Source organism: Streptomyces sp. NPDC053750 (assembly GCF_044544295.1).
Taxonomy (GTDB): domain Bacteria; phylum Actinomycetota; class Actinomycetes; order Streptomycetales; family Streptomycetaceae; genus Streptomyces.
In genome coordinates, this window is the sequence record NZ_JBITXB010000027.1 from 1 (window position 1) to 56,676 (window position 56,676).

The 56,676-nt window shown below is 71.7% G+C and carries 53 protein-coding genes and 1 riboswitch (1 of these 54 only partly in view); of the genes, 14 read left to right on the forward strand and 39 right to left on the reverse strand.

Annotated elements, in window-relative coordinates:
* From ACIGO6_RS38045 to ACIGO6_RS38065, 5 genes are all read right to left on the reverse strand, one after another.
* Positions 1-1,066 (reverse strand): enoyl-CoA hydratase-related protein (locus tag ACIGO6_RS38045; protein WP_399884732.1); only part of this gene is annotated, 1,066 nt, incomplete at its 3' end.
* Between the two features lie 52 nt (positions 1,067-1,118).
* Entirely contained in the window at positions 1,119-2,333 is a 1,215-nt protein-coding gene (locus tag ACIGO6_RS38050; protein WP_399884734.1) for an acetyl-CoA C-acetyltransferase, read from the reverse strand.
* A gap of 76 nt (positions 2,334-2,409) precedes the next feature.
* Positions 2,410-3,558 carry a long-chain specific acyl-CoA dehydrogenase gene (locus ACIGO6_RS38055; protein WP_399884736.1) on the reverse strand — a complete coding sequence of 383 codons (1,149 nt, stop codon included), beginning with the start codon at positions 3,556-3,558 and terminating at the stop codon, positions 2,410-2,412.
* Positions 3,555-4,580 carry an LLM class F420-dependent oxidoreductase gene (locus ACIGO6_RS38060; protein WP_399884738.1) on the reverse strand — a complete coding sequence of 342 codons (1,026 nt, stop codon included), beginning with the start codon at positions 4,578-4,580 and terminating at the stop codon, positions 3,555-3,557. The genes ACIGO6_RS38055 and ACIGO6_RS38060 overlap by 4 nt, the downstream gene beginning before the upstream one ends.
* Positions 4,581-4,593: 13 nt before the next feature.
* Positions 4,594-5,799 (reverse strand): CaiB/BaiF CoA transferase family protein, encoded by a 1,206-nt coding sequence (locus tag ACIGO6_RS38065; RefSeq protein WP_399884740.1) that lies wholly within the window; start codon positions 5,797-5,799, stop codon positions 4,594-4,596.
* Positions 5,800-6,071: 272 nt separating this feature from the next.
* On the opposite strand from ACIGO6_RS38065, the gene ACIGO6_RS38070 reads away from it, so the two are divergent.
* From ACIGO6_RS38070 to ACIGO6_RS38085, 4 genes are all read left to right on the forward strand, one after another.
* Positions 6,072-6,809, forward strand: coding sequence for a TetR/AcrR family transcriptional regulator (locus ACIGO6_RS38070; RefSeq protein WP_399884743.1), 738 nt, complete (start codon positions 6,072-6,074; stop codon positions 6,807-6,809).
* Positions 6,810-6,829: 20 nt separating this feature from the next.
* Positions 6,830-7,318, forward strand: a complete 489-nt coding sequence (locus ACIGO6_RS38075; protein WP_399884745.1) for a DUF4334 domain-containing protein — start codon at positions 6,830-6,832, stop codon at positions 7,316-7,318.
* Entirely contained in the window at positions 7,315-8,406 is a 1,092-nt protein-coding gene (locus ACIGO6_RS38080; protein ID WP_399884747.1) for an NAD(P)-dependent alcohol dehydrogenase, read from the forward strand. Before ACIGO6_RS38075 ends, ACIGO6_RS38080 begins: the two co-directional genes overlap by 4 nt.
* 134 nt (positions 8,407-8,540) lie before the next feature.
* A complete protein-coding gene (locus ACIGO6_RS38085) occupies positions 8,541-9,704 on the forward strand; it encodes a TetR/AcrR family transcriptional regulator (protein WP_399884749.1) in 1,164 nt (387 codons plus the stop codon).
* Between the two features lie 32 nt (positions 9,705-9,736).
* On the opposite strand, the gene ACIGO6_RS38090 is transcribed toward ACIGO6_RS38085, so the two are convergent.
* Complete coding sequence (locus ACIGO6_RS38090) at positions 9,737-10,945, reverse strand: oxygenase MpaB family protein (protein ID WP_399884751.1); 1,209 nt, start codon at positions 10,943-10,945, stop codon at positions 9,737-9,739.
* A gap of 282 nt (positions 10,946-11,227) precedes the next feature.
* Complete coding sequence (locus tag ACIGO6_RS38095) at positions 11,228-12,343, reverse strand: substrate-binding domain-containing protein (RefSeq protein WP_399884753.1); 1,116 nt, start codon at positions 12,341-12,343, stop codon at positions 11,228-11,230.
* Positions 12,344-12,508: 165 nt separating this feature from the next.
* On the opposite strand from ACIGO6_RS38095, the gene ACIGO6_RS38100 reads away from it, so the two are divergent.
* A complete protein-coding gene (locus ACIGO6_RS38100; RefSeq protein WP_399884755.1) occupies positions 12,509-13,333 on the forward strand; it encodes a glycoside hydrolase in 825 nt (274 codons plus the stop codon).
* A gap of 14 nt (positions 13,334-13,347) precedes the next feature.
* On the opposite strand, the gene ACIGO6_RS38105 is transcribed toward ACIGO6_RS38100, so the two are convergent.
* The 3 genes from ACIGO6_RS38105 to ACIGO6_RS38115 form a co-directional block, all read right to left on the reverse strand.
* On the reverse strand, positions 13,348-14,007 hold the full coding sequence (locus ACIGO6_RS38105; RefSeq protein ID WP_399884757.1) for a hypothetical protein: 660 nt from the start codon (positions 14,005-14,007) through the stop codon (positions 13,348-13,350).
* On the reverse strand, positions 14,004-14,834 hold the full coding sequence (locus ACIGO6_RS38110) for an ATP-binding cassette domain-containing protein (RefSeq protein WP_399884759.1): 831 nt from the start codon (positions 14,832-14,834) through the stop codon (positions 14,004-14,006). Before ACIGO6_RS38110 ends, ACIGO6_RS38105 begins: the two co-directional genes overlap by 4 nt.
* A 151-nt stretch (positions 14,835-14,985) precedes the next feature.
* The gene (locus tag ACIGO6_RS38115; RefSeq protein ID WP_399884761.1) at positions 14,986-16,179 is read right to left on the reverse strand and encodes an MBL fold metallo-hydrolase; all 1,194 of its coding nucleotides are present in this window, start codon (positions 16,177-16,179) and stop codon (positions 14,986-14,988) included.
* A gap of 160 nt (positions 16,180-16,339) precedes the next feature.
* Here ACIGO6_RS38115 and ACIGO6_RS38120 point away from each other — a divergent pair, with 160 nt between their 5' ends.
* A complete protein-coding gene (locus ACIGO6_RS38120; protein WP_399884763.1) occupies positions 16,340-16,957 on the forward strand; it encodes a TetR/AcrR family transcriptional regulator in 618 nt (205 codons plus the stop codon).
* A gap of 106 nt (positions 16,958-17,063) precedes the next feature.
* Here ACIGO6_RS38120 and ACIGO6_RS38125 read toward each other — a convergent pair whose 3' ends face one another.
* Both ACIGO6_RS38125 and ACIGO6_RS38130 read right to left on the reverse strand, forming a co-directional pair.
* The gene (locus ACIGO6_RS38125) at positions 17,064-17,849 is read right to left on the reverse strand and encodes an SGNH/GDSL hydrolase family protein (protein ID WP_399884844.1); all 786 of its coding nucleotides are present in this window, start codon (positions 17,847-17,849) and stop codon (positions 17,064-17,066) included.
* 221 nt (positions 17,850-18,070) lie between these two features.
* Positions 18,071-19,018 carry a peptidoglycan DD-metalloendopeptidase family protein gene (locus tag ACIGO6_RS38130; RefSeq protein ID WP_399884765.1) on the reverse strand — a complete coding sequence of 316 codons (948 nt, stop codon included), beginning with the start codon at positions 19,016-19,018 and terminating at the stop codon, positions 18,071-18,073.
* A 4-nt stretch (positions 19,019-19,022) separates the two neighbouring features.
* Positions 19,023-19,180: riboswitch (cyclic di-AMP (ydaO/yuaA leader) on the reverse strand.
* 422 nt (positions 19,181-19,602) lie between these two features.
* Here ACIGO6_RS38130 and ACIGO6_RS38135 point away from each other — a divergent pair.
* Entirely contained in the window at positions 19,603-20,400 is a 798-nt protein-coding gene (locus tag ACIGO6_RS38135) for a tyrosine-protein phosphatase (RefSeq protein ID WP_399884767.1), read from the forward strand.
* Positions 20,401-20,421: 21 nt separating this feature from the next.
* On the opposite strand, the gene ACIGO6_RS38140 is transcribed toward ACIGO6_RS38135, so the two are convergent.
* The 20 genes from ACIGO6_RS38140 to ACIGO6_RS38235 form a co-directional block, all read right to left on the reverse strand.
* A complete protein-coding gene (locus ACIGO6_RS38140; protein WP_399884769.1) occupies positions 20,422-20,547 on the reverse strand; it encodes a DUF6126 family protein in 126 nt (41 codons plus the stop codon).
* On the reverse strand, positions 20,544-21,158 hold the full coding sequence (locus ACIGO6_RS38145; protein ID WP_399884771.1) for a helix-turn-helix domain-containing protein: 615 nt from the start codon (positions 21,156-21,158) through the stop codon (positions 20,544-20,546). Before ACIGO6_RS38145 ends, ACIGO6_RS38140 begins: the two co-directional genes overlap by 4 nt.
* A 59-nt stretch (positions 21,159-21,217) precedes the next feature.
* Entirely contained in the window at positions 21,218-22,603 is a 1,386-nt protein-coding gene (locus ACIGO6_RS38150) for an aspartate aminotransferase family protein (RefSeq protein WP_399884773.1), read from the reverse strand.
* A complete protein-coding gene (dxs, locus tag ACIGO6_RS38155; protein WP_399884775.1) occupies positions 22,604-24,520 on the reverse strand; it encodes a 1-deoxy-D-xylulose-5-phosphate synthase in 1,917 nt (638 codons plus the stop codon).
* Between the two features lie 27 nt (positions 24,521-24,547).
* Positions 24,548-25,702 (reverse strand): flavodoxin-dependent (E)-4-hydroxy-3-methylbut-2-enyl-diphosphate synthase, encoded by a 1,155-nt coding sequence (gene ispG, locus ACIGO6_RS38160; RefSeq protein WP_399884777.1) that lies wholly within the window; start codon positions 25,700-25,702, stop codon positions 24,548-24,550.
* Positions 25,703-25,706: 4 nt separating this feature from the next.
* Positions 25,707-26,729, reverse strand: a complete 1,023-nt coding sequence (gene hpnH / locus ACIGO6_RS38165; protein ID WP_399884780.1) for an adenosyl-hopene transferase HpnH — start codon at positions 26,727-26,729, stop codon at positions 25,707-25,709.
* A gap of 6 nt (positions 26,730-26,735) precedes the next feature.
* Entirely contained in the window at positions 26,736-27,377 is a 642-nt protein-coding gene (locus ACIGO6_RS38170) for a 1-hydroxy-2-methyl-2-butenyl 4-diphosphate reductase (protein ID WP_399884782.1), read from the reverse strand.
* On the reverse strand, positions 27,377-29,434 hold the full coding sequence (gene shc / locus ACIGO6_RS38175; protein ID WP_399884784.1) for a squalene--hopene cyclase: 2,058 nt from the start codon (positions 29,432-29,434) through the stop codon (positions 27,377-27,379). The genes ACIGO6_RS38170 and shc overlap by 1 nt, the downstream gene beginning before the upstream one ends.
* 118 nt (positions 29,435-29,552) lie before the next feature.
* Positions 29,553-30,617: a polyprenyl synthetase family protein gene (locus ACIGO6_RS38180; protein ID WP_399884846.1), complete on the reverse strand. Its 1,065-nt coding sequence runs from the start codon at positions 30,615-30,617 to the stop codon at positions 29,553-29,555.
* A gap of 68 nt (positions 30,618-30,685) precedes the next feature.
* The gene (gene hpnE / locus ACIGO6_RS38185) at positions 30,686-32,122 is read right to left on the reverse strand and encodes a hydroxysqualene dehydroxylase HpnE (protein ID WP_399884786.1); all 1,437 of its coding nucleotides are present in this window, start codon (positions 32,120-32,122) and stop codon (positions 30,686-30,688) included.
* Complete coding sequence (locus ACIGO6_RS38190; RefSeq protein ID WP_399884788.1) at positions 32,119-32,277, reverse strand: DUF6380 family protein; 159 nt, start codon at positions 32,275-32,277, stop codon at positions 32,119-32,121. The genes hpnE and ACIGO6_RS38190 overlap by 4 nt, the downstream gene beginning before the upstream one ends.
* Positions 32,277-33,227, reverse strand: a complete 951-nt coding sequence (hpnD, locus tag ACIGO6_RS38195; RefSeq protein ID WP_399884790.1) for a presqualene diphosphate synthase HpnD — start codon at positions 33,225-33,227, stop codon at positions 32,277-32,279. The genes ACIGO6_RS38190 and hpnD overlap by 1 nt, the downstream gene beginning before the upstream one ends.
* Positions 33,224-34,126 (reverse strand): squalene synthase HpnC, encoded by a 903-nt coding sequence (gene hpnC, locus ACIGO6_RS38200; protein ID WP_399884792.1) that lies wholly within the window; start codon positions 34,124-34,126, stop codon positions 33,224-33,226. The genes hpnD and hpnC overlap by 4 nt, the downstream gene beginning before the upstream one ends.
* Positions 34,127-34,485: 359 nt before the next feature.
* Positions 34,486-35,271, reverse strand: coding sequence for an ABC transporter ATP-binding protein (locus tag ACIGO6_RS38205; protein WP_399884794.1), 786 nt, complete (start codon positions 35,269-35,271; stop codon positions 34,486-34,488).
* Positions 35,264-36,193 (reverse strand): ABC transporter permease, encoded by a 930-nt coding sequence (locus ACIGO6_RS38210; RefSeq protein ID WP_399884796.1) that lies wholly within the window; start codon positions 36,191-36,193, stop codon positions 35,264-35,266. Before ACIGO6_RS38210 ends, ACIGO6_RS38205 begins: the two co-directional genes overlap by 8 nt.
* Positions 36,194-36,315: 122 nt before the next feature.
* Positions 36,316-37,188 (reverse strand): glycosyltransferase family 2 protein, encoded by an 873-nt coding sequence (locus tag ACIGO6_RS38215; RefSeq protein WP_399884848.1) that lies wholly within the window; start codon positions 37,186-37,188, stop codon positions 36,316-36,318.
* A gap of 8 nt (positions 37,189-37,196) precedes the next feature.
* Entirely contained in the window at positions 37,197-37,976 is a 780-nt protein-coding gene (locus ACIGO6_RS38220; RefSeq protein ID WP_399884798.1) for a CDP-alcohol phosphatidyltransferase family protein, read from the reverse strand.
* Positions 37,954-39,015 carry an iron-containing alcohol dehydrogenase family protein gene (locus tag ACIGO6_RS38225; protein ID WP_399884800.1) on the reverse strand — a complete coding sequence of 354 codons (1,062 nt, stop codon included), beginning with the start codon at positions 39,013-39,015 and terminating at the stop codon, positions 37,954-37,956. The genes ACIGO6_RS38220 and ACIGO6_RS38225 overlap by 23 nt, the downstream gene beginning before the upstream one ends.
* The gene (locus ACIGO6_RS38230) at positions 39,003-39,755 is read right to left on the reverse strand and encodes a sugar phosphate nucleotidyltransferase (protein WP_399884802.1); all 753 of its coding nucleotides are present in this window, start codon (positions 39,753-39,755) and stop codon (positions 39,003-39,005) included. Before ACIGO6_RS38230 ends, ACIGO6_RS38225 begins: the two co-directional genes overlap by 13 nt.
* Positions 39,752-41,569, reverse strand: coding sequence for a DUF5941 domain-containing protein (locus ACIGO6_RS38235; RefSeq protein ID WP_399884804.1), 1,818 nt, complete (start codon positions 41,567-41,569; stop codon positions 39,752-39,754). Before ACIGO6_RS38235 ends, ACIGO6_RS38230 begins: the two co-directional genes overlap by 4 nt.
* A gap of 483 nt (positions 41,570-42,052) precedes the next feature.
* Here ACIGO6_RS38235 and ACIGO6_RS38240 point away from each other — a divergent pair, with 483 nt between their 5' ends.
* Complete coding sequence (locus ACIGO6_RS38240) at positions 42,053-42,991, forward strand: cation diffusion facilitator family transporter (RefSeq protein ID WP_399884806.1); 939 nt, start codon at positions 42,053-42,055, stop codon at positions 42,989-42,991.
* A 161-nt stretch (positions 42,992-43,152) separates the two neighbouring features.
* The gene (idi, locus tag ACIGO6_RS38245; RefSeq protein WP_399884809.1) at positions 43,153-43,746 is read left to right on the forward strand and encodes an isopentenyl-diphosphate Delta-isomerase; all 594 of its coding nucleotides are present in this window, start codon (positions 43,153-43,155) and stop codon (positions 43,744-43,746) included.
* A gap of 18 nt (positions 43,747-43,764) precedes the next feature.
* On the opposite strand, the gene ACIGO6_RS38250 is transcribed toward idi, so the two are convergent.
* On the reverse strand, positions 43,765-44,217 hold the full coding sequence (locus ACIGO6_RS38250; protein WP_399884850.1) for an ATP-binding protein: 453 nt from the start codon (positions 44,215-44,217) through the stop codon (positions 43,765-43,767).
* A gap of 204 nt (positions 44,218-44,421) precedes the next feature.
* Between ACIGO6_RS38250 and ACIGO6_RS38255 the strand changes: the two genes are divergently transcribed.
* Positions 44,422-45,165 (forward strand): enoyl-CoA hydratase/isomerase family protein, encoded by a 744-nt coding sequence (locus ACIGO6_RS38255; RefSeq protein WP_399884811.1) that lies wholly within the window; start codon positions 44,422-44,424, stop codon positions 45,163-45,165.
* 6 nt (positions 45,166-45,171) lie between these two features.
* Here the strand turns inward: ACIGO6_RS38255 and ACIGO6_RS38260 are convergent, their stop codons facing one another.
* Both ACIGO6_RS38260 and ACIGO6_RS38265 read right to left on the reverse strand, forming a co-directional pair.
* Positions 45,172-45,807, reverse strand: coding sequence for a DJ-1/PfpI family protein (locus ACIGO6_RS38260; RefSeq protein WP_399884813.1), 636 nt, complete (start codon positions 45,805-45,807; stop codon positions 45,172-45,174).
* A gap of 97 nt (positions 45,808-45,904) precedes the next feature.
* Positions 45,905-46,873 (reverse strand): GlxA family transcriptional regulator, encoded by a 969-nt coding sequence (locus tag ACIGO6_RS38265; RefSeq protein WP_399884815.1) that lies wholly within the window; start codon positions 46,871-46,873, stop codon positions 45,905-45,907.
* Between the two features lie 139 nt (positions 46,874-47,012).
* Between ACIGO6_RS38265 and ACIGO6_RS38270 the strand changes: the two genes are divergently transcribed.
* The 3 genes from ACIGO6_RS38270 (at position 47,013) to ACIGO6_RS38280 (ending at position 50,624) form a co-directional block, all read left to right on the forward strand.
* On the forward strand, positions 47,013-47,882 hold the full coding sequence (locus ACIGO6_RS38270; protein WP_399884817.1) for a hypothetical protein: 870 nt from the start codon (positions 47,013-47,015) through the stop codon (positions 47,880-47,882).
* A 96-nt stretch (positions 47,883-47,978) separates the two neighbouring features.
* Positions 47,979-48,110: an LPFR motif small protein gene (locus ACIGO6_RS38275; protein WP_019330364.1), complete on the forward strand. Its 132-nt coding sequence runs from the start codon at positions 47,979-47,981 to the stop codon at positions 48,108-48,110.
* Positions 48,111-48,254: 144 nt separating this feature from the next.
* Positions 48,255-50,624, forward strand: a complete 2,370-nt coding sequence (locus tag ACIGO6_RS38280) for a Tex family protein (protein WP_399884820.1) — start codon at positions 48,255-48,257, stop codon at positions 50,622-50,624.
* Between the two features lie 135 nt (positions 50,625-50,759).
* On the opposite strand, the gene ACIGO6_RS38285 is transcribed toward ACIGO6_RS38280, so the two are convergent.
* Entirely contained in the window at positions 50,760-52,397 is a 1,638-nt protein-coding gene (locus ACIGO6_RS38285) for an ABC-F family ATP-binding cassette domain-containing protein (RefSeq protein WP_399884822.1), read from the reverse strand.
* A 35-nt stretch (positions 52,398-52,432) separates the two neighbouring features.
* Complete coding sequence (locus ACIGO6_RS38290; protein WP_399884824.1) at positions 52,433-53,464, reverse strand: oxidoreductase; 1,032 nt, start codon at positions 53,462-53,464, stop codon at positions 52,433-52,435.
* Positions 53,465-53,530: 66 nt separating this feature from the next.
* Here ACIGO6_RS38290 and ACIGO6_RS38295 point away from each other — a divergent pair, with 66 nt between their 5' ends.
* Positions 53,531-54,484 (forward strand): FAD-dependent oxidoreductase, encoded by a 954-nt coding sequence (locus ACIGO6_RS38295; protein ID WP_399884826.1) that lies wholly within the window; start codon positions 53,531-53,533, stop codon positions 54,482-54,484.
* A gap of 120 nt (positions 54,485-54,604) precedes the next feature.
* On the opposite strand, the gene ACIGO6_RS38300 is transcribed toward ACIGO6_RS38295, so the two are convergent.
* Positions 54,605-56,335 (reverse strand): BCCT family transporter, encoded by a 1,731-nt coding sequence (locus ACIGO6_RS38300; RefSeq protein ID WP_399884828.1) that lies wholly within the window; start codon positions 56,333-56,335, stop codon positions 54,605-54,607.
* An 80-nt stretch (positions 56,336-56,415) separates the two neighbouring features.
* Positions 56,416-56,676, reverse strand: partial view of a M14 family metallocarboxypeptidase gene (locus tag ACIGO6_RS38305; protein ID WP_399884830.1) — the end only. 1,035 nt of this gene lie beyond the right edge of the window; only the last 261 of its 1,296 coding nucleotides appear in the window; its start codon lies off the right edge, out of view — the gene reads right to left on this strand; the stop codon is at positions 56,416-56,418.

The window sequence follows — 56,676 nt, forward strand, 5'->3', positions numbered from 1 at the left end:
GCGACACGTCCTTCAAAACCACGTCGATGCCCGCACGGGCACACGAGTACGCGATCCCCGCACCCATCATCCCGGCCCCGAGCACCCCCACCTTGCTCACCCGACGCGGCTCGATCCCCTTCGGACGGTTCGCACCCGAGTTGACGGCCTGGAGGTCGAAGAAGAACGCCTGGATCATGTTCTTGGTGATCTGCCCGGTGACGAGTTCCGTCAGGTACCGGGCCTCCACGACGAAGGACGTGTCGACGTCGACCTGGGAGCTCTCCACGGCCACAGCGAGGATGTTGCGCGGCGCCGGGCAGGGGGCGCCGCCCGTCTGTTTCTTCAGCAGCGCGGGGAAGGCGGGCAGGTTGGCCGCGAACTTCGGGTGCGAGGGCGTACCGCCGGGGATGCGGTAGCCGGGGCGGTCCCAGGGCTGGGCGCACTCCGGGTGGGCGTCCACGAACGCCCGTGCCCGGGCGATGAGTTCGTCCTCGTCGGCGGCGACCTCGTCGACCAGGCCGGCTTCCAGGGCGCGGGCCGGCGCGTACTGGGTGCCTTCCAGGAGGACCTTCCGCAGGGCCTCCTCGACGCCGAACATCCGCACCGTGCGGGTCACTCCCCCACCGCCGGGCAGCAGGCCCAGGGTGACTTCGGGACACCCTACGCGGGCGGCCGGGGTGTCCAGTACCACGCGGTGGTGGCAGGCCAGGGCGATCTCGTAACCGCCGCCCAGCGCCGCGCCGTTGATCGCGGCCACGACCGGCTTGCCCAGGGTCTCCAGGACGCGCAAGGAGCGCTTGACCCGCATCCCGGCCTCGAAGGACTTCTGAGCGGTCTCGGGGGTGACGGAGATCAGGTCGTGCAGGTCACCGCCGGCGAAGAAGCTCTTCTTGGCGGAGGTGACGATGACGCCCCGGATGTCGTCCCGGCGCTGCGCGAGCCGCGCCGCGACGGCGTCCAGCGAGTCGATGAACGCGGCGTTCATGGTGTTGGCGGACTGGCTGCGATCGTCCAGGACGAGGGTGACGACGTGGTCCTCGGACTCTTCCCAGCGGATGGTTGAGGTCCGTGCGGTGGTGTCCATGTACTGAGGTCTCTCCCGTGAAGGCGGACGGCTGGTGAGGGGGACGGCGCGGTCAGAGGCGTTCGACGACGGTGGCGATGCCCATGCCGCCGCCGACGCACAGGGTCGCCAGCCCGTACCGCAGATCGCGGCGCTCCAGTTCGTCCACGAGGGTGCCGAGGATCATCGCGCCGGTGGCGCCGAGGGGGTGGCCGAGCGCGATGGCGCCGCCGTTGACGTTGACCTTGTCCAGGGACAGGCCCATGTCCTTGACGAAGCGCAGGACGACCGCGGCGAAGGCCTCGTTGATCTCGACGAGGTCGATGTCGTCGACGGTCAGTCCGGCCTTGGCCAGTGCCTTGCGGGATGCGGGGGCGGGCCCGGTGAGCATGATGGTGGGATCGGAGCCCGAGACCGCGGCGGAGACGATCCGGGCCCGTGGGGTGAGGCCGTTGCGCTCGCCGGCCTCCTTGGAGCCGATGGCGACCAGGGAGGCGCCGTCGACGATGCCGGAGGAGTTGCCCGCGTGGTGGACGTGGTCGATCTTCTCGACCCAGTGGTACTTCTGCAGCGCCACCGCGTCGAAGCCACCGAGCTCGCCGATGTCGGCGAAGGACGGCTTGAGCCCGGCGAGGGAGTCGGCGGTGGTACCGGGGCGCAGGTGCTCGTCGTGATCGAGGACGGTGAGACCGGCACGGTCCCTCACCGGCACGACGGACCGCTCGAAACGCCCGTCCTTCCAGGCCGTGGCCGCCCGCTCCTGGGACAGGGCCGCGTACTCGTCGACGTCGCGGCGCGAGAAGCCCTCGATCGTGGCGATCAAATCGGCACCGATCCCCTGCGGGACGAAGCCGGTGTCGTGGTTGGTGCGCGGGTCCTGCGCCCAGGCCCCACCGTCGCTCCCCATCGGGACGCGGGACATGGACTCCACGCCGCCCGCGAGGACCAGGTCCTCCCATCCCGAGCGGACCTTCATCGCCCCCATGTTGACGGCTTCCAGGCCCGAGGCGCAGAAGCGGTTCTCCTGGACGCCGGCGACGGTGTCCGGCAGTCCGGCGGCGATGGCCGCGGTGCGGGCGATGTCGGAGCCCTGGTCGCCGACGGGGCCGACGACGCCGAGCACGATGTCGTCGATCGCCGCCGGGTCGAGGGTCGGGAACCGGCGCAGGGTCTCGTGGATGAGGCCGGTGACCAGGTCGATCGGCTTGGTGCCGTGCAGGGCGCCGTTTGCCTTGCCGCGTCCGCGCGGGGTGCGGATCGCGTCGTACACATACGCTTCGGTGCTCACCTTGGGTGCCCTCCAAGTGGGTTCGTGAGATGCCGCGGACGCGGCTCGGGCTTCGGTGCGGGCGGTCGGCGCCGGTTCAGCCGAGGAGGGAGCGGCCGATGATCTCCTTCATGATCTCGGTGGTGCCGCCGTAGATGGTCTGGATGCGGCCGTCGAGGAAGGCCCGGGCCACCCGGTACTCGCTCATGTAGCCGTAGCCGCCGTGGAGTTGCAGACAGCGGTCGACGACCCGCTTCTGGAGTTCGGTGGCCCACCACTTGGCCATCGAGGCGTGCACCGGGTCGAGCCGGCCCGCGACGTGCTCGGTGATGCAGCGGTCCAGGAAGGTGCGGGTCACGGCCGCCTCGGTGGCCATCTCGGCGATCTCGAAGCGGATGTGCTGGAGTGTGGCCAGCGGCCGTCCGAACGCCTCGCGCTCCTTCACGTACCGGGTGGTGACGTCGAGGATCTCCTCGGCCGCGGCGGCGGCGCCGACCGCGATGGCAAGCCGTTCCTGGGCGAGGTTGCCCATCAGGTAGGTGAAGGCGCGGTTCTCCTCCCCCAGCAGGTTCTCCTTGGAGACCCGTACGTCGTGGAAGAACAACTCGGCCGTGTCCTGGGCCTTCTGGCCGATCTTGTCGAGGTTGCGGCCGCGTTCGAAGCCTTCCGTGCCGCGTTCGACGACGAGCAGGCTCTGCCCGCCGCTGCCGCCCTCGGGCGTGGTGCGGGCGACCACGACGACGAGGTCGGCGAGGATGCCGTTGGAGATGAAGGTCTTCGAGCCGTTGAGCAGGTAGTGGTCGCCCTGGTCGGTGGCGGTGGTGCGGATGCCCTGGAGGTCGGAGCCGGCGCCGGGTTCCGTCATGGCGACGGCGGTGACGAGGTCGCCGGAGACGAACCCGGGCAGCCAGCGCCGCTTCTGCTCCTCGGTGGCGAGCCGGGTCAGGTACGGGCCGACGATGTCGTTGTGCAGGCTCAGGGCCAGCCCGGAGGCGCCGGCACGGGCGAACTCCTCGATGAGCACGGCGCTGTAGCGGAAGTCCCGGGTGCCACCGCCGCCGTACTCCTCGTCGACGGCGAGGCCCAGCAGGCCCTGGCGGCCGGCCGAGCACCACACCTCCCGGTCGACGACGCCGTTGCGCTCCCACCGTTCGTGGTGCGGGGCCACCTCCTTGGCTAGGAAGGTCCGCACGGTCTCGCGGAAGGCCTCGTGGTCGGGGCCGTACAGGTCTCGTTCCAAGGTCACAGCCAACTCCTCACGCGCTCGATCAGCCGGGCGGGATCGGGACCGACGGGCGTGACGTTGAGCATCGTCACGCCCGCCTCGCGGAAGGCCTCGACGCGCTCGCGGACGTGGCCCTCCGGGCCGGCCAGGCAGATCTGTTCCAGCAGTTCGGTGGGTACGGCGGCCTCCGCGTCCTTCTTGCGGCCCGCGAGGTAGTGCTCCTGGATGGTGTCCGCCGCGGCCTCGTAGCCGTAGGCGCAGACCAGGTCGTGGTAGAAGTTGCGGCCCGGGGCGCCCATGCCGCCGACGTACAGGGCGACGGTGGGGCGCATCAGGTCGCGGACCGCTTCGGCGCCGTCGCCGATGGCGAGGGGGCCTCCGGCCACGACCGCCAGTGGTCCGAGCGCCGGGTCGCGCTCGGCGGCGCCCTCGGCCAGGGACGGGCCCCACACCTTGGCGGCGTGTTCCGGAGCGTAGAGGAACGGCAGCCAGCCGTCGGCCAGTTCGGCGGTCATCCGGACGTTGGCCGGGCCGAGCGCGGCGACGTACACGGGGATGGTGTCGCGGACGGGGTGGGTGAGCATTTTCAGGGGCTTGCCGAGGGCGCCGCCCTTCTCGGGCGGCAGGGGCAGGTCGGTGATGCCGTGGTGTTCGATCACCTCGCGCCGCCAGATCCGCCGCGACAGCTCGATCACCTCGCGGGTTCGGCCCAGCGGGCGGTCGTAGCGGCGGCCGTGCCAGCCCTCGACGACCTGGGGGCCGGAGGCGCCGACGCCGAGCAGGGCCCGGCCGCCGGTGAGGGCGTCGAGCCCGGCGGCGGTCTGGGCGATCAGGGCGGGGGTGCGCGAGTAGACGTTCAGGATGGCCGAGCCGATCCGCATCCGCTCGGTCTTCGCGGCCAGGTATCCCATGATCGTCGGTGAGTCGAAGCCGTAGGCCTCGGCCACCCAGACGGCGTCGAGTCCCGCGGGCTCCAGCGCGGCGGCCCGGTCCGCGGCCTCGCGCGGGTCGCCCGTGTACGTCAGGGGTGAGGACAGTTCCATCAGCGGCGGTCCTTCAGCAGGTCGGCAGGCCGGGCGGGGCGGGCAGGTCGAGCAGCTCGGGCAGGTCCCAGTCGCGGGCCACGTCGGTGGTGTGCGTGCCGGGGACGGCGGGAGGCAGCCGGAGGGTGCCGGGGGTGGCGGAGAAGCGGGGCGCGGGGGCGGGCTGGGTGATGCCGTGCGCCTCGGTGTAGGTGCCGCGCCGGGTCAGGTGCGGGTGGCCGGCCGCCTCGCCCAGCGAGAGAACGGGGGCCACGCAGGCGTCGGTGCCTTCGAAGAGGGCCGTCCACTCCTCGCGGGACGCGGTCTTGAACCGGGCGGTGAACCGGGCCCGCAGCTCCGGCCAGTTGCGCGGGTCCGTGCGGTCCGGCAGGTCGTCGCCGTCCAGGCCCAGCAGGGAGACGAACGCGGTGTAGAACTGCGGCTCCAGGGCGCCGACCGCCATCCAGCCGCCGTCGCCCGTCTCGTAGACGCAGTAGTACGGGCAGCCTCCGTCGAGCAGGTTCTGTCCGCGCGCGTCCCGCCAGGTGTCCTCGGCGAGCATGCCCCAGAAGAGGGCGGTGAGGTGGGCCGTGCCGTCGACGATCGCGGCGTCCACCACCTGGCCGCGGCCGGTGGCGCGGGCGGTGAGCAGCGCGGCGAGGACGCCGGTGGTCAGGTAGAGCGAGCCGCCGGCGTAGTCACCGAGCAGGTTGGCCGGGACGGCGGGCGGTCCGTCCGCCGGGCCGATCATGGAGAGGGCGCCGGCCGTGGCGATGTAGCCGATGTCGTGGCCGGCCCGGGGTGCGAGCGGCCCCTGCTGGCCCCAGCCGGTCATCCGGCCGTACACGAGGGCGGGATTGGCGGCCATGCACTCCTCGGGTCCGACCCCGAGCCGCTCCGCGACGCCCGGGCGGTATCCCTCCAGCAGGATCTCCGCGCGCGCCGCCAGGGCCCGTACGGTCCTTGGTCCTTCCGGTGACTTGAGGTCGACCAGGACCGAGCGCTTGTTGCGGTTGGTCACGTCGTGGGCCGGGTCGCCGGCGAGCGGCGCGGGCCCCGGGCGGTCGACGCGCACCACGTCGGCGCCCAGGTCCCCGAGCAGCATCGCGGCGAAGGGGCCGGGGCCGATGCCCGCCAGCTCGACCACGCGCACGCCGTCCAGGGGCCCGGCGCTGCCGCGGCACCCGGAGTCAAGGGTGCGGGAGTCAGGGGTGCGGGAATCAGGGGGGTGGTGGCTCATGGGTTCCTCTCTCGGGACACGGCGGGCTCGCCTCCGCGCGACCGGGACCTTACTGAGCGTTCGCTAAGAACGTAGAAGCGCGCAGTCGATCGGTCAACGCCCCAACCCAAAGACTTTTGGCGGGAGTTTCGGCGATACTCGTCGGGGAAGGGAGACGGAGGCCGGACACCGGCGCCGCATTTCCTGATCGATCGCTAAGTGACCGAGAGGGGGGAATCGCGGACACAGGGCCGTACGATGTCGCCCGTCGACGCATGTTCCGAGGAGAGTCGTTGAGCACCGAGCCGAGCCAGGACACCACGGCCCCAGCGCAGCACTGGCGCTCCTACGGGCCGCTCGACCTGCACCCGATCCTGGTCCACGCCATGGAGGCCTTCAACGAGCAGGGCTACCACGGCACTTCGGTGCGGAACATCGCCGGCCGGGTCGGCGTGACCGTGCCCGCGCTGTACTACCACTACGAGAACAAGCAGGCGCTGCTGGCGACCCTGCTGGAGACGTCCATCAAGGACGTCCTGGACCGCTGCCGGGCGGCGGCCGCGGAGGCGGGGCCCACTCCGCTGGCGCGGTTCTGCGGCATGGTCGAGTCGATCGTGCTCTACATGGCCCACCGCCGGTCGCTGGCCTTCCTGGACACCGAGATACGCAGCCTGGAGCCCGGGAACCGGGCCCGCTACGTGGCCCTGCGCGACTATCTCCAGCACATGCTGCTGGACACGGTCGAAGCGGGCCGCGCCGAGGGCGTGTTCACCACGCCGATCCCGGCCGACGCCGTCCGCTCGGTCCTCATCATGTGCCAGGGCGTCGCCAACTGGTACCGCCCCGACGGCCCGCTCACCGCGGAAGAGGTCGCCGAACGCCACGTCCTGCTGAGCCTCGGCACGGTGGGGCACCCCGGCGCGGTCACCGGCGAGGCGACGCTCCCGTTCCTCCGCCGGGCATCCCCGCGGCTCCCTTCGCCCGCGCGTTCCTCCACCTTCCAGGATCCGGCCCCGCACCTCCCCCGATGACATCGACGAGAGGACACCGTATGAACCCGCTCGAGGCCCGCACCCGCTTCCAGGCGCTCCGTGAGACCAAGGGCCCGGTCGAGGCCGCCGAACTGGACGCCGTCTGGGCCGGGTTGGAGACCGTCCGGCCCGAGGAGATCCTCGGCGAGTGGAAGGGCGGCGAGTTCGACACCGGCCACCCTCTCAACGGCGAGCTGGAGAAGGCCGGCTGGTACGGCAAGACGTTCACCTCCGTGCACGACGCCAAGCCGCTGATGTGCCGGAACGAGGCCGGCGAGCTGTACTCCCACGTCGAGCTCGGCAAGGGCGAGGCCAGCCTGTGGACGGTCGAGTTCCGCGGCGAGTCGACGGCCACGATGGTCTACGACGGCCGGCCCGTCTTCGACCACTTCAAGCGGGTGGACGACACCACGCTCATGGGCATCATGAACGCCAAGGGCGTCCCCGCCGACGGCCCCTTCTACTACTTCTTCCTGGAACGCGTCGCGCGGTCCGGAGAAGGCGCGTGAGGCGCGCCCGCGCCGCGGTCACCCGGGAGCCGGGAGCACCGTTCACCCTCCGGGACGTGGAGCTGGAGGACCCGCGACCGCGCGAGGTGCTGGTCAGGATGACCGCGGTCGGGGTGTGTCACACGGACCTGGGGATGCAGGCCACCTGGCCGCGGCAGCTCACCCCCATGGTCTTCGGCCACGAGGGCGCGGGCCGGGTCGAGGAGGTGGGCGCGGAGGTGACCGGTGTCGCTCCGGGAGACCCCGTCTGTCTCACGTTCGCCAGCTGCGGCGCCTGCCCGCAGTGCGCGGCGGGCCAGCCGGCGTACTGCGACTCGGCGCGGGACCTCAACCTCTCCGGCGGACGGGGCGACGGCAGCTCCCCGCTCCGCCTCGACGGCGCGCCGCTGCACGGCGGCTTCTTCGGACAGTCCAGCTTCGCGACGTACGCCGTCGTCCACGAACGCGGAGTGGTCAAGGTGCCCTCCGCCCTGCCGGCCACCCTCGCTGCTCCCCTGGGCTGCGGAGCGCAGACCGGCGCGGGGACGGTGCTCAACCGGCTGCGCCCCGAGCCGGGGACCTCGCTCGTGGTCCTCGGGTCCGGCGGGGTCGGGCTGAGCGCGCTGATGGCCGCGGTGGCCGTGGGCTGTGACCCGGTGGTGGCCGTCGACCCGGTCGCCTCCCGGCGGGACCTGGCCGTCGGGCTCGGCGCCAGAGCGGCCCTGCCCCCGGACGAAGGTCTGGTGGCGGCGCTGCGCGACCTGACCGACGGCGGGGCGCACCACGTCGTGGACACCACGGGCCGGCCGGAAATGCTCCACCGTGCGGTCGGGGCGCTGCGCCCGCGCGGTGAACTCGCCTTCCTCGGCCTGGGCGGGGAGGTGACGTTCGACATGATGCGGCTGATGGCCAAGGGGGTCCGCCTCCACGGGGTGATGGAGGGCGACTCGGACCCCGCCCGTTTCCTGCCGGAGCTGATCGATCTGCACCGGCGCGGCCTCTTCCCGGTGGACCGGCTGGTCACCACGTTCCCCTTCGCGGAGATCGACGCCGCCGTGGCCGCCATGCGCGACGGCAGCGTGGTCAAGCCGGTCCTCACCTTCGCCTGACCGGACCGGCGTACGTCGGGAAGTGATGCGGGATTCACGTCCGGTGCGGTCCGCGCGGAGAAAGCCCGGGCCGTTCGGACGACGTGTGATTGACTGATCCGCATGGTCCCGCCTCCGTCTCCGCCCGTCCGGCCGTGACCGCCGATCCGACCACCGCTGCCCGGCCCCGCAACCGCAGGCAGCTCATCGTCGAGGCGGCGGGCCGGGTCTTCAGCGAGCGCGGCTACCACCGGGCGTCCATGGAGGAGATCGCCGCCGGGGTGGGCATCACCGCGGCGGCCCTGTACCGGCACTTCCCCAACAAGTACGCGCTCTTCGCCGAGTGCGCCGACGTCATGGCGGACGGGCTGGTCGCCGCGCTCGACGAGGTGGTGCCCGACGCGCCCCTGACGGACGTGCTCACCGCCGTCACCCGGGTCACCGTCGCGCATCGCGCGTCGGGCGGCGTGTACCGGTGGGAGGCCCGGTACCTCAACCGTGAGGACCGCCGGCATCTCAAGGCGAAGTTCGGGCGGGTCGTCGGGCGGGTCGACGAGGCGGTGCAGCGCGAGTACCCGCTGCCCGACGAGCGCCTGCGGGCCGTGGCCGCCCTCGGTGCGATCGGCTCCATCACGATGCATCGCACGTCGATCGCGGGGCGCCGGGCCGAGCACCTGCTCTCGGCGTCCGCGCAGCGCGTGGCCGCCACCGATCCCGCGGCGGTCCCCGCGGGCGCACGGCCGGTCGAGCTGCCCGCCCAGCCGGTGCCGCGCACGCGGCGCGCGGAGATCCTCGCGGCCGCCATCCCGCTGTTCGCACGGGACGGGTTCGCCAACGTCACGAACGGACAGATCGCGCGGGAGGTGGGACTGGCCCCGTCCGCGCTCTACCGCCACTATCCCGGCAAGGTCGACATCCTGGCGGCGGCGTGCCTCCAGGCGGCGGGGCTGCTGGCCCAGTGGGTGGAGCGGAGCCTGCACGAGGTGGCCGGCCCGCGCGAGGCCGTCGTCGCGCTGGCGGCGACGTACGTGGCCTACAGCTTCGAGTACACCGCGCTCAACAGCGTGGCCGAGGCCGAGTTGGCGGGTCTGCCGGCGGACCTGCGGCGGCCCCTGGTCCTCGCCCAGCGGGAACACATCGCCGTCTGGGAGCAGCAGTTGCGGCTGGCCCGCCCGGAGTTGGACCCGCGTCAGGCCCGGGTGCTGGTGCATGCGGGGTTCGGTGTGGTGGTCGAGGCCGGACGCAGACTGCGGTGGCAGGACCGCCTCGACCACCGTGACGCCGTGACCGCTCTGGTCGTGGGTGCCCTGGGGCTGTGAGCGGGCACCGGAACCGGGCGGACGAGGGAGGCTCAGCCGGTCGGCCTGTTCCCGGTGGGGATCGTGATGGGGGTGGTGGTCCCGGAGGAACCCTTGTTGAGGAACAGCATGGCCAGGGCGCGGATGAACTGGTCGACCATGTAGAACGTGCCGGGCATGATGGGCGACAGCCCCTCACGGAACTTGATGTACGCCGGCCATGCGGTGCGGACCAGGGCCGCCGCCACGGGGTCTCGCCGCAGTCCCAGCCAGTCGCCGACCTCGTCGCTGAGGACGTAGCGCACGAACTCGTTGAGGAAGCCGCGGGTGACGCCGAGGTCGATCTGGGCGGTGAGGCCGAGCAGTTCCTCGGCCAGCTTGATGCCCTCGTCCGTCGGGGCGAGGATCGGGGTGAGCACCTGCTCCGACTGCGCGTGCGCGGCGGCCCAGGTCCCCGGGATGTACTCGTCCGGCACACCGAGCAGGTGGAGGGCGACCTGCCAGGAGTGCAGGAACGCCTCCTGGTCCTCGGCCGAGAACGGGATCTTCCACTCGGTCAGCTTGGAGTGGACGTAGGTGCCCAGACTGTGGAAGGTGACCAGGATGTCGGCGGCGCTGATCGGGATGTCCTGGTCGGCGCCCGACGTCCAGTGCGGTGACTGCGGCAGCAGGTGCCGCACCGCGGCGTGCACCAGCCGGGTCTTGTTGGCGGTGACGACGAACTGTCCCCGCGGCTCGAAGGCGCCCAACTGGGACAGGTCGTAGCCGAACGTGAACGTCTTGGCCGCACGGTCCTGCATGTCGGCGCCACCCGCCGACCAGTAGACGCTTCTTGCCTCGCGCGGGATCACCGTGCTCATGATTCCGCTGCCGAGGCCGTACAGCATGAACAGGTAGGTGTCCCTGCGCCGGTTGAAGTCGGCCGCGCGGGTCAGCTTGGCGCGGTCGGCCCAGGAGGGCAGCTTGTTGACCTGCCGCAGATGCGCGGTGAGCTCGGCCGGCAGGCCGCTGGGCAGCGGGTCACCGTTGTTCACCCACCCTGCCATCGCGGTGTTGATCGCCGGGACCTTGCCGTTCTTGATCAGCGCGGCCATCAGAGGGTCCGTCGCGCTGTCCCACACGTACTCCGGGTCGGCACCCGTGCCGGTGCCGGCCACCGAGTCGCCCGACGGCCACGCCCATGCCTTCGCGCTGTCCGCCACGCCCACGAGCCCGAGCGCGACACCGAGGGACAGGACTCCTCGCCTGCTGAGATTCTCCATTGACTTAACCCGCTTCCCTGAGGGTCAGACGGTGCTCTTCGTCTTGCTTGCACGCCAGTTGAGCGACCACCACACTTCGAGCCGTGCCAAGCGATGTGATTTCTCGTTAACATAGCGAGGCGAGTCACGGTGGGCAATGGGCGTGACCAAGGGTTCGTGAGCGAGCTGGATCCACCGTCGACGAGCGCCTCGGCCGCCAGAGCCGTTGTCGCACGTGCCGCCCGGGCGGCCGCGCGGATCAGTGAAGCCGTTCGAGCCGGGAGACGCACCGGAGATCCGTGGCTACAGCGTCTCCGGTTGCGGCTCCGTGCCGCAGGATTCGCGGACCACCACGTTCGGCCAGAGCTCCAGCCGGTGGACGGGCCACTGCTCGCCGACCTCGGCCACCTTCGCCAGCACCAGTTCCGCCGCGAGCACGCCGAGGCGGTGCTTCTGCGGCCTCACCGCGGTCAGCGGCGGGTCGGACGCCGCTCCGATCTCATCGTCGTAGGTCACGATGGCCAGATCGTGCGGAACGCTGATGCCCAGCTCACGACCCTGCTCGATCAGGCCGATGGCTTCCCGGTCCGAGTGCACCAGCAGCGCCCGCACTCCAAGATCACGACTGCGCTTCAGTACGTCCGTATACGCTTCCGCCCAGCCCGGAGCCCCGTAGGAGGGCACTTCGATGTCGAGCCCTTCGCGGGACTCGAGTTTCAGAACATCCACCGCGTCCTGCCACCCGGCGCGCAGCGCCTTGCTCGTCGGGCTCTGGCGGGTGGTGATCAGCGCGATGCGGTGGTGCCCCAGCGTCACGAGATGGCGCACGGCCAGGCCGGCGCCCAGCGCATGGGCGGTCATGACGGCGTCCAGTGCGAGGGTGGCCAGTTCCTGGGGCGGGCAGCGCTCGACGAGGACAACGGGCACGGTGAGCGAGCGAAGCCAGCGGAGAAGTTCCATGGCAGCGTCCCCGGCCGTGGTGGGGGCGACGAGAAGCGCCTGCACACCCCGCTCGAGGAGGGCGTTGACCTGTCGTCGGTCCTCGGCCGGATCATCCCACCGTGAGGCTCGCATGACGAGTCTGCCCCGGGCGGCGGCCACCGCGGTGTGCGCGCCCTGGATGACGGGGGGCCAGTAGTACTCGACCGAGGGCACCACCATGCCCACCAGGGCACCGGTCGCCATCGGTCCGAACGCGCCGGGGGCTCCTTCCCTCGTCGGGGCCGCCTGTGTCCTGTGCGGCAGGGCGATCCCGCCGTGCACACGCTGCACCAGCCCTCGATCCGCCAGCAGCGTCACGTCACGGCGCACCGTCACGGGGGTGACACCCAACTGCTGCACGAGATCCGCGAGACGCACCATGCCGTGCTTGCGCACAGCAGCGAGGATCCTCTCCTGACGCTCGGCCGCCAATGGCATCGTGGGTACCCCCTCAAGCCGTGCCCTCAGAGGCAGGGCAGTCGCTTGGACAGTATCGGTTCTGATCGATTCTGTTCGCCTTCTCCGCGACTGGTTGCTGGGAACGGGACGGGCTGCTTCATTGACTCGGGCTCACCCAACGACGCACAAGGAGAGCTGACCCTCATGGCACTCGACCGTGCACTCAACCGTCGCGCGTTCCTCCTGGCATCCGGCGGCGCTGTCGCCGGCGGCGCCATGGCCGTAGGCGCAGCCACTCGTCCAGCCGCCGCAGCGGCGTGGGAGACCGTGATCGGCACGAACACGTTCGCCGACTACGCGTCCCTCGAGTCCACCTGGAACTACCGCTATCCCTGGGGTTCGGACCACAACGGCACCGCCCGCATGTACGCCGGCACCGACGACCACAACCACGTATACCTCGAGTCCGCAGGTGTGCTGGTCCTCAAGGCGTCACGCATCGACTGGGACGAAGGCAACAGCAGTTCCGACCCCCACCTGCCCATTCGCTACCACTCCGGAGCCATCCACTCCAAGCTCCAACTGCGGGTCACCGACCAGTTCCCGCAATGGGAGGTGAAGGGCGAATTCCAGGCGCCGTCCGCACGCGGCACCTGGCCGGCGTTCTGGTTGACCGGCGCGAACAGTTGGCCGCCGGAGAGCGACATCCTCGAGTACAAGGGGGACGCCCGAAACCACTTCAACACCTACGACGGAGGCTGGGAGAACACCGTCGTCCCTGTCTCCGACCCTGGCGCCTGGCACACCTACCGGGCCTGGATCGCCAAGGCCGGCACGAACGACGTCACCATCGACTACTACCTCGACGGCACCTGGGTCGGCCGGCACCGCGGCGCCGACTTCGTGGACGCGCCCATGCCGATCATCGTCAACCTGCAGATGGAAGGTTCCTCCGGATCACCGGGACCGTCCGGGGACACGTACTTCCGCGCCCGCAACATCTATGTCGGCCGTAGCAACGACGGCTGAAGACGACAGGTGGTCTATTCCCTGCGTCCGGCGACGAATTGCGCGGCGGCGGTGAACACGGCAAGGATCACCGCGGAGATCGCCAGCATGACGCCGGCGGGAGCGAGCAGTTCCGCCGCGTCGGGGGTCGTGGACATCAGGGTGAACAGGCGGTTGACCGGAGGCATGCCCTTGGTGAAGAGGGCTCCCATCAGCAGCACGAGGGCGGCGACCAGCGCGTACCCCTGTCGTCCGAAGACCGGCCGCGAGCACAGCACGCCGATGGCGATGCCGACGAGGGCACAGGTGAGCTGCGCCTCGAGGCCCAGCAGGAGGTCGGCCGCGGTGACCACGTAGTCGCCCATCCACAACGGGAAGAACAGGCCGAAGACCATCAGGACGAGACAGCTCAGCAGGGCCGTGCCGATCGCCGCGAGCAGGACCGTGAGCGACCGGCCGCCCGCGGTGACGACGACGATCGCCCGCTGCGGCGGGTCGTCCAGGCTCATCAGGGCGACGGTCAGCCAGGTCGAGCAGACGAACAGCACGCCGGCGGACGAGGCGTAGGCCGGGGGAAGCGAGCCGCTGCCGTTGACGGTCAGCACGCCCATCAGGCCCATGAACAGGAGCAGCGGGGCGAGATAGCGCTGTGTGTGCAGCACGGTGGCGAAGGTGTAGCGGATGAGCGCGATCACCGCATCTGTCCGTTCGTCGCGGCGTTCGGCGTCCGGTGGTGGTCCGTGGTCGTGCCGGTGACGCGCTCGACGGACCAGCCGTGCTGGAGCGCGGTGAACAGCAGCGCGTCGGTGGACTCGCGTCCGACGCGCATCCTGACGCCCGTGACGTCCCGGTTCACCGCCAGTACGCCGTCCAGTTGTTCCCAGGCGAGGTCCTGCGGTGCGCTGCCGTCCCGGCCCGCGGTCAGGACGACGTCGTACGCGGGTCGCTGCTCGGTGGCCCTCGGCTCCGGTCCCCGCAACGACACGCGGCCTTCGCCGACCGTGTAGGTCCGGGTGGCGCGGGCCCGGGTGACCGACTCGCGGTGGTCGGTGAACACGACGGTGCCGCCGGAGGCCGCGACCTCGGTCATGATTTCGGCGAGCACGCCGTGGGCGTCGGCGTCCAGCCCGGACCACGGCTCGTCCAGGACGAGCAGCCCTGGTTCCACCAGGAGGGCCTGGGCCAGCGCGACCTTCTGGGCGTTGCCCTTCGACAGGCTCCGCAGGGGGGCGTGCTTGTCGCCCACCAGGGCGAGTCGGTCCAGCAGCCGGTCGGCCCGTGCCGAGGCGACCGAGGTGGTCAGCCCGCGGACGCGGCCCATGTGTGTCAGATACGCCGCGGCCGACATGCGCTCGTTGGGGGAGAACCGGTCCGGGACGTACCCGACGACGGGCGGCCGGGCGGTCACCGAACCGCGGGTCGGCCGGGACAGGCCCACCGCGATCCGCAGCAGCGTCGACTTCCCCGATCCGTTCCCGCCCGCGAATGCCACGACCTCACCGGCCGGGGCCTCCACGTCCACGTCTTTCAGGATCCAATCGCCATGGCCGTAGCGCTTGCTCACTGAATGCAGACGTAACAACTGGTGTCCTCCGTCCGGTGCAACGCCCCCACGTGCTCGCAGACGACGAGGCCAGGCCGGAGACGGCCGGGGATGCCGGGGACGAGTGACGTCACCGCTCACCCGCGAGGTCGAGATCCCCCTTGCTCGCTCCGGCCACGCCCTCGGCGATCCGGGGACGGCGCCACGGGTGCGCGATCGGACCGGACACCGCCCGCCACCACGGCTCCACCGGCAGCTTCCCGGCCGGCTCGAACGGCTCGCCCGGCCGCGGGAAGGCCACCGCCTGGCCGACCTCCTCAGCGGCATCCTTCGTCCACTCCCCCGGCTCCGCCCACGCGTGCGGGGCCAGGTTGAAGGTGCCCCAGTGGATCGGGAGCAGGACACCGCCCGGCTCACCCCTCTGCAGGTCGAGGTGGGCGCGTACGCCCTCCTCGGGGGTCATGTGGATGTCCGGCCAGAACTCGGCGTACGCCCCCAGCTGGATCATCGTGGCGTCGAAGGGGCCGTGGGCGGCGCCGATGTCCCGGAAGCCGTCGAAGTAGCCCGTGTCGCCGCTGTGGTAGACGCGGTGCTGCTCACCGGCGACGACCCAGGAGGCCCAGAGGGTGTGCTGGGTGTTGCGCAGGCCGCGCCCGCAGAAGTGCCGGGCCGGGGTGGCGGTGAGCGTGAGGCCGCCGACGCGCGTCGACTCGTGCCAGTCCAGCTCGCGCAGCCGGTCGGCGGACACGCCCCAGTGTTCGAGGTGGGCGCCGACGCCGAGGGGCACGGCGAACAGGGTGTCCGTGCCGGCCAGCGCCTTGATCGTGGGCATGTCCAGGTGGTCGTAGTGGTCGTGGGAGATGACGACGACGTCGACCGGGCCCAGGGCGGCCAGGGGCACCGGAACCGGGTGCAGCCGCTTGGGGCCGGCGAAGGGGAACGGGGAGCAGCGCTCACCCCACACCGGGTCGAAGAGCACCCGCTGTCCGTCGATCTCGGCGAGCACGCTGGAGTGTCCCGTCCAGGTCAGCCGCAGTCCGGTGGCGGGCGGCCGGGCGACGTCGGCGATCGTGGTGGCGTGCACCGGGATCGGCCCTCGCGGGGCCCTGCGTTGCCGCGCCTCCCGGTCGAAGTAGATCCTGGCGAATTCCGCGGCCGATCCGGAGGGCCGGGTCCGGGCGGCGCCCCCGGGGTTCTGGAAGACGCCGTCACGGAAGTGCGGCGATCTGCGGATGCGCGCCATGCGCTCACCGCTCGGGTCCGCGCCGAAGGCCTCGGGCCGGGGCACGCGGGGCCCGGCACTCGGGGAACGGAAACCGGCCACGGTACCTCCAGGTGGAGTAGGTCAGACTCATATTGTCGTCGTCGCGACCTGTCGTCGTGTCGTCCGACGTCACCTCGAACGAGCGATGCCGCGACCGTGTTCCCCGGTCCCGACGTGACCGAAAGGTCGCTCCCACAGGTGCCTGTATAGGGTGACGGGCGTGACGAGGGTCCGGTTGAGTGTGGCGGAGCGGCGCGAGGAGCTGCTGGGCGCGGCCATCGAGCAGATATCGGCGCGGGGTGTGGCGGCGTTGCGGATCGCCGACGTGGCCGCCGCGCTGGGTGTCAGCAACGCGCTGGTGCTCTATCACTTCTCGACGAAGGAGAAGCTGGTCGCCGCCGCCTTCGCGCATGCCGCCGAGGACGATCTCGCCCATCTGCGCAAGCTGCTCGGCCGGCGTACGTCGGCTCTGCGCCGGCTGCGGACGGCCGTGCGGTGGTACGCCCCGACCGGGCACGCCAAGGGCTGGCGGCTGTGGATCGAGGGCTGGGCGGTGGCGCTGCGCGAGCCGGCCCTGCGGGAGGTCGCGCGGGAGCTCGACCACCAGTGGAAGGCGGCGATCGCCGAGGTCATCGCCGAGGGCGTGGCCGCCGGGGAGTTCCCGTGCCCGGACCCCGACGGCGCCGCCCTGCGTCTGACCGCGCTGCTCGACGGACTGGCCGTGCAACTGACGTCGTACGCTGGCGCGGTGCCGCGGGCCCGGGCGCAGGAGTGGGCGGACGAGGCGCTCGCCCGCGAACTCGGGCTGGCGCGGGAGGCGTTGACGACGACGCGGTGACGAGCGAACCTGGAAGCGGCACGTCCGTCGCCGCGTCCCCGGTCCCGGCACGCCCGCCCCGGCAAGCGCCGCCCCGTCCGGCCCAGCCCCCCGCCCCACCCCGCCCTCAGGCCACCGCCGAGATCCGCATCTTGATGTCGTCCGGCGACAGCGCACCCTTGGCGGTCACGTGGTCCCCCGACGACTCGCCGCGCAGTCGGCGTCCGATCCACGGCACCAGGTACTCGCGTGCCCAGTGCACGTTGTCCCGCCGCACGTCCAGGGCGCCGCGCTGCGGCAGCGGCGGCCAGGGCTGCTCCGGGTCGGCCGGGACGCGCAGGCCGAGGACCTGGCCCGCGCGCAGCGCCACGCGCGTGTGCCCCTCCGCCGACAGGTGCAGCCGGTCCGCGTCCCACGCCCTGCGGTCCTGGATGCTCCGCAGCGACCACAGGTCGAGCACCGGGCAGCCGTAGCGGTCGGCGACGGCGCGCACATGCCCGTTGTACGTGGCGATCTTGCCGCGCAGATGCTTGAGGACGGGCATCCCGCGGGTGTCGAACCCGGTCGTCACCAGGACGGTGCCGGCCACGGCGGTCAGCGCGGCCACCGCCCGTTCGAACCGCTCGGCCACCTCGTCGGGATCGGTGCCGGGCCGGAGGATGTCGTTGCCGCCCGCACAGAACGAGACCAGGTCCGGTGCGAGTTCGACGGCCCGCGGGACCTGCTCTTGCACGATCTGGTCGAGCAGCCTGCCGCGCACGGCGAGGTTCGTGTACGTGAAGTCGCCCTCGGGGCGCCGGTCCGCGAGCAGTACGGCGAACCGGTCGGCCCAGCCGACGAACGCCCCGTCGGGGCCGGGGTCGCCGACGCCCTCGGTGAAGCTGTCCCCCACCGCCACGTACGACCCGATCACTGCTCTGCTGTCACTCTTCGAATCGTCTGCCACATCGACCCATGATTCACCTTGGAATGTGACCTACGCGACCGTAGGAAGGGGTTGACGGTCGGTGAGAAAAGCCACTCTTAAAGTGTTCGTCAATTCCGGAATACGCCGAAGGCCGGACCCGGGGATCGGGGTCCGGCCTTCGGTGGCACGGAGGCCGCGCCAAGGCGTCCTCAGAGAGATCAGAGAGATCAGAGAGAGACGCCGTGCGCGCGCAGGTACGCGATCGGGTCCACGTCGGAGCCGTAGTCCGGGGTGGTGCGGATCTCGAAGTGCAGGTGCGGACCGGTCACGTTGCCGGTGGCGCCCGAGAGACCGACCTGCTGACCCGCCGTCACGGACTGACCCGCGGAGACGGAGAGCGAGGACAGGTGGGCGTACTGGGCGTAGTGGCCGTCGGCGAGCCGGATGACGACCTGGTTGCCGTACGCGCCGCCCCAGCCGGCGGAGACGACCGTGCCCGCGCCGACGGCCTTGAGCGGGGTGCCGGTCGGGACGACGAAGTCCGTGCCGGTGTGGTAGCCGCTGGACCACATGCTGCCCGACTGGTGGTACGGGGTGCCGACGGTGCCGCCCGGGACGGGAGAGCTGAAGGCGCTGGTGGCCGCGGACTGCGTGCCCGCGTTCGAGGCGGCGGTCTTCGTGGCCGGCGCCGACTTCTGGGCCGGCTCGGACTTCGCCGCGGACGGCTTCTGGGCCTCGGCGGGCTTCTCGGCCGCCGGCTTCTCCGACGGGGCGGAGGGGGCCGACGACTTGGCGGCCTGGCCACCGATCGAGAGCTTCAGCCCGGGGTGGATCAGCGACGGGTCCGAACCGACGACCTCGCGGTTGTCCGAGTAGAGCTTCTTCCAGCCGCCGTCGACATTCTGCTCGTCGGCGATCTTCGAGAGGTAGTCGCCGCTCTTCACGGTGTACGTCGTCGTGCCCGAGTTCTTCTCGGCGCTGTTCCCGGCGGCCTTCTGGGCCTTGGCCGAAATGGACTGCACGGCCTGCTCGGAAACGGAGTGCGCGGGAGCGGCCTGGGCGCCGGCGGCACCCATCAGCGGGAGGGCGAGCGCGGCGCCACCGGTTCCGGCGGCGGCGATGGTGCGGGTGAGGCGCATGGCCTTGGTACGGCGGTGCTTACCCTTCGCGGGCATGGCGAATTCCTCTCCGGCGCCTGCGAGGTGAGCTGTCGGGTGCGGGCTGGAGATGCCCGGCCGCGCCGAGACGCGGCTTAACCCCGAGCCGTTCCGGGAACCGGAACAGGCAGTTCTACCTGTGGGTCCCCCGCTCCTGCCGGGTACGGGTGTGGGTGAGTTCGGGCTCCGGTCGGCGGCAGGATTAGGCGTCCGTCCGGATCGGAGGTGAACGTAAGGGACCCAGATGCGCACGGACAAGCGAGGGGTTCCCTGGACAGGCGTTCCGGTTGATCCTTTACGGGAATTACCGGTCACCCTGCGTGGATTTCCGGAGCGCCGTTTTCTGTAAACGGCCTTGAAAACCGGCTGAATTACGTGAACATGACGGACAACGCACCGTCACGGATATGACGCTGCTCACGCGCCACCCCGCCACTCCCTGGTAATCCAGAGCAAGTTGGAATCAATGCACCAATTCGGACAGAAAGCCCAGATGTGGCGCAGTCGGATGGCCGCTACGCCCTGCCCCGCGGACCGTGCCGTATCGTCGAGTCGCGCCCGTCGTCGAGCAGCGCCGGCGGGGCGGAGTGGGAGGAGCCCCCGTGACGCAGCAGGTCCCGTCGACCGAGCCCGAGCTGGCCGGTGTGCGCAACTTCCGTGACGTGGGCGGACTGCCGACCGTGGACGGGCGGCGGGTACGACAGGGGGTGCTGTTCCGCAGCGGTCACCTGGCGCACGCCACCGCGGAGGACGCCACGTTCCTGTCCTCGCTGGGCCTGCACACGATCTTCGACTTCCGCAACGCGGCCGACCAGAAGCTCGAGGGCCCGGACGTCGAGCTGCCGGGCGTGCGCAATGTGAACCTGCCGCTGAGCGACCCGGCCGACGGCGCCGAGTTCTGGAAGATGGTCCGCGACGGCGACCTCGACCAGCTGCGCGAGATCCTGGCGGACGACAAGGGCGCCCAGCGGATGATCAACTCCTACCGCATGATCATCAAGGAGCGTACGGCGGAGCACTCCCGGGTGCTGCACGCGCTCGCCGAGGACAGCGTCCCGGCCCTGATGCACTGCGCGGCCGGCAAGGACCGCGCGGGTCTGTCGATCGCAGTGACGCTGCTCGCCCTCGGTGTCGAGCGGGATGCGGTCGTCGAGGACTACCTGAAGTCGAACGCCACGCACCGTCGCTACAAGGTGCACCGCAGCGGCTCCGCGGCCTCGGCCTACTCCCCCGAGGTCATGGAGCTGCTCAGCCCCCTGTTCGACGCGCGCGCCGAGTACCTGGCGGCGGCCTTCGACACCGTAGAGGACACCTGGGGCGGGGTTGACGCCTACCTGGAGAAGGGCCTGCGGATCACCCCGGAGACCAGGGAGCGGCTGCGCGAGCGGATGCTGGACTGAGCCACCCGCCCGCTGCCCGCGCTACTTCGCCGCGGCCCCGACCTCGAACAGCAGGTAGAGAAACGCGGCGAAGACGTGCCCCAGGACGACGTAGATGAAGACTCGTACCCACAGCCCACGCGGGAACTTGTCCTGAATGGAGCTCATGGCATTCCTCCGGGGGTCGGGCCGAGGCACAGCGCGGCCGTGGGACTCTGCAGCAGGGTGTGGACGAAGAGCAGCTCGACCCCGTCGGGGTCCTGGGCGGCGATCCGGTGCGGGGTCATCGAGTCGAAGTGGGCGCTGTCCCCCGCGGTGAGCCGGTGCTCGGTGTCCCCGAGGCGCAGCCGCAGCCGGCCACGGAGGACGTGGAGCCACTCCTCACCGGGATGCACCCGCACGACGTCGCCCTGGGAGCCGTACGGCACCTGGACGCGCAGGGCCTGCATACCGCGGCCCGGCGCCCCGGCCCGCCAGTACGTCCAGCCGCCCGCGACGGTGGGTTCCATGTCGGCGGCCCGCACGACGGCGTCCCGGTCCGCGGCCGTCTCCCCCAGCAGCTCGGCGACGGTCGTACCGTAGACCTGGGCGAGGGAGAGCAGCATCGGCAGCGAGGGCTGGCGCTGCCCGGTCTCCAGTCGGGAGAGGTGGGCGGGCGACAGCCCGGCGGCGCGGGCCGCGGCCTCGAGGGTGAGGGCGGCGCGCCGCCGCAGCTCACGCAGCTGTGGCGCGACGGCGGCGACCGCCCCACCGGCCGGGCCGGTCTCGGAGGAGCTCATGGCCCCATTCAGCCCGAGTCCTGCCCCACGGGCAAATTTCTTGCCTCACAGGCAAAATCTCAGCGGTTGGCCACCGCCTGCCTGACCAGTGTCTTGCCGAAGTCCCACATCAGCCCGCCGCCGTTGTGCGCGTCGTCCATCACCTCGGTGAAGGCGTCGACGAACCGGTCCGCGTCCTGCGCGTCGATGATCAGCGGCGGGATCAGCTTGATCACCTCCAGGTGGTCGCCGGACACCTGGGTGAGGATCCGATGGCGCTGGAGCAACGGCACCACGACCATCTGCGCGAACAGTCCCTTGCGGGCGGCCTGCAGCATCGTCCAGCGGCTGCGCAGCCTCAGGGACCTGGGCCGGCCGAACTCAATGCCGATCATGAGTCCGCGGCCGCGTACGTCGGCGAGCAGCTCGTAGCGGTCCACCAGCTCCACCAGCCGGGACTTCAGCCGGCCCCCCACCGCCTCGGCGTTCGCGACGATCTCCTCGTTCTCCATCACCGACAGCACCGCGAGCCCGGCCGCCATGGCCTGCGCGTTGGACCCGAAGCTCGCCGAGTGGACCTGCACGCGGTCCATCGACGAGTACACCTTCTGGAAGATCCAGTCCTTGCCGAGCGTGGCCCCCACCGGCACATACCCGCCGGACAGGGCCTTGGCCACGCACACCAGGTCGGGTTCGACGCCGTCGTCGTGCTGGAAGGCGTAGAACCTGCCGGTCCGCCCGAGGCCGGTCTGCACCTCGTCGGCGATCAGCAGCGCCTTGTGCCGGTGCAGCAGTTCCTGCGCGGCGCGCAGATAGCCGGGCGGTGCCTCGTGCACGCCCTTGCCCTGGATCGGCTCCACGATGAGCGCGGCCACGTCACCGTGTTCCAGCTCCCGGGCCAGGGCGTCCAGGTCGCCGAGCGGGACGGCGGTGTCGGGCAGCAGCGGGGCGAAGCCGTCGCGGAACCCGTCCTCGCCGTTGACGGACAGCGACCCGGTGGTGAGCCCGTGGAAGGCGTGCGTGCAGTACAGGATCCTCGGTCTGCCGGTCGCGTACCGGGCGAACTTCAGCGCGGTCTCGACCGCCTCCGTGCCGCTGTTGCCGAAGAAGACCCGGTCCAGGTGCGGGCTGTAGGAGAGCAGCTTCTCGGCCAGCAGACCGGGCAGCGGCGGGCAGTCGAAGCGGGTCAGGTCGGCCAGCGAGGCGTCGAGGACGTCGTGCAGTGCCTTGCGGACGACGGGGTGGTGGCGCCCCAGGCCCATCACCGCGAACCCGGCGAGCATGTCCAGGTAGTCGTTGCCGTCGGCGTCCCAGAAGTGCGCGCCCTCGGCACGCTCGTAGACCTTGTCGAAGCCGATGGTGCGCAGCATGCGCGGCAGCTGGTGGTTGAGGTGCCTGGCGTGCAGCTCGTACCGCTCGGCTCCGCGCTCGGCCAGGAGCGCGGCGAGGTCGAACTCCTTGGTCATTCAGTTCTCTCCTTGCGCTGGCGTGGCGATCGGGCCGTCCCCGGTCTGTTCGGCGACGGCCAGGCTCGCGCTGATCCGGCCGGCGATCTCGACCGGAGTGAGACCGATGTCGGCGAGCACCTCGGCGCGCTTGGCGTGCGCGAGGAACTGCTCCGGGATGCCGAACCGGCGTACGGGTACGTCGACCTCGGCGTCGCCCAGCGCCAGCGACACCGCCGAACCGACCCCGGCCGCACGGCTGTTGTCCTCGACGACGGCCACCAGACGGTGCCGGGCGGCCAGCGGCGCGAGCGCCGGGTCGACGGGTTTGACCCAGCGCGGGTCGACGACGGTGCAGCCGATGCCGCGGGCCTCGAGCAGCTCGGCGGCGCGGAGACAGACGGGCGCCATCACGCCGACCGCCACGAGCAGCACCGCGGGCCGGTCGGCGGCGTGCAGGACGTCCATGCCGCCGACCCGGTCGACGGCCGGGACGGCAGGTCCGACGGACTCCTTCGGGAAGCGCACCAGGGTCGGCGCGTCGTCGACGGCGACCGCCTCGCGCAGCTGGGCGCGCAGTTGGTCCGCGTCGCGCGGTGCGGCGATGCGCAGGCCCGGGACGACCTGGAGGACGGACATGTCCCACATGCCGTTGTGCGAGGCTCCGTCGACGCCGGTGACCCCGGCCCGGTCCAGGACGAAGGTGACGCCGCAGCGGTGCAGGGCCACGTCCATCAGGAGCTGGTCGAAGGCGCGGTTGAGGAAGGTGGCGTAGACGGCGACGACCGGGTGCAGCCCGCCCGTGGCGAGGCCGGCGGCGGACACGGCGGCGTGCTGTTCGGCGATGCCGACGTCCCAGACCCGGTCGGGGAAGCGTTCGGCGAAGCGGCCGAGACCGACCGGGTGCAGCATGGCGGCGGTGATCGCGACGACGTCCTCGCGCTCCTCGCCGATCCGGACGATTTCCTCGCCGAACACCGAGGTCCAGGAGGGCCCGCCCGCCGGGCCGAGCGGCGCGCAGGTGAGCGGGTCCATCGCGCCGACGGTGTGGAAGTGGTCCGCCTCGTCGCGCAGGGCGGGTTCGTAGCCGCGGCCCTTCTGGGTGAGGCAGTGCACCAGCACGGGCCCGTGGAAGCGTTTCGCCCGGCGCAGCGCCGACTCGACGGCCCCGATGTCGTGCCCGTCGATCGGGCCGAGGTACTTCAGCCCCAGGTCCTCGAAGAGTCCCTGCGGGGCGAAGGCGTCCTTGAAGCCCTTCTTGGCGCCGTGCAGGGCCTCGTAGACGGTGTTGCCGACCACCGGTGTGCGCTGCAGTACGTCCTTGCCCCAGGCCAGCATCCGCTCGTAGCCGTCGGTCGTGCGGAGCGTCGCGAGGTGGTTGGCGAGGCCTCCGATGGTCGGCGCGTACGAGCGTTCGTTGTCGTTGACGACGATGATCAGTGGCCGGTCCCTGGCCGCCGCGATGTTGTTCAGGGCCTCCCAGGCCATGCCGCCGGTGAGCGCGCCGTCACCGATGACGGCGACGACGTGGCCCCGCTCCCCCTGCACCTGGCGGGCCTTGGCCAGGCCGTCGGCCCAGCCGAGGACGGTGGAGGCGTGGCTGTTCTCGATGACGTCGTGCTCGGACTCCTCGCGCGAGGGGTAGCCGGAGAGGCCGCCCTTGCCGCGCAGCTTGGAGAAGTCCTGACGCCCGGTCAGGAGCTTGTGCACGTAGCTCTGGTGGCCGGTGTCCCACAGGATGCGGTCGGCCGGTGACTCGAAGACCCGGTGCAGGGCGACGGTGAGTTCCACCACCCCCAGGTTGGGTCCGAGGTGTCCGCCGGTGCGGGCGACCGCGTGCACCAGGAAGTCTCGTATCTCGTCGGACAGTTCGCCGAGTTCCGCCTCGGACAGCGCCTTCAGGTCGCGTGGTTCCCTGATGCTCTCCAGAATCGTCACGCTCGGGCCCCCTTCGTTCCGTGCTGTTCAGCTCACGGTGACGGCCGGCTCCCCCGACGCGCCGTCCTTCTCCATCTGCTCGGCGATCCGCATCGCCTCGTCGATCAGCGTCTCCACGATCTTCGACTCGGGGACGGTCCTGACGACCTCGCCCTTGACGAAGATCTGCCCCTTGCCGTTGCCGGAGGCGACCCCGAGGTCGGCCTCGCGGGCCTCGCCGGGACCGTTGACCACGCAGCCCATGACGGCCACGCGCAGCGGCACCTCCATGCCCTCCAGCCCTGCCGTGACCTCGTCGGCCAGCTTGTAGACGTCGACCTGGGCACGGCCGCAGGACGGGCAGGAGACGATCTCCAGCCGGCGTTCCCTGAGCCCCAGCGACTGCAGGATCTGGATGCCGACCTTGACCTCCTCGGCCGGCGGGGCGCTGAGCGAGACCCGGATGGTGTCGCCGATGCCCTGGGAGAGCAGGGCGCCGAAGGCCACGGCCGACTTGATGGTGCCCTGGAAGGCGGGGCCGGCCTCGGTCACACCCAGGTGCAGCGGGTAGTCGCACTGGGCGGCGAGCTGCCGGTAGGCCTCGACCATGACGACCGGGTCGTTGTGCTTGACCGAGATCTTGATGTCCCGGAAGTCGTGCTCCTCGAAGAGCGACGCCTCCCACAGCGCCGACTCGGCCAGCGCCTCCGGGGTCGCCCTGCCGTACTTCTGCAGCAGCCGCTTGTCCAGAGAACCGGCGTTGACGCCGATGCGGATGGGCGTGCCGTGGTCGCGGGCCGCCCTGGCGATCTCCCGGACCTGGTCGTCGAACTTCTTGATGTTGCCCGGGTTCACGCGGACCGCGGCACAGCCCGCCTCGATCGCGGCGAAGACGTACTTCGGCTGGAAGTGGATGTCCGCGATCACCGGGATCTGCGACTTCTTCGCGATCACCGGGAGGGCGTCCGCGTCGTCCTGCGTCGGGCAGGCCACCCGCACGATCTGGCAGCCGGACGCCGTCAGCTCGGCGATCTGCTGGAGCGTCGCGCCGATGTCCGACGTACGGGTCGTCGTCATCGACTGCACCGACACCGGGGCCCCGCCCCCGACCGCCACCGGCCCGACCTGGATCCGCCGCGACACGCGCCGCTCGGCGATCGGCCGGACCGGTACCTCGGGGACGCCCAGGGAGACGGCGGTCATGCCGTCACTCCCGGTTCCCGGAGACCGTCTCCCGCATGGCACGCAGGGACTCCTTGAGGGAACCCATGGTGGCCAGGACGGCGGTGGGCTCGTAGCCGCAGTGCGCCATGCAGTTGGCGCAGCGCGGGTCCTTGCCGCGGCCGTACTTGTCCCAGTCGGTGTCCTCGATCAGCTCCCGGTAGGTCGGGACGTACCCGTCGCTCATCAGGTAGCAGGGGCGCTGCCAGCCGAAGAGGGAGTAGTTCGGGATCGCCCACGCGGTGCACGGGAAGTCGACCTTGCCCTCGAGGAAGTCGAGGAAGAGCGGGGAGTGGTTGAGCCGCCAGCGGCTCCGGTTGCCGCCCGCGAAGGCCTTCCTGAACAGCTCGCGGGTCTGCTCCACGCCCAGGAAGTGCTCCTGGTCGGGCGCCTTCTCGTAGGCGTAGGCGGGCGAGATCATCATCTCGTCGACCTGGAGGTCGTCGTTGAGGAAGTTGAGGACCTCGACGATGGTCTGCGGGGTGTCGGTGTTGAAGAAGGTCGAGTTGGTGGTCACCCGGAAGCCGCGCCGCTTGGCCTCCTTGATGGCCTCCACGGCCTCGTCGAACACGCCCTCCTTCGCCACGGACTCGTCGTGCCGCTCGCGCAGCCCGTCGATGTGCACCGCGAACGCGAAGTAGGGGGACGGCGTGAACTTGTCCATCTTCTTGCGCATGAGCAGGGCGTTGGTGCAAAGGAAGACGTACTTCCGTTTGGCCACCAACTGGCGCACGATCTCGTCGATCTGCGGGTGCATCAGCGGCTCGCCCCCCGCGATGGACACCATGGGGGCACCCGATTCGAGCACCGCGCCCACGGCCTGCGCGACCGGCATGCGCTGCTTGAGCACCCCGGCCGGATGCTGGATCTTGCCGCATCCCTCGCACTTCAGGTTGCACGCGAAGAGCGGCTCCAGCTCCACGATGAGCGGGAACTTGTCCCGTCGGCGGATCTTCTGTTCGGCCAGGTATGTAGCGACCTTGATGGACTGACGCAGCGGCATGGCCATCTGGGCTCACCTCCGGGGGAGCAGCAAAGAACGGTGCCATTCGAAGAATGCGGGAAGAACGGATCGAAGAACGCGGAAAGCCGATATTCCACCGCGTACGGTGCCGATCCGGACGAGCTCGTGTTCTGGAGCGTCCACCACCACCCGGACGGCCGCAACCGGGCGCGCGCCCACCCGGACGGCGCTCAGGAGCGTCGCCGCGGACTCCATGTCGACGGCGATCGCGCCGGTCGCGAGCAGGTCGGCGCGCTCGGGACCGCGGACGACGTGGTCCGAGCCGGTCAGCGGCCCGGTGTGGACGGTGCGCCCGGGGACGGCTCGCACGAGTTCCTTGACGAGCCGGTCCGTCCCCACGCACGCGACGGTGCCGCGCGGGTCCCGGGTCTCCCCGGCGACGACCAGGTCCCCGGGGTGCATGCCGGGGGCGAGGCCCGCGCAGAATCCGGTGGCCAGCACGGCGGCGTCGCCGAGGGCCGGGCCGGCCAGGACCCGGGTGACCGAGCGTTCGGCCGCCTTCGGGCCCATGCCGGTCCGCAGGACGGTGACCGGCCCGCCCGCGCCGTCACGGTCGCCGGTGCGCAGGGCGAGGTGCTCGATGCCGAGCGCGCAGGCGATCAGCAGCGGGGACGGGCCGGACTGCCGGTTCATCAGCTGCCCTTCGCCTCGGCTGCGGACGTCTCGGTCGAAGCCTGCCCGACGGCGGCCCGCGCCGCGCGCGACTTTTCGGCGAAGGGCTCTCCGTGGACGTACCGGCCGAGCGCGGTGAGCGGGAAGACCTGCCGGTAGAGGTGGTAGTTGATGGAGAAGTCCCAGGGGAAGCCGGTGCCGGTGAAGTACGGCTCGTCCCAGGAGCCGTCCTCCCGCTGGGTGGCGGCGAGCCACTCGATGCCGCGTTCGACGGCCTTGGACTCCCGCTCCCCCGCCGCGAGCAGGGCCATCAGCGCCCAGGCGGTCTGCGAGGCGGTGGAGGCGCCCCGGCCGCTCCACTCCCGGACGTACCGGTAGGAGCGCAGGTCCTCGCCCCAGCCGCCGTCGTCGTTCTGGACGGACTCAAGCCAGGTCACCGCGCGGCGGACGGCGGGGTGCGAGGCGGGCAGGCCGGCGGCGGTCAGGGCGGGGACCACGGATCCGGTGCCGTAGACGTAGTTGACGCCCCAGCGGCCGAACCACGAGCCGTCCGGCTCCTGTTCGTCGAGCAGCCACTGGATGCCGCGCCGGGTGCGCGGGTCGTGGGCCAGGCCCTCGACGGCGAGCATCTCGACGACGTGCGCGGTGACGTCCGCGGACGGCGGGTCGATGACCTCGCCGAAGTCGCAGAACGGCAGCCGGTTGGGGAAGGGGCTGGTGTTGTCGACGTCGAACGCTCCCCAGGCGCCGTTCCTGGACTGCATGCCGAGGTTCCAGCGCACGCCGCGGCCGATGGCCTTCTCGACCCGCTCGGGGTCGTGGTGGCCGACCCGGCGCAGGGCGAGGACCACCTCGGCGGTGTCGTCGATGTCGGGATAGTTGTCGTTGTGGAACTCGAACGCCCAGCCGCCGGGCGGGAGTCCGGGCCGCTTCACCGACCAGTCGCCGGGGCGGACGATCTGTTCGCCGAGCATCCAGTCGGCGGCCTTCACCAGCTGCGGATGATCGGCGGGTACTCCGGCGTCGGCCAGCGCGATGGTGGCCAGGCAGGTGTCCCACACCGGGGACTGGCAGGCCTCGATCATCCGGGCGCCGTCCTCGCGCCACACGGCGAAGCGGTCCAGCGACTCCAGGCCGGCGCGCATCACAGGGTGCTCGAGGTCGTAGCCGAGCAGGTAGAGCGCGATGACCGAGTACACGGCGGGCGGCTGGATGCCGCCCCAGCAGCCGTCGTTCTCCTGCCGCTCGATGATCCAGCGCGCGGCGGTGTTCATCGCGGCCCGGCGCAGTCGGCGCGGGGCGACCTTGCGGTAGGCGTGCAGGGCCCTGTCGAGGCGCTGGAAGGCGCCGTCCCAGCTCGCGGCCGGGGCCAGGGGGCGCGGCGGGCTGGGGCGGGCGGGGTCGGTGTGGAGTTCGTCGAGCGGGAAGGGCGCGGGGCGCACCGGCCGCTTGGCGGAGACGATGGTCAGCGGCACGATCGTCTGCCGGGCCCAGCAGCCGAAGTCGTAGATGTTGAGCGGTACCCAGGTGGGGAAGTAGATGAGCTCCGGCGGGAGTTCGGGCAGGTCGTCCCACTTCCACCAGCCGAACAGGGCGAGCCAGATCCGGGTGAAGACGCGGGAGGCGGCGATGCCGCCCCGGGACCGGATCCACTCCGAGGCCCTGGCCATGTGCGGGGCGTCGGGCGCGTCGCCGGCCAGGCGGAGGGCGACGTACGCCTCGACGGTGGCGGACAGGTCGCCGGGGCCGCCGTAGAAGGTGGCCCAGGTGCCGTCCTCGCGCTGCTCGCCGCGGATGAACAGGGCGGCGGCGCGCGTGGTCTCCTCGTCCCGGATGCCGAGGAACTGACGCAGGAGCAGGTCCTCGGCGTCCATGGTGACGTTCGTCTCGAGGTCGCCCTTCCACCAGCCCTGGGCGTCCTGCCGGGAGAGCAGGAAGTCCGTGGCGCGCCGGGTGGCGCGTGCGGCGGCTTCTGGTACCCCGGCCGCCGCGACGGGGATGGTGATGTCGTTTTCGCTGGCCGCGGTTGCGAGGGGCTTCAGGCCGGCCCCGGTGCTTCCGTCGGTCGTCGCTGTCATGGCTTCCCCTTCGTGCAGTGTGCAAGTGGTGCTTCTGCTGTGGGTCCGCCGTCGGCCGGTGCTCCATGTCCCGCGACACCGGCCGGCGACTACGCGAGGGCTATTCGACCGATAGTGATCATCTCTTTCGTACGACGACGAAGTCCGCGAGCGCCGTGAACATGTCCCGCACCCGGTCGGGCATGTCGACGGCGTCGAGGGCTTGGATGGCGATGGTGTGCTGGCGACGCGCCTCGTCGGCGGTCCACTCCCGCCCGCCCGCTTCCTCGATGAGGGCGGCGCGGGCCGCGAACTCCTCCTCGGAGAAGTTCGCGAAGTCACTGGTCTTGGCGTCGGCGGCGAGGATCTCGCCGAGCCGTTCGGAGGCGGGGCCGCCCGCCGCGAGGGCGGCGACGACCGGCAGGGACTTCTTGCGCTGGCGCAGGTCGCTCCAGGTCTGCTTGCCGGTGGAGTCCGGGTCGCCCCAGATGCCGAGGATGTCGTCGACGGCCTGGAAGGCGAGGCCCAGGTGGTAGCCGTACGTCTCCAGCGTGTCGGCGGTGCGCTCGTCGGCGCCGCCGAGGACCGCGCCGATGGAGCTGGCGGAGGCGAGCAGGGCGCCGGTCTTGTTGCCTTCCATCTCCAGGCACTCCTCGACGCTGACGCGGTCGCGGTGCTCGTAGGAGATGTCCTGGGCCTGACCGTCGATCAGGGCGCGGGAGGCCTTGGTCAGGCGGCGGGTGGCGCGGCCTGCCTCGACGGTGCCGAGCTCCAGCAGCACCTCGTTGGCGAGGGCGAACAGGGCGTCGCCGACCAGGATGGCCTGGGCGGGGCCGTGCACCTTCCAGACGGTGTCGCGGTGGCGGCGCTGTTCGTCGCCGTCCATCAGGTCGTCGTGCAGCAGGGAGAAGTTGTGCACCAGTTCCACGGCCACCGCGCCGGGGACGCCGGTCTCGGGCGCGGCGCCGGTCACCTCGGCGGAGAGCACGGCGAGTGCGGGGCGGACGGCCTTGCCGCCGTCGCCGTCCGCGGGGTTGCCCTGGGCGTCGATCCAGCCGAAGTGGTAGGCGGCGACGGTGTCCATGGGAGGCGCCAGGCGGTCGACGGCCGCCCGCAGCACCGGCGTGGCCAGGGTCCGGCCGCGCTCCAGCAGCGCGGTCACGTCCACCGTGGTCCGTCGATCGGCCTTCGGGGCCGGGGGCACAGTGGGCACAGTCTCTCCTCCAGTTGCGGTGCCGGGAGTGCGGGCGTCGGCCCCGCGCGGATCGGTTCTCACGCCGCCTCCTCGAAGAAGTCGGGGAGGAGGCCGCGGGACCGGCCCAGGGCGTCGAGCGCGGCGCCCGCCGCCCCGACGCCGCTGCGAACCGCACTCTCCATGGTCGCGGGCCACCCGGTGGCGGTCCACGCTCCGGCCAGGTACAGGCCGGGTGCCTTGGTGCGGGCGCCGGGCCTGAGCCGGCCGACGCCGGGGGCGGGAGCGAAGGTCGCCGCACGCTCCCTGGTCACGAAGAAGTCCTTCACCTCGGCACCCCGGGTGCGGGGCAGCAGCCGCTCCAGTTCGGGCAGGTACCGCTCGCGCAACGCGGCCACGGGCTCGTCGATCTCGTCCTGGGCCGTCGACTGCGACAGCGCCAGGTACTGACCGTCCTTCAGCCCGGAGGCCTCGGTGCGGTCGAACACCCACTGCACGGGGGTGCCGAGCGCCGTGAGGAACGGCGTGGCGAGCACCTTGCGGTCGTAGACGACGTGGATGTTGAGGATCGGCGCGGTGCCGATCTCCAGCAGGTTCCCGGGGGCGTCGAGGGCGCCGGCGGGCAGCAGGTCGTGCGCCTCGCGCTGCGGTACGGCGAGGACGACCGCGTCCGCCTCCAGCGTCTCGTCGGGAACCTGAACGCTCCAGCCGCCGTTCTCGTTCTTGGAGACGGAGGTGACGCGTGTACGGACCTCGGTACGGACGCCCACGGAGTCGAGCGCCCTGCGGGCCAGCCGGTCGTGCAGTTCACCCAGCGGGACGCGGGCCCACCCGATGTCGGCCGCGCCCGGGTCGGACAGCAGACCGGTCTTGAACACCATCGCGGCGAGCCCCAGGGAGGCGTCGCCCGCGACCGCGTTGAGGGTGGCGACCCCGACCAGGTCCCACAGGGCCTCGACGGCGCGCGCCGACTGACCGTGCGCGGCCAGCCAGCTGCCGAAGTCCTGGGTGTCCAGCGCCGGATCGGCGAGGTCGAGGCCCCCCAGCGCGAGCGCGGCACGCCCGACCGCGGCGCGCTCGGCGAGCGAGAGATGCGGGTACGTGGCGAGGCTCCGCCCCAGGTGCAGAGGTACGGGCAGCGCGTCGCGCCGCAGTCTGCCGAGCCGCCGTCCCTCCGGCCGGGCCACGTCGACGACGGGCACGTCGAGACGTTCCTGCACGGGAGCGAGCGCGGTTCCCCCGATGCGGTCGAGGAACCAGCGGTAGGCGGTGCAGCAGCGCAGGTACACGTGCTGGCCGTTGTCGACGGTGAGGTCGCCGCGCTGGAAGGAGAAGGCCAGCCCGCCCAGGCGCGGCCGGCCCTCGAGCAGGGTGACGCGCACCCCGGCGTCGGCGAGCGCGAGCGCGGCGGTCACCCCGGCGAGTCCGCCACCGACCACGACGGCGTGTGAGCCGGGGCGGACGGCGGAGACGTCCGCGAGCCGCCCGCCGTCACGCGTGCCGTTGCCGTGGGTCATGGTGCGCCCTTCCCTGTCCGGTGGCGGTGGTGCTTGAACGGCGTACGGCCGACCGTCTCAGTCAGGGACGCCGACCGCCACCGGAGGGTTGCCCGCCGTTCTTCGCCGGCGCCGTCGCCCCGGTCCGGCGTGTCGAGTGTGCCGGGTGTGTCCATCAGGCGCGCCTCCTGACGGCCCGCCGGGTGACATGCCGGGCGTCCAGTCCGGACAGGCCGCGCACGGCGACGTACGCCTTCTCGCGTCCGGGCAGCGAGACGCGGCCGCGCAGCACGGCCTCGGGGTCGCGCTCGATGCGGTCCAGGAGGCGGCGGTAGATGCCGGCCATGGCGGCGACGCAGGCCCCGCTGCGCCGGTCGAGCATCGGGAGCAGCCGGTAGCCCTCGGCGAAGAGGGCGCGGGCCCTGCGCACTTCGAAGTGCACGAGGCCCGCGAAGTCGGCGCCCTCCGGTGGGGTCGGCCCGGCGAACCCGGTCGAGCAGCCGAACTTGGCCAGGTCGTCGGCGGGCAGGTAGGTGCGCCCGCCCTCGGCGTCCTCCCGGACGTCCCGGAGGATGTTGGTGAGCTGGAGCGCGAGCCCGAGCGTGTCGGCGTACTCGGGCGCGCGCTCGGCGCCGCGCGCCCCCGGTTCCGTACCGAAGACGCCGAGCGAGAGGCGTCCGATGGCGCCGGCCACGCAGCGGCAGTAGACCTTCAGGTCGTCCCAGGTCTCGTAGGTCTCACCGCGCAGGTCCATCTGGACGCCGTCGATCAGCTCGTCCAGCCCGCCGAGCGGGATCGGGAAGGCGCGCGCGGCGTGGGCGAGGGCGACGGCGACCGGGTCGGTGTCGTCCTCCTCGACCGCGCCCTCGTGGATGCGGGCGAGCACGGCCCGCGTCTCCTCGAGCCGGGTGACCTTGACGTCGTCGGGCAGTGCCCCGTCGCCGATGTCGTCGACGCGGCGCGAGAACGCGTACAGCGCCGACATCGCCCGGCGCTTGGGCGTCGGCAGGAGCCTGATGCCGTAGGCGAAGTTGCGGGCCTGCTGTCCGGTGACGGTCTCGCAGTAGCTGTAGGCGGCGAGTACCGGTGCCGACGTGTGCGCTGACGACTCCACGGTCCCGATCACCCCTCTCCTCGCAGGGTCACGCCCACCTCGCGCAGCAACTGCGCCTTGCCGGGCTTGGGCGGTCCGGGAAGTACGTCGTACTGAGCGGCGGTGATCGCCCGGAGGGCCGCCCGTCCTCCCGCCACGAACCCCGCGAGCAGCAGCCGCAGCCTTCCGTGGACGCTACCCACGAGGGGGGCGCCTTCATCCAGGAGGTCGCGGGCGCGCCCGGCCTCGTAGGCGACCAGGGCGCGCACCGATGCGCCGGCGCTCTCCCTGGCGAGGTCCGCCTCCTGGACGTGAAAGCGCTTCATGTCCTCGGCGGGCAGATAGATCCGGTCCCGGCTCAGGTCCTCGGCGACGTCCTGGAGGTGCTCGACGATCTGCAGGGCGGTGCAGATGGCGTCGGAGCAGCGGATCCGTTCGGGCGTCGAGGTGCCGGTGACGGCGAGGACGAGGTGGCCGACCGGGTTGGCGGACAGCTCGCAGTAGGCGAGGAGGTCGTCGTAGGTCTCGTAGCGCCGGACCAGCTGGTCCTGGCGGTTGGCGGCGATCAGGGCGAGGAAGGGCGCGGGGGTGAGGGAGCGGCGACGCACGGTGGGCCCAAGGCGCCGGAGCAGCGGGTGGCGCGGTGTCCCGTCGAAGACCCGGCGCAGGTCCTCCTCGAAGGCGTCCAGCATCAGCAGCCGGTCGTCGGCCCGGTCGGTGGGGACGCCGAGGAGGCGGGCGTCGGCGCCGCCGGGGGCCAGGTCGCCGTCACCGATGTCGTCGACCAGGCGGGCGAAGCCGTAGACGGCCATGAGGTCGGTGCGCCAGTCGCGGGGCAGGAAGAAGGGAGCCACGGGGAAGTTTTCACCCGCGGCCTTGTCGAGGGTGCCGCGCTCCGGATCGACGGCGTGCGCCGTTTCGGTGACCGTCATCGCGGGCTGCCCTGGGCGGCGACGGCGCATGCTTCGCGAAGCTGGGGAGTTTCCGTAGCCATTGCCGTCACATCTCCCGTTCTACACTGCCGACCCAATACATACTATTTCGGACACGCCGCCCCACCGCCCGCGCGGCGGGCCCGCTCGAGGGTGTCGGGCATTATCGCCCCATGTGCCGCGTTTCGGGACCGTTACAGCTTACGTTGTACAACTCGCGGCGTTCCGCCGGGGTGCGTCGCGCACCACGAGAACACGCCGATCACCTTCAAGATTCCTGACAACGCCAGGAGTTGACGCTTCCTTTGCAGACGCGGGACCCCGCCGGCACAGTTCCGGCGGGGTCCCGGCGTGTCGGGCTACTTGCCCGTGAACTTCTCGTACTCCTTGAGGACCTCGTCGGTCGGGCCGTCCATGCGCAGCTCGCCGCGTTCCAGCCAAAGGACGCGGTTGCACGTGTCGCGGATGGACTTGTTGTTGTGGCTGACCAGGAAGACGGTGCCCGCCTCCTTCTTCAGCTCCCGGATGCGCTCCTCGGAGCGCGTCTGGAACTTGCGGTCACCGGTGGCCAGGGCCTCGTCGATCATCAGGACGTCGTGGTCCTTGGCGGCGGCGATGGAGAACCGCAGGCGGGCGGCCATGCCGGAGGAGTAGGTGCGCATCGGCAGGGTGATGAAGTCGCCCTTCTCGTTGATCCCGGAGAAGTCGACGATGTCCTGGTAGCGCGCCTTGATCTGCTCGCGGGACATGCCCATCGCCAGCCCGCCGAGGATCACGTTCCGCTCGCCGGTCAGGTCGTTCATCAGGGCCGCGTTCACCCCGAGGAGGGAGGGCTGGCCGTCGGTGTAGACCTTGCCGCGCTCGGCGGGCAGCAGGCCGGCGATGGCCCGCAGCAGGGTCGACTTGCCCGAGCCGTTGGAGCCGATCAGGCCGATGGCCTCGCCCCGGTAGGCGACGAAGGAGACACCCCGGACGGCGTGCACCTTGCGCACGCCCCGCGCCGCGTCGTCGGAGCCTCGCTTGAGGATGCGGCTCAGGGCCGCCGTCGCACTGCCCTTGCCGGTCCTGGCGCCGTTGACGCGGTAGACGATGTGCAGCTCGTCCGCGATGACCGTCGGCACCCGTTCGCCCTGTTGCTCAGCCACGGCCGTACCTCTCCTCCGCCTTCCAGAAGTACACGAAGCCGCCCACGGCGAGCAGCACCGCCCAGCCGAGCGCCACCGCCCACACGTGCGGCGGCAGGTTCTCGGAGCCGTAGCCGTCGATCAGCGCGAAGCGGATCAGGTCCATGTAGACGGCGGCCGGGTTCCACTGGAGCACGTCGGCGAGCCAGGCCGGCTTGTCCTCCAGCATGATCGGGATGGAGAACATCACGCCCGAGGCGTACATCCAGGTCCGCATGATGAACGGCATCAGCTGGGCCAGGTCCGGCGTCTTCGCGCCCATCCGCGCCACGATCAGCGCCAGCCCCATGTTGAAGAGGAACTGCAGGACGAGCGCCGGGATCACCAGCAGCCAGGACAGGGAGGGGTAGCTGCCGAAGCCGATCACCACGGCGAACAGCACGATCATCGACGCCAGCAACTGCTGGAGCTGCTGGAGTGCGAACGAGATCGGGAGCGAGGCGCGCGGGAAGTGCAGCGCCCGCACCAGTCCGAGGTTGCCGGAGATCGCGCGCACGCCCGCCATCGCCGAGGACTGGGTGAAGGTGAAGACGAACACGCCCGTCACCAGGAACGGGATGTAGACGCCCTTGTCCATCCCCCGGCCCGCGTCCAGGATCAGGCCGAAGATCATGAAGTAGACGAGCGCGTTCAGCAGCGGGGTGGCCACCTGCCACAGCTGGCCGAGCTTGGCCTGGCTGTACTGGGCGGTCAGCTTCGCCTGGGAGAAGGCGAGGATGAAGTGGCGCCGCCCCCAGAGCTGACGGACGTACTCCACGAGGGACGGTCGGGCACCGCTCACGGAGAGCCCGTGCCTGGCCGCGAGCTGGGCCGCCGTGAGGCCTTCGTCGGGCGACACGGGCCTGGTTGTGGCGACCGCGCCGTCGTGCGTTGTCTCACTCACTAGTGGATACTTTCGTCTTCGTCCCTGCGCGGCCGGACGGGCCTGGCAGGGGCCTGTCGGCCTCGGGAGGGGTCCGGGACGGACCCGGACGGGGCGGCAGGATGCCCTCGGGTACGAGCTTGTCAGATCACGGGAGGACGACCCAGCCGGGTCAGCCGCCACACCGTACGCCACTTCATGGGCCGGCGCGGACCGCACGGGCTGGCCCAGCCCTCCCGGAAGCCGCCGAACCAGGCCTTCAGGGCCGGACGCGAGGGTCGGCGCAGCAGGGTGAGCAGCATCCAGACCCCGAGGTAGACCGGGACGAGGAGTGCGGGCAGGTTGCGGCGGGCGAGCCAGACGCGGTTGCGGGCCACCATGCGGTGGTAGACCGCGTGGCGCGAGGGCGCGGTCGTGGGGTGGTTCAGCACCATGTCGGACCGGTAGTCGATCAACCAGCCCGCGTCGAGGGCCCGCCAGGCCAGGTCGGTCTCCTCGTGGGCGTAGAAGAACGCGTCCGGCAGGCCGCCGACCTGGGCGAGGACACGGGTGCGCACGGCGTTGGCGCCACCGAGGAAGGTGGTCACCCGGGAGGAGCGCATCGGGTCGGAGGCACGCAGCCGCGGGACGTGCCGGCGCTGGGTCTCGCCGGTGTCCGGGTCGGCGATGCGGAAGCTGATGATGCCGAGTTCGTCGTCGGCCGCGAAGGCCTGGCGGCACAGCTCGGCGGTGTCGGTGCGGGCGAGCAGGCCGTCGTCGTCGAGGAAGAGCAGGATGTCGACGTCCTGGCCGCCCGGGCCGAAGGTCTCGATGCCGACGTTGCGGCCGCCGGGGATGCCCAGGTTCTCGGGCAGCTCGACGGTGCGGACGCCGTCGGGCACCTCCGGGACGGGCGAGCCGTTGCCGACCACGACCACCTCGACCGGGTCGCCGTCCTGCTTCGCGACCGAGTCGAGCAGGGCGCGCAGTTCCTCGGGGCGGTTGCCCATCGTGATGACGACGGCGCCGACCTTCATGGCCCCGCTCACTTCAGCCTGCTGGAGGCGAGGATGGACACCAGGTGCAGCAGGGTCTGCAGCAGCGCGATGCCGGCGAGTACGGCGGTGCCGAGTCGGGTGAAGAACAGGTCGCCGCGGCTCGCGTCCACGATGGCGAGGACGAGGATCAGCAGGGACGCCTCGATGCCGAGGATCAGCCGGTGGAACTTGAGCGCGCCGGCGGCCCGGCGGGCCAGCGCCATCCCGGAGGAGCGGAGCTCGGACGCGGACTCCTCGACCGGCGCCTTGCCGGTCTGGTGCCGGGCGACACCCACGAGGTCGGTCTCGGCCTTGATCAGGATCGCGCCGAGGGCGGCCAGCGTGCCGAGGAAGGCCCACAGCCAGTCGATCCGCCCGGTGCCCCAGATGTCGGCGGCGCGCAGGCCGAGGCCGACCAGGACGGCGGCGTCGGTCAGGTAGGCGCCGACCCGGTCCAGGTAGACGCCGCCGAGGGAGTACTGCTTCTTCCAGCGCGCGACCTCGCCGTCGACGCAGTCCAGCAGCAGGTACAGCTGGACCGCCACGACGCCGAGCACGGCACCCGTGATGCCCGGCACCAGCAGGGCCGGGGCCGCGAGCACGCCGCAGACGGTCATCAGGTACGTGAGCTGGTTGGGCGTGATCCTGGTGTTCACCAGATAGCGGTCGATCCGCAGCGAGACCTCGCGCATGTAGAGGCGTCCCGCCCAGTGCTCACCGCTGCGCCGGTCCTTGACCCCGGCGGGGTGGACGACCGGACGTAGTTCAGCTACCGATGGCCTTGACATAGTCGGCGTACAGGTCCTTGATCTGGTCGGTTTTCAGGTCGAGGTGCTCGAGGATCGTGTAGCGGCCGGGGCGCGTCTGCGGGGCGAACTCCACGGCCCGGAAGAACTCCTCCGGGGTGAAACCGATCTCCTCCGGCAGCACCGGCAGTCCGTGCCGGCGCAGGACCCCGGCCATGTGGGCCGACTCCTCGTGGGCGCCGCGCAGGTACATCGCGAAGGCCGCGCCCAGGCCGCACTGCTCGCCGTGGGCGGCGGCGCGCTGGGGGAAGAGCAGGTCGAAGGCGTGGTTGATCTCGTGGCAGGCCCCGGAGGACGGCCGCGAGTCGCCGGACACCGACATGGCGATGCCGCTGAGCACCAGCGCCTCGGCGAGCACCTGGAGGAAGTCGTTGTCCCCGATGCCGCCGGGGTGCCGGAGCACGGCCTCGCCGGCCTGGCGGGCCATCGCGGCGGCCAGGCCGTCGATCCGCTCGCCCTTGACCCGGTTGGCCAGCTCCCAGTCCGCGATCGCGGAGACGTTGGAGACGGCGTCGCCGATGCCGGCCCGCACGAAGCGTGCGGGTGCGGCGCGGATGACGTCCAGGTCGATCACGACGGCGATCGGGTTCGGGACGCCGTAGGAGCCGCGGCCCGCGTCGTTGTCGAGGGTGGCGACCGGGGAGCACAGTCCGTCGTGCGCGAGGTTCGTGGGCACGGCGACCAGCGGGAGGCCGATGCGCGCCGCGGCGAACTTGGCGCAGTCGATGATCTTGCCGCCGCCGAGGCCGACGACCGCGTCGTAGTGACCGCCCTTCATGGCGCCGGCCAGCTTGATCGCGTCGTCCAGGGTGCCGCCGCCGACCTCGTACCAGTCGGCGCCGGGCAGGGACGGGGCGACGCGCTCGCGCAACCGGGCGCCGGAGCCGCCGCTGACGGCGACGGCGAGCTTGCCCGAGTGGGAGACGCGCTCGTCGGCGAGCACGCAGCCCAGGTCGTCGAGGGCACCCGCGCGGATGTCCACGACGACCGGCGACGGGATGAGCCGCGTCAGTACTGGCACGCGATCTCCCTGCCCTTGGCGAGGTCGTCGTGGTTGTCGATCTCGACCCACTTGACGTCGCCGATCGGCGCGGTGTCGATCCTGAAGCCGCGGTTGACCAGCTCCTGGTAGCCGTCCTCGTAGTACAGCTGCGGGTCGCGCTCGAAGGTCGTCTTCAGGGCGTCGGCCAGGTCGGCGGCGGCCTCGCCCTCGATGAGGGTGACGCCGATGTACTCGCCGGTCGCGTCGGCCGGGTCCATCAGCTTGGTGATGCGCTGCACGCCCTTGTCGGGGTCGACGACGACCTTCATCTCCTCGTCGGCGAGGTTCTTCACCGTGTCGAGGGCGAGGATGATCTTCTTGCCGTCGCCGCGGGCGGCGAGCAGGGTCTTCTCGACGGAGACCGGGTGCACGGTATCGCCGTTGGCGAGGATCACGCCGTCCTTGAGGGCGTCACGGCCGCACCACAGGGAGTAGGCGTTGTTCCACTCCTCGGCCTTGTCGTTGTCGATGAGGGTGAGCTTGACGCCGTACTTCTGCTCCAGCGCCTCCTTGCGGTCGTACACGGCCTCCTTGCGGTAGCCGACGATGATCCCGACCTCGGTCAGGCCGACCTCGGCGAAGTTGGCCAGCGTCAGGTCCAGCACCGTGATGCTGTCCTCCGCGCCCTCGGGGCCGACCGGGACCAGTGCCTTGGGCAGGGTGTCGGTGTAGGGGCGCAGACGGCGTCCGGCGCCGGCCGCCAGCACGAGGCCGATCATGCGGGTTCTCCTTCGTCGTGTACGGCGGGTGCGCCGACCTTGTGGGCGGCGACCCAGAAGCGGATGCTCTCGACGAGCACCACGAGTGCCACGGCCACGGCGAGGACCGTGAGCGCGAGCTTGAACTGCGTGGCGGTGAGCAGCACGGCCAGCACGGTGATCACCAGCGTGCGGCCCTCGTGCCCCCCGACGGTCCGCACCAGCCACTGCGGCGGCGCGCCCGCGTCGCCGCGGATGCGGTAGACCGTGTCGTAGTGATGGTAGGCGACCGCGGCCACCAGCCCGAAAGCCGCCGGAAGCGCCCCGTTCACGTCGGCTTTCGCCGCCAGTACCAGGACGGTGCCGTATTCCGCGGCCCGGAAGAACGGCGGGACCAGCCAGTCGAGGGCGCCCTTGAGGGGGCGGGCGACGGCGAGGGCGGAGGTCAGGACGTACGCGACCGCGGCGACGAGCGGCCAGGGGCCGCCGAAGTCGGTGAGGGCTGCGGTGGCGACCACGGCCGCGCCGCCGAGGAGGGCGACGGCGGGTGCGGTGAAGCCGGGCAGCCTGCGTGCGCCCTTCCCGAAGCCCTTCGCGGCCGCCTCGGCGAGCGGACCCGAGTCCGCCAGGTCGGCCAGCGCCTTCGCCGCCCGGTCGGTGCGCGTGGCCCGGCGGGTCAGCGAGCGCAGCACCCGGCCCGCCGTGGTGTACGTCGCGGCGAACGCGCAGCCGATCAGCAGCGCGTAGAAGGTGATCCGGGGGGTGGTGGCCGCGGTCAGGACGGCGATCATGGCCCAGCGTTCGCCGATCGGCAGGACGATCATGCGGCGCACCCAGACCGTCCAGCCGACGCTGTCCAGCTTGTCGGAGAGGGCGGCAGTGGGGCTGGTGTTGGCGGTGGCGTCGTGGTTGGCCTCGTTGAAGGAGAAGTCCACGACGTGCCGGCAGGTCTGCAGGACCATCGCGCCGAGGGCCAGGGCCCACACGTCGTCGCCGCCGCGGGCGGCTCCGAGGGCGAGGCCCGCGTAGTAGGCGTACTCCTTGGCGCGGTCGAAGGTGGCGTCCAGCCAGGCGCCGAGCGTGGAGTACTGCAGGGAGTAGCGGGCGAGCTGTCCGTCGGTGCAGTCGAGGACGAAGGAGGCGATGAGCAGAATGCCGGCGGCGACGAAGCCGCCGCGGGTGCCGGTGGCCGCGCAGCCCGCCGCTATGAGCGCGGTGATGAGCGAGGCGGTGGTGACCTGGTTGGGGGTCAGGCCCCGGCGCGCGCACCAGCGGGCGATGTAGCGGGAGTACGGGCTGATGAAGAAGGTGGTGACGAAGCCGTCGCGGGCCTTGACCGCCGACTTCAGGCGTACGGCCTCGTCGTCGACGGCGGCGACGGCCTGCCGTGCCTCGTTGCGGGCCTGGGGGTCGGCGGGGACGACGGCGACGAGGCTGCCGAGCTCGGGCCGGTGCACGTCGGCACCGTCGCTGTCGAGGGCGGCGGTGATCCGGTCGGCGAGGCTGTCGACGTCCAGCGCCGTACCGCCGCCCGCGGAGTTCTCGCGGGCCATCGCACGGGTGAGGGCCTGGCGGGCGTCCGGCCGGGCCGTCACGGCGCCGGGGATCGCGGCGAGCGGGAAGCGAGGGTCGGTGAGGCCGAGACGCAGGGCGTGCGGATGGCCGACGAAGCGGGCGTCGACCACGGCGACCCGCTCGTCGCCCGGCACGCGGGCCAGCAGGGTCTCCGTGTCGTCGCTGCCGGAGGCGAGGTGGACGTCGAAGCCCAGGGACCGCAGCTCGCCCTCGATCGACGAACCGGGGACCGGCTGACCGGTGAGGATGGCGGTCGGCAACCGAACTCACTCCCTGGGTGCCGGCGACTGGGCACCGGGCCTGTGCATGGTGGGGCGCCCGTGCCTGTGGCGACACCCGGGCGGCATGTCGGCAGAGGTTATCGGATGCCTGGAACGCCGCGTTCACCGCCCGTTTCGCGATCGGTCGACGCCGCTTGCACCCGCCTTTGCCGCGATCATCATCGTGGATCCGGGGGCCGCCCCACAAACCGCGTTCACAGACCGGGCATCGCGGACATCGCACAGTGTCGACGCGTGTGCGCGGACGGTCAGGGTGCGCCTCGGGCGGACGGGTCACCCACACGGCCGCAGCACCACCTCCGGGCACCCGCGACGCCCTGACCTGCACCGCGACCTGCACGGCGTTTCCGCAGGTCAGAGCACATGACAACGGTGTTCAGTGCCGCGTTGCCCGATACCCCCCACCCGTAGTTGACTGTGTGCCGGACGCCGGAACCGGACATGTACAGGAGGCGGCTTCGCATGGGGGCTGGGCACGATCACGGGCATGCGCACGGGGCGCACGCCGGGGGTACGGCGACCGCCGCGTACCGCGGCAGGCTGCGGGTGGCGCTGGCGATCACGCTCACCGTCATGGTCGTCGAGATCATCGGCGGCGTGCTCGCCGACTCCCTCGCGCTGATCGCCGACGCGGCGCACATGGCGACGGACGCCCTGGGGCTGGGCATGGCGCTGCTGGCCGTCCACTTCGCGAGCCGGCCGCCGAGCGACCGGCGCACCTTCGGCTACGCCCGCGCCGAGATCCTCGCGGCCCTGGCGAACTGCGTCCTGCTGCTCGGAGTCGGCGGATACGTGCTCTACGAGGCCATCGAGCGGTTCATCACACCCGCCGGCACCGCGGGCGGACTGACCGTCGTCTTCGGCGCGATCGGCCTGGTGGCGAACATGGTGTCGTTGACGCTGCTGATGCGGGGCCAGAAGGAGAGCCTGAACGTGCGGGGCGCCTTCCTGGAGGTGGCGGCGGACGCGCTGGGCTCCCTGGCCGTGATCGTCTCGGCGCTGGTGATCCTGGCCACCGGCTGGCAGCCGGCCGACCCCCTCGCCTCACTGGTCATCGGTCTGATGATCGTGCCGCGCACCTGGCGGCTGCTGCGGGAGACCCTGGACGTGCTGCTGGAGGCGGCGCCCAAGGGCGTGGACATCGCCCAGGTGCGCGCCCACATACTGGCGCTGGACGGGGTCGAGGACGTCCACGACCTGCACGCCTGGACGATCACCTCCGGCATGCCGGTGCTCTCCGCGCACGTGGTGGTGAGCGGCGAGGCGCTCAGCGCGATCGGCCACGAGAAGATGCTCCACGAGCTGCAGGGCTGCCTCGGGGACCACTTCGACGTGGAGCACTGCACCTTCCAGCTGGAACCGAGCGGCCACGCGGAGCACGAGGCACGGTTGTGCCACTGAGAAGCCGGGAACGATCGTCCTTCGGACCCCTCCTCGGCGTCCGACCGGTGACGACCGCCGCCCGTGCCCCCGCGCGGGACATGCGGGTGTGCCGGGAAGTGCCGAGAGTGCCGGATTCGTACGGCAGACTGGGGGCGCGAGGACCGATGTGAAGGATGGGTATGCCGATCACTCCTGCCACCGCGACGCACAGTTCGTCGAGCGGCACCGCAGACGCGATTTTGCTGGAACTGGTCGACGAGAACGGTGTGACGATCGGCACCGCGGAGAAGCTCTCCGCGCACCAGCCGCCGGGGCGGCTGCACCGCGCCTTCTCCGTGTTCCTCTTCGACGAGCGGGGCCGGCTGCTGCTCCAGCAGCGGGCGCTCGGCAAGTACCACTCCCCCGGTGTGTGGTCCAACACCTGCTGCGGTCACCCCTACCCGGGCGAGGCGCCGTTCGCGGCGGCGGCCCGGCGGACGTTCGAGGAGCTCGGCGTCTCCCCGTCGCTGCTCGCCGAGGCGGGCACGGTGCGCTACAACCACCCGGACCCGGCCTCCGGGCTGGTCGAGCAGGAGTACAACCACCTGTTCGTCGGCCTGGTGCAGGCGGCGCCGCGGCCCGACCCGGAGGAAGTGGCCCAAACGGTCTTCGTGTCCCCGGCCGAGCTGGCCGAACGGCATGCGAAGGACACCTTCTCCGCGTGGTTCATGACGGTGCTGGACGCCGCCCGGCCCGCGGTCCGCGAGCTGACGGGCCCGTCCGCCGGCTGGTGAGGGGCGCGGGGGCCCGCGCTATCGCAGAACGGGTTTGAGCGGCAGGGCGGCCCAGATCACCTTGCCGCCGCTCGCCGTGTGGGCCACGTCGCACGCCCCGCCGGCCTCCCGGGTGATCTCACGTACCAGGAGCAGTCCGCGCCCGCCCGTCCGGCCGTGGTCGGTCTCCAGGGCGGTCGGGCGGTAGGGGTGGTCGTCCTCCACGGAGACCCGGACCCACTCGGGCCCGACGGCGACCTCCACGGCGAGCGTCGGCGACAGCACCGCCGCGTGCCGGACGGCGTTCGTGACCAGTTCCGAGACGATCAGCAGCAGGCCCTGTGCCACGTCGTCGGAGACCGGCACGCCCTGGCGCACCAGCAGGTCCCGCACCGCGTGCCGTGCCTGCGGGACCGATTCGTCCAGGGCGGGGGCGGTGAACCGCCAGACGCCTTCGTACGGCAGCGGTTGCGCGGGCCCGGTCTCGTCCATCGTCCGGTCGCCACCCTGGGGCTCGATTGTCACCACACCCCTGAGTGTTGGTAACGCGTCGCTCCGGATCGGAGAAGTGAACACAAGTCAGCAGGTATCGAACGCTTCTGATCGTTGGCGTATGACACGGTCAGTTGTGGGACCGTTCCTGTCGCGCTTGTACCGCCTGCGCGAACCCACCGGCCGACGGATAGCATCCGGACCATGGAGCCGCAGCTGCTGCACCGGGTCACCGACTCGGTCGCCACCGTCGTCGTCCACCACCCGGCCAAGCGGAACGCCATGACGGCCGCGATGTGGCGGGCGCTGCCGGAACTGCTCGGCACCCTGGCGGGCGATCCTTCGGTGCGGGCGCTGGTCCTCACCGGTGAGGGTGCGACGTTCTGTGCCGGGGCCGACATCTCGACCCTACGGGACTCCGCGGAGGAGGCGCAGCAGCTCGCCGTGAGCGCCGAGGACGCCCTCGCCGCCTTTCCCAAGCCGACGCTCGCGGCGATCCGCGGTCACTGCGTGGGCGGCGGCGCCCAGTTGGCGGCCGCCTGCGACCTGCGGTTCGCCGAGGAGTCCGCGCTGTTCGGGGTGACCCCGGCCAAACTGGGGGTCGTGTACCCGGCGTCCGCGACCCGGCGGCTGGTCGCGCTGACCGGGCCGGCCACCGCGAAGTACCTGCTGTTCTCCGGGGAGTTGATCGACGCCGGGCGGGCGCTGCGCAGTGGCCTGGTCGACGAGGTCGTGCCGGAGGGCGAACTCGACAAGCGGGTCGCGGAGTTCACCAGGATCCTGACCTCACGCTCGCAGCTGACGCAGGCCGCGGCGAAGGAGTTCGCCAACGGGCGCACGGACCGGGACGCGTACTGGGCCGCGCAGGCACGCGACAGCGGCGACACCGCGGAGGGGGTCGCCGCCTTCCTGGAGCGCAGGCACCCGCGTTTCACCTGGGGCCGGTGAGCGCGTCTACTTCAGGACGAACCGGTTCCCGGTGTGGAACTCGTCGACGAGATGTGCGGGGGCCTTCTGCGGGGAACCGGTGTCGTAGGGCGGCTGCGGGTCGTACTCCAGCAGCAGTTGGACCGCCTGGGCGTGCTCGTCGCCGGCGATCCGGCCGACCAGGGTGAGGCCCATGTCGATGCCGGAGGAGACGCCGGCCGCGGTGACGTACTTGCCGTCGGTGACCACCCGTTGCCCGGTCGGCTCGGCGCCGTACCGCTTCAGGAGGTCCAGGGCCAGCCAGTGCGAGGTGGCGCGGCGGCCGGTCAGCAGCCCGGCGGCGGCGAGCAGCAGGGAGCCGGAGCAGACCGAGGTGGTCCAGGTGCTGGTGGCGTCGGCGGCGCGCAGCCACTCCAGGAGGGTCGCGTTGTCCATCTGCGCGTCCTGGCCGGGACCGCCGGGCACGACGACGACGTCCGGACTCGGCACGTCCGCCAGGGACCGGTCGGCGGTCAGTGCCAGGTTCCCCAGCTCGCCCCGGACCGGGCCGGGCCGCTCGGCGACGAAGACGGTCTCCGCGTCCGGAATGCGGCTCAGGGTCTCGTAGGGGCCCACGGCGTCGAGGGCGGTGAAGCGGTCGAAGAGAACGATGGCGATCTGCACGTGTTTCCTTTCGGGGTGCTCGACTTACGGGTTCGTTCGACTTACGGGTTCGTTCGGCTTACGGGTTCGTCCGGCGAGCGGGGAGAGGCGCGCGCCCTCAGTGGGCCGGCGCGGGACGGAACCGGCGGCGGTACTCGGCCGGTGAGGTTCCGAGGGCCTTGACGAAGGCGCGGCGCATGGCCTCGGGCGTGCCGTAGCCGCTGGCACGGGAGATCTCCTCGACGCCGTCGCCGGTGTCCTCCAGCAGCCGACGGGCGTGTTCGAGGCGGACCCGGTCGACGTACCGGCCGGGTGTCATGCCGGTCTCCGCCCGGAAGGCGCGGGCGAAGTGACGCGGCGAGAGACGGGCGCGGGCGGCGAGTGCCGCGACGCCCAGATCGGCGCCGGGATGCTCGGTGATCCACTGCTGCAGCTCCCGCAGTGGATCGCGCCGCGCGGTCTGGGCGGCGAGTTGAGCGCTGAACTGGGCCTGGTTTCCGGGCCGGCGCAGGAACACCACCAGATGGCGGGCGACGGTCAGGGCGGCGTCCCGGCCGAGGTCCTCCTCGACCAGGGCGAGGGCGAGGTCGATGCCGGAGGTGACACCGGCGGACGTGGCGACGCGGCCGTCGCGGACGTAGATCGGGTCGGGGTCGACGTCCACGGCCGGATGGTCGCGGGCCAGCCGGTCGCAGTACGCCCAGTGGGTGGTGGCGCGGCGGCCGTCCAGGAGGCCGGCCCGGGCGAGCAGGATCGCCCCGGTGCAGACGGAGACCAGGCGCCGGGCGCGCGGTCCGTGCCCGTGCAGCCAGTCGGTCAGGCGCGGGTGGGGTTCGCGGGTGCCCTGGCCGCCGGGGACGACCAGGGTGTCCGGGTCGGACACGTCGGCGAGCGCCGCGTCCGGTACGAGGGTCAGACCGCTGGACGTGCGTACGGGGGAGCCGTCCAGCGAGGCCGTACGGATCCGGTAGGTCCCCGGCGTGTGCTTCTCGGCGCCCGCGAAGACTTCCACGGGGCCGGTGACATCGAGGCTCTGGACGTCGTCGAAGAGGAGGACCAGTACGTTCCGGACGGTTCGCTGCGCCATGCCGTCGATTCTTCGCCCGGCCGCGGATGGCCGCAATGACGAGCTCCCCACCTTTCCTGCCATCGTCCTTCCTGTCATGCGTCACGCGCGCGTGGAGCAGCCCTGGAGGACGTACTGAGCGGTTGGTAACCTGCGCGGCATGACAACTGCCGCCATCGACGCGCGCGCCGGCCGCCGCTGCCACAACGTGCTCAACTCGCTGCACTCGACGCACTACTTCTCGCCCGACCTGGGCCGGGAACTGGGCGCCCTCGGGGTCACCGACCCCCGGGCCGTCAACTTCGCGGTGCGTGCCGCCGCGCTCGGGCCGGTCGGGGCCGGGGCGGTGACGGCGGCGTTCTACAACTACAAGCACGACCTCGTCGCCCGGCACGTGCCCGCGGTGTGGGAGACCGTCACGCCCGAGCAGGCGCTGGCGGCACGCGCGCGTGCCGTCGACGCGACGCTGCGTCGGCTGCTGGGCGAGGACGCCGTGACGTCCGCGGAGATGGCGGAGGCGGCGGCCCTGGCCCTGCGCGCCGCCGAGGGCTGCTCGCGCAGCGCCCGCCCGCTGTACTCGGCCCACGCGGACCTGCCCGTGCCCGAGGAGGCGCACCTGGCGTACTGGCACGCGGCGACCCTGCTGCGCGAGCACCGGGGCGACGGCCACCTCGCCGCGCTCATGGCCGCGGACCTCGACGGTCTCGAGGCGCTGGTGACGCACACCGCGACCGGCAAGGGCATGGCGCCGAAGTGGATCTTCACCACCCGGGGCTGGACCCAGGAGGAGTGGGACGCGGCGACGGACCGGCTCCGCGACCGCGGGCTGCTCGACGACGCCGGCGCGCCGACCGAGCGGGGCGCCGCGCTGCGCGACGAGGTCGAGCGGACGACGGACCGGCTGGACGCGGCCCCCTACGCCCATCTGGGCGCGGAGGGTGTGGCGCGTCTGACGGAGCTCGGAACGGCGTTCGCGCGTACGGCACTCGGCGCGGGCGCCTACCCGGCGGACCTCTTCGGCAGGGCCTGAGCGGCCGACCGGGCACACGGCCGGGCATGTCCGGACGATGGCGAGGTACCCGTAACTCACCCGGCCGCGGCGGTCGGGAGACGAAAGGGGCTACACGTGTTCCGTGCCATCGCAGACGTACTGCGCCAGATCGGCGGCGCCGTCGCCACCGTGGTGACGCTTCCCTTCCGGGCCGTGGCCCGGCTCTTCGGCGGGGCCTCGTCCGCCACCCGCAGCCGCCGGGTCTGAGCGGCCGGGCCCGGCCCGCGGGAACCGTCCCGCGGGTCCGACTCGGGCCGAATCCGACCGGCCCGGGCCGCGCCCTGATCCCCGATTGTCGTCGCCACCTGCCACAATGACCGCGCAACCTCAGTGAGAAGGCGGTACGGGATCGTGACGACACCCGGGTCCAGCGGGTCCATTGAAGCAGGGTCCATCGAAAGCAGGATCGCCGAGGAACTCGGCGTACGGGAGCGGCAGGTGAAGGCCGCGGTGGAGCTGCTCGACAGCGGCTCGACGGTGCCCTTCATCGCCCGCTACCGCAAGGAAGCGACCGAGATGCTCGACGACGCGCAGCTGCGCACGCTCGAGGAGCGGCTGCGCTATCTGCGCGAGCTGGAGGAGCGGCGCACGGCCGTCCTCGACTCGGTGCGCGAACAGGGCAAGCTCACCGAGGAGCTCGAAGCGCGCATCCGCACGGCGCAGACCAAGGCGCGGCTGGAGGACATCTACCTGCCCTTCAAGCCCAAGCGGCGGACCAAGGCGCAGATCGCGCGCGAGGCGGGTCTGGAGCCGCTGGCCGAGGGCCTGCTCGCCGACCCGTCGGTGGACCCCGTCGCCGCGGCTGCCGCGTTCGTCGACTCCGACAAGGGTGTGGCGGATCCGCAGGCGGCCCTGGACGGGGCGCGGTCGATCCTCACCGAGAAGTTCTCGGAGGACGCCGACCTGATCGGCGAGCTGCGGGAGCGGATGTGGGGGCGCGGACGACTCGCCGCCAAGGTGAAGGAGGGCAAGGAGGAGGCCGGCGCCAAGTTCGCCGACTACTTCGACTTCTCCGAGCCCTTCACCGAACTGCCCTCGCACCGGGTCCTCGCGATGCTGCGCGGCGAGAAGGAGGACGTCCTCGACCTCGTCCTGGAGCCAGAGGAGGCCACCGACGGCCCGTCGTCGTACGAGGGGATCGTCGCGGGCCGGTTCGGGATCGCCGACCGCGGCCGGCCCGGCGACAAGTGGCTGGCGGACACGGTCCGCTGGGCCTGGCGCACCCGCATCCTCGTGCACCTCGGCATCGACCTGAGGCTCCGGCTGCGCACGGCCGCCGAGGACGAGGCGGTGAACGTCTTCGCCGCCAACCTGCGCGACCTGCTGCTGGCCGCTCCGGCCGGCACGCGCGCGACGCTCGGCCTGGACCCCGGTTTCCGCACCGGCGTGAAGGTCGCCGTGGTCGACGCGACCGGCAAGGTGGTGGCCACGGACGTGATCCACCCGCACGTCCCGGCCAACAAGTGGGACGAGGCGATCGCCAGGCTGGCGCGGCTGGCGAAGGAGCACGCGGTCGAGCTGGTCGCCATCGGCAACGGTACGGCGTCCCGCGAGACCGACAAGCTCGCCGGTGAACTCATCGCCAAGCACCCCGAGTTGAAGCTCACCAAGGTGATGGTGTCCGAGGCGGGCGCGTCCGTGTACTCGGCCTCCGCCTTCGCCTCCCAGGAACTCCCGGACATGGACGTGTCGCTGCGCGGCGCGGTGTCGATCGCCCGGCGGCTCCAGGATCCGCTGGCCGAGCTGGTGAAGATCGACCCGAAGTCGATCGGCGTCGGCCAGTACCAGCACGACCTGTCCGAGGTGAAGCTCTCGCGCTCGCTGGACGCGGTGGTCGAGGACTGTGTGAACGGCGTGGGCGTGGACGTCAACACCGCCTCCGCGCCGCTGCTCGCCCGCGTCTCCGGCATCACCTCCGGACTCGCCGAGAACATCGTCGCGCACCGCGACGCGAACGGGCCGTTCACCTCCCGGACCGCGCTGAAGAAGGTGTCGCGGCTCGGCCCCAAGGCGTACGAGCAGTGCGCGGGCTTCCTGCGGATCCGGGGCGGCAGCGACCCGCTGGACGCGTCCAGCGTGCACCCCGAGGCGTACCCCGTGGTGCGCCGGATGGTGAAGACCGCGGGGCAGGAGGTGGCCGGGCTCATCGGCAACACCTCCGTGCTGCGGTCGCTGAAGCCGGCGGAGTACGTGGACGAGAAGTTCGGTCTGCCGACGGTCACCGACATCCTGCGGGAGCTGGAGAAGCCGGGGCGCGACCCGCGGCCGGCCTTCAAGACGGCCACCTTCAAGGAGGGCGTGGAGAAGATCTCCGACCTGTCGTCCGGGATGGTGCTCGAGGGCGTCGTCACGAATGTCGCGGCCTTCGGGGCGTTCGTGGACATCGGTGTGCATCAGGACGGGCTGGTGCATGTGTCCGCGATGTCCAAGACGTTCGTGAAGGATCCGCGGGATGTGGTGAAGCCCGGGGACATCGTGAAGGTGAAGGTGCTGGACGTCGACATTCCGCGGAAGCGGATCTCGTTGACGTTGCGGTTGGACGACGACGCGGCTCCGCAGGGTGAGCAGCGGGAGCAGCGGGGGCAGCGGCAGGGCGGGCGACCTCCCAAGCAGCGGCAGCAGCGGGCTGCCTCCGGCGGTGGGAAGGGACGGTCCTCTGCGGCGCCGGCTCCTGCCAACGGGGCGATGGCGGACGCGTTGCGGCGGGCCGGGTTGGCGTAGGCACCCGGTGAGGCTGGGGGTGGGTGCGCGGGCCGGCGCTGGCCGGGTGCCTCCCCCACTCTCGGCTTCGCTCGAGCGGGGGGACCCCCACCGCCCACCCGTGCCGCCCCAGCGGCACGACTGCCCGCAGTGGTCCTAGCCTTCCCTCACCTTGCCGTTCGTTACCTCCAGGCGGCGCGTGATGCGTACCGCGTTCAGCATGCGGCGGTCGTGGGTGATCAGGAGGAGGGTGCCCTCGTAGGCGTCCAGGGCCGATTCCAGTTGTTCGATGGCCGGCAGGTCCAGGTGGTTGGTCGGCTCGTCCAGGACCAGGAGGTTGACGCCCCGGCCCTGGAGGAGGGCCAGGGCGGCACGCGTGCGCTCGCCGGGTGAAAGGCTCGACGCCGGGCGCACGACGTGGTCCGCCTTGAGACCGAACTTGGCCAGCAGGGTGCGGATCTCCGCCGGCTCCGTGTCGGGGACGGCGGGGCGGAAGGCGTCCAGCAGGGCCTCGGGGCCGTGGAACAGCTTGCGGGCCTGGTCGACCTCGCCGAGCAGGACGCCGGAGCCGAGCGCCGCGTGACCGGCGTCGAGCGGGACGCGGCCCAGGAGGGCGCCGAGCAGCGTGGACTTGCCCGCGCCGTTGGCCCCCGTCACCGCGACGCGGTCCGCCCAGTCGATCTGGAGGGAGACCGGGCCGAGGACGAAGTCGCCGCGCCGCACCTCGGCGTCGCGCAGGGTGGCGACCACGGCGCCCGAGCGGGGCGCCGAGGCGATCTCCATGCGCAGGTCCCACTCCTTGCGCGGTTCCTCGACGACCTCCAGGCGTTCGATCATGCGCTGGGTCTGGCGGGCCTTGGCGGCCTGCTTCTCGCTGGCCTCGCTGCGGAACTTGCGGCCGATCTTGTCGTTGTCGCCCGCCTTGCGCCGGGCGTTCTTGACGCCCTTGTCCATCCAGGAACGCTGCGTCTGGGCCCGGTCCTGGAGGGCCGCCCGCTTGTCGGCGTACTCCTCGTACTCGTCGCGGGCGTGCCGACGCGCCACCTCGCGTTCCTCCAGGTACGCCGCGTAGCCGCCGCCGTAGAGGTTGATCTGCCGCTGGGCCAGGTCGAGTTCGAGGACCTTGGTGACGGTGCGGGTGAGGAACTCGCGGTCGTGGCTGACGACGACGGTGCCGGCGCGCAGGCCGGTCACGAAGCGTTCGAGGCGTTCGAGGCCGTCCAGGTCGAGGTCGTTGGTCGGCTCGTCGAGCAGGAAGACGTCGTAGCGGGACAGGAGGAGGGAGGCGAGGCCGGCCCGGGCCGCCTGGCCGCCGGACAGGGACGTCATCGGCTGGTCCAGGTCGACCGTCAGGCCCAGGGTGTCCGCCGTCTCCGCGGCGCGGTCGTCGAGGTCGGCGCCGCCCAGGGCGAGCCAGCGCTCGAGAGCGGTCGCGTAGGCGTCGTCGGATCCGGGGGCGCCGTCGACCAGGGCCTGGGTGGCCTCGTCCATGGTGCGCTGGGCCTCGGTCACGCCGGTGCGGCGGGCCAGGAAGGCCCGGACGGTCTCGCCGGGGCGGCGCTCCGGCTCCTGCGGGAGGTGGCCGACGGTCGCGGCCGGCGGGGACAGGCGCAGCTCGCCCTGTTCCGGCGTGGTCAGCCCGGCGAGCATGCGCAGGAGGGTGGACTTGCCCGCGCCGTTGGCTCCGACGAGTCCGATCACGTCGCCGGGGGCGACGACGAGGTCGAGCCCGGTGAACAGGGAGCGGTCACCGTGGCCGGCGGCGAGGTTCTTGGCGACGAGGGTGGCAGTCATCAGACCGTCGATCCTAGCGGCGGTCCGCAGCCCGCTCAGCCGGGTTCTCCGTGGACCACCGCCGCCACCAGCACGCTTCCCGGTGCCCGGGCCACCACGTAGGACTCCCCCTTCACCGCCCGCGTGTCCAACGCGATGCGGTGGCCGCCCGGGGGGAGCACGCCGTCGTGGATCTCGGTGGTGTGGGTGCGGCGGAGGAGGTCGAGGCGGTACGCGGTGAGTCGTACCCGGCAGGGCGAGGTCACCTCGACGTCCGCCGCGGTGCCGGTCGCCGACAGGTGGGTCAGGCGGCGCCGTTCGGCCGGGTCGCGGTTGAGGGCGTTCTCGATCTGGGCGACGAGCAGCGGGACGATCGGGGCGAGGCCGTCGACCTCGGCCACGTCCACCCCTGCGGCCGCGAAGGCGCGGCGTACGGCGGCCCGCTCGTCCTCGGTGACCGTGCGGCCGAAGGCGACGGCGCCGTAGCCCCGCAGTTCGTCGGCCGGCACGTCGCCGGCGTCGCGGGTGATGTCGGCGCCGATGCCGATGGTGCGCAGCGCGGCGGCGAGCCTGGCGAGCAGGGCGACGCGGTCGCCGATCAGCAGGACCCGCCGGCGGGTGTGCGCGGAGCCGTCGAGCAGGGCGGCCAGTGCCGCGCGGTACTCGGCACCGGGGAAGCGGTACGGGCCGATGCCGTGGTAGCCGTTGAGGTCGAGGTCGGCGTGTTCGCCGGTCTGCCAGGCGAAGTCCCGCCAGACGAAGTCCTCACCCTCCTGCCGGATCACGGCGGTCACGGCGCCGCACGCCAGGTCCTCGCACTCGGGACAGCCGTAGATGACGTACCGGCCGCCGGGCAGGGGTGCCTCGGTCTCCAGGAGCAGGCTGCGGACCTGCGCGGTGAAGATCGCGGGCGGCACGTCGGAGGCGAGCGGGGAGACGGCGTCCAGGTCGGAGAGGCGGAACAGCAGGGGCCGTCCGTCCACGATGAAGTCCACGAAGTCGCGGTGGACCCGGAAGTCACCGTCGGGGAGGAGGCCCCCGGCCCGCATCGCCGGTGCCAGGCCGAAGGTCGCGTACTCGGCTGCCATGCGGTGAGTATTCCCAGGGCGGAGCAGGTCTGCGCACAACACGGTGGGTTCGGTTAACGTCCCGGTGTGGAAACCGAACTGGGTGACGAGGTCGTCGTGGTCGGCGGCGGGGTGGCGGGGCTGACGACGGCCGTCGTTCTCGCCGAGCGCGGCCGGCGGGTGCGGCTGTGGACACGGGAGCCCGTCGAGCGGACCACCTCGGCGGTCGCGGGCGCGCTGTGGTGGCCGTACCGCATCGAGCCGGTCGCGATGGCCCGCGCGTGGGCGCTGCGTTCCCTCGACGTGTACGAGGAACTGGCGGCGCGGCCCGAGGTCAGCGGCGTACGCATGGTCGACGGGGTGCTGGGCGAGACCGGTCTGGACGAGGCGGACTCCTGGGCGGCGGCCCGGCTGCCGGGGCTGCGTGCGGCGACGCAGGAGGAGTACGGCGGGTCGGGGCTCTGGGCGCGGCTGCCGCTCATCGACATGTCGACTCATCTGCCGTGGCTGCGGGAGCGCCTGGTGGCGGCGGGCGGTGTGGTGGAGACGCGCTCGGTGTCCGATCTGGCCGAGGTCGACGCGCCGGTCGTGGTCAACTGCACGGGGCTGGGCGCGCGGGAACTGGTGCCGGACGCGTCCGTGCGTCCGGTGCGCGGGCAGTTGGTCGTCGTGGAGAACCCGGGCATCCGGACCTGGATGGTCTCCACCGATCCCGTCTCCGGGGAGATGGCGTACTTCTTCCCGCAGCCCGGCCGGCTGGTCCTGGGCGGCACGGCCGAGGAGGACGTCTGGTCGGCCGAGCCGGACCCGGCGGTCGCGGAGGCGATCGTACGGCGGTGCGCGGCACTGCGGCCCGAGATCGCCCGGGCGCGGGTGCTGGGGCACCTGGTGGGGCTGCGGCCGGCGCGGGACGCGGTACGGCTGGAGCGCGAGCCGCTGCCCGACGGGCGGCTGCTGGTGCACAACTACGGGCACGGCGGGGCGGGTGTGACGGTGGCCTGGGGCTGCGCGCGGGAGGCGGCGGAGCTCGCCGCCCGCTGACCACGACCGCGCGGGCCGACTGCGGCCTGCGCGCCGGGCCTCGTGCGGGGAGGGGCCGGCACGCGCGTGCGTGCCGGCCCCTTTCCGGTCCCCCGCTCCACCGAACCGACTCCGCGTCGGTCAGTGGTGCTTGCCGATCGGGTCGCCCTCCACGTCCGTGCCGGGGCCGGGGCCGATGCGGATCTCGAAGTCGCCCTCGTACTGCTTGTGGCCCTCGATGACGGCCAGGCCGACCGCTTCGGAGGCCATCTCGCCGCGCACGATGAGCGGGTCGCGGCGCAGGTCGCGCATGAGCGCGACGCACATGAAGATCATCACGATGACGAAGGGTGCCGCCGCGAGGATCGTGAGGTTCTGCAGACCGGTCAGCGCGTCCCCCTCGCCGCTGCCGACCAGGAGCATGATGGCGGCGACCGCGCCGGTCACCACACCCCAGAACACGACCACCCAGCGGCTGGGTTCGAGCGCGCCCTTCTGCGAGAGGGTGCCCATCACGATGGAGGCCGCGTCGGCGCCCGAGACGAAGAAGATGCCGACGAGGATCATCACCAGCAGGCTGGTGACGGTGGCGATGGGGAACTCCTGGAGCACGGCGAAGAGCCGGCCCTCGGGGGTCGTCTCGTCGCCGAGCCGGTTCTGCTCCTGGAGCCTCATCGCCGAGCCGCCGAAGATCGCGAACCAGATGAGGCTGACCGTGCTGGGGACGAGGATGACGCCGCCGATGAACTGGCGGATGGTCCGGCCCCGGCTGATCCGGGCGATGAACATGCCGACGAAGGGCGTCCAGGAGATCCACCACGCCCAGTAGAAGACGGTCCAGCTGCTCAGCCAGTCCGCGACGCCCTCGCCGCCGCTGATCTCGGTGCGGCCGGCCATTTCGGGCAGGTCGCCGAGGTAGGTGAAGACCGAGGTCGGCAGCAGGTCGAGGATGAGGATGGTCGGACCTGCGACGAACACGAACACGACGAGCAGCAGGGCGAGCACCATGTTGGTGTTGGACAGCCACTGGATGCCCTTCTCGACGCCGGAGATCGCGGAGGCCACGAACGCCACCGTCAGCACCGCGATGATGCCGACGAGCAGCCCGGTGCTGACCTTGTCCATCCAGTCGAGCTTCTCCACGCCGGAGCCGATCTGCAGCGCGCCGAGGCCGAGCGAGGCCGCGGAGCCGAACACCGTCGCGATGATGGCCAGTATGTCGATGACCCGGCCGCCGACGCCGTTGGCGTGCTTCTCGCCGATGAGCGGGGTGAACACGGCGCTGATGGTCTGCCGGCGGCGCCTGCGGAAGGTGCTGTAGGCGATGCCGAGGCCGACCACCGCGTAGATCGCCCACGGGTGGAGCGTCCAGTGGAACAGGGTGGTGGCCATGGCCGTCGCCATGCGGTCGCCGGTGTCGGCGGGGTTGGTGCCGGGCGGAGCGGTGTCGAAGTGCGCGAGCGGCTCGCTCACGCCCCAGAACATCAGACCGATGCCCATGCCGGCGCTGAACATCATGGCCACCCAGGACACCGTGCGGAACTCGGGTTTTTCGCCCTCGGCGCCGAGGTGGATGCGGCCGTAGCGGCTGGCCGCGAGCCAGAGGGCGAAGACGACGAATCCGGAGGCGGCGAGCACGAACGCCCAGCCGCCGTTGTGCATGAGGCCACTGAGCATGGAGCCGGAGGCTTCCTCCAGCGAGTCGGTGGCGGCGGCGCCCCAGACGACGAAGGCGAGGGTCAACCCGGCTGTGACGCCGAACACGATGCGGTCGGTCCGGGGCTTGTGCTCCTGCCCGGGCAGGCCCGCTTCCGAACCCGGCAGCGTGCCTCTTTCGTGGTGGTCCTTGTCGCTTGGTCGGTCCTGCGTCACAGGCGGCACCTTTCAAGTCGGTGAGGCCGAAAATAGTCCTCTGCTACGCCCTTACCACGTGCGACGCAGAACTCACCTCCTCAGCAGCGGGTGTCGGGGGCGCCCACCGTCACGTGGTACGCCGCCCGCTCGTCCAGGAGCAGCGGCACGAGGGCGCGCAGTGGCTGGCGCAGCGGTACGTAGGCGCCCTTCTCCCCGTCCGGACGCACCTGTACACCGTGCAGTGCCAGTTCGTCCTTCAGGTCCGTGTACTGGGCGGGGGTGAGCCGGTATCCGCAGGGCGGGTCCTGGAGCACCTCGCCGGGTTCGGCGGGGTCGTTGTCCGCGCCGCCGAGGTACAC

What these genes read in the sequence shown, in the direction of transcription:
- ACIGO6_RS38060 (WP_399884738.1), bottom strand. Translation starts at nt 4,580, where the DNA reads ATGGAACTGTCCTCACCCCTGACGTACACGGGCGACCCGCGCGAGGCC.
- ACIGO6_RS38065 (WP_399884740.1), bottom strand. Translation starts at nt 5,799, where the DNA reads ATGAGCCACCACCCCCCTGATTCCCGCACCCCTGACTCCCGCACCCTT.
- ACIGO6_RS38075 (WP_399884745.1), top strand. Translation starts at nt 6,830, where the DNA reads ATGAACCCGCTCGAGGCCCGCACCCGCTTCCAGGCGCTCCGTGAGACC.
- ACIGO6_RS38090 (WP_399884751.1), bottom strand. Translation starts at nt 10,945, where the DNA reads ATGGAGAATCTCAGCAGGCGAGGAGTCCTGTCCCTCGGTGTCGCGCTC.
- ACIGO6_RS38095 (WP_399884753.1), bottom strand. Translation starts at nt 12,343, where the DNA reads ATGCCATTGGCGGCCGAGCGTCAGGAGAGGATCCTCGCTGCTGTGCGC.
- ACIGO6_RS38100 (WP_399884755.1), top strand. Translation starts at nt 12,509, where the DNA reads ATGGCACTCGACCGTGCACTCAACCGTCGCGCGTTCCTCCTGGCATCC.
- ACIGO6_RS38130 (WP_399884765.1), bottom strand. Translation starts at nt 19,018, where the DNA reads ATGCCCGCGAAGGGTAAGCACCGCCGTACCAAGGCCATGCGCCTCACC.
- ACIGO6_RS38140 (WP_399884769.1), bottom strand. Translation starts at nt 20,547, where the DNA reads ATGAGCTCCATTCAGGACAAGTTCCCGCGTGGGCTGTGGGTACGAGTC.
- ACIGO6_RS38145 (WP_399884771.1), bottom strand. Translation starts at nt 21,158, where the DNA reads ATGAGCTCCTCCGAGACCGGCCCGGCCGGTGGGGCGGTCGCCGCCGTC.
- ACIGO6_RS38150 (WP_399884773.1), bottom strand. Translation starts at nt 22,603, where the DNA reads ATGACCAAGGAGTTCGACCTCGCCGCGCTCCTGGCCGAGCGCGGAGCC.
- ispG (WP_399884777.1), bottom strand. Translation starts at nt 25,702, where the DNA reads ATGACCGCCGTCTCCCTGGGCGTCCCCGAGGTACCGGTCCGGCCGATC.
- hpnH (WP_399884780.1), bottom strand. Translation starts at nt 26,729, where the DNA reads ATGGCCATGCCGCTGCGTCAGTCCATCAAGGTCGCTACATACCTGGCC.
- ACIGO6_RS38170 (WP_399884782.1), bottom strand. Translation starts at nt 27,377, where the DNA reads ATGAACCGGCAGTCCGGCCCGTCCCCGCTGCTGATCGCCTGCGCGCTC.
- shc (WP_399884784.1), bottom strand. Translation starts at nt 29,434, where the DNA reads ATGACAGCGACGACCGACGGAAGCACCGGGGCCGGCCTGAAGCCCCTC.
- hpnE (WP_399884786.1), bottom strand. Translation starts at nt 32,122, where the DNA reads ATGACCCACGGCAACGGCACGCGTGACGGCGGGCGGCTCGCGGACGTC.
- ACIGO6_RS38190 (WP_399884788.1), bottom strand. Translation starts at nt 32,277, where the DNA reads ATGGACACACCCGGCACACTCGACACGCCGGACCGGGGCGACGGCGCC.
- hpnC (WP_399884792.1), bottom strand. Translation starts at nt 34,126, where the DNA reads ATGACGGTCACCGAAACGGCGCACGCCGTCGATCCGGAGCGCGGCACC.
- ACIGO6_RS38215 (WP_399884848.1), bottom strand. Translation starts at nt 37,188, where the DNA reads ATGAAGGTCGGCGCCGTCGTCATCACGATGGGCAACCGCCCCGAGGAA.
- ACIGO6_RS38220 (WP_399884798.1), bottom strand. Translation starts at nt 37,976, where the DNA reads ATGTCAAGGCCATCGGTAGCTGAACTACGTCCGGTCGTCCACCCCGCC.
- ACIGO6_RS38230 (WP_399884802.1), bottom strand. Translation starts at nt 39,755, where the DNA reads ATGATCGGCCTCGTGCTGGCGGCCGGCGCCGGACGCCGTCTGCGCCCC.
- ACIGO6_RS38240 (WP_399884806.1), top strand. Translation starts at nt 42,053, where the DNA reads ATGGGGGCTGGGCACGATCACGGGCATGCGCACGGGGCGCACGCCGGG.
- idi (WP_399884809.1), top strand. Translation starts at nt 43,153, where the DNA reads ATGCCGATCACTCCTGCCACCGCGACGCACAGTTCGTCGAGCGGCACC.
- ACIGO6_RS38250 (WP_399884850.1), bottom strand. Translation starts at nt 44,217, where the DNA reads ATGGACGAGACCGGGCCCGCGCAACCGCTGCCGTACGAAGGCGTCTGG.
- ACIGO6_RS38255 (WP_399884811.1), top strand. Translation starts at nt 44,422, where the DNA reads ATGGAGCCGCAGCTGCTGCACCGGGTCACCGACTCGGTCGCCACCGTC.
- ACIGO6_RS38265 (WP_399884815.1), bottom strand. Translation starts at nt 46,873, where the DNA reads ATGGCGCAGCGAACCGTCCGGAACGTACTGGTCCTCCTCTTCGACGAC.
- ACIGO6_RS38270 (WP_399884817.1), top strand. Translation starts at nt 47,013, where the DNA reads ATGACAACTGCCGCCATCGACGCGCGCGCCGGCCGCCGCTGCCACAAC.
- ACIGO6_RS38285 (WP_399884822.1), bottom strand. Translation starts at nt 52,397, where the DNA reads ATGACTGCCACCCTCGTCGCCAAGAACCTCGCCGCCGGCCACGGTGAC.
- ACIGO6_RS38290 (WP_399884824.1), bottom strand. Translation starts at nt 53,464, where the DNA reads ATGGCAGCCGAGTACGCGACCTTCGGCCTGGCACCGGCGATGCGGGCC.